Annotated in this window: 47 protein-coding genes and 1 riboswitch (1 of these 48 running past the window's edge); of the genes, 24 read left to right on the top strand and 23 right to left on the bottom strand. The window is 65.2% G+C overall.

What is annotated here, in order from left to right:
• Positions 1-1065, bottom strand: partial view of a TonB-dependent vitamin B12 receptor gene (btuB, locus tag ACM0PK_RS07240; RefSeq protein WP_414606966.1) — the 5' portion only. It extends 786 nt beyond the left edge of the window; the window shows 1065 of its 1851 coding nt (coding positions 1-1065); the start codon lies at positions 1063-1065; its stop codon lies beyond the left edge, outside the window.
• A gap of 115 nt (positions 1066-1180) precedes the next feature.
• A riboswitch (cobalamin riboswitch) is annotated at positions 1181-1403 on the bottom strand.
• Positions 1404-1546: 143 nt separating this feature from the next.
• Here btuB and ACM0PK_RS07235 point away from each other — a divergent pair.
• Complete coding sequence (locus tag ACM0PK_RS07235) at positions 1547-2125, top strand: histidine phosphatase family protein (RefSeq protein WP_005415139.1); 579 nt, start codon at positions 1547-1549, stop codon at positions 2123-2125.
• A gap of 91 nt (positions 2126-2216) precedes the next feature.
• Here the strand turns inward: ACM0PK_RS07235 and ACM0PK_RS07230 are convergent, their stop codons facing one another.
• Both ACM0PK_RS07230 and msrC read right to left on the bottom strand, forming a co-directional pair.
• Positions 2217-2579: a TfoX/Sxy family protein gene (locus ACM0PK_RS07230; protein WP_005415140.1), complete on the bottom strand. Its 363-nt coding sequence runs from the start codon at positions 2577-2579 to the stop codon at positions 2217-2219.
• Positions 2576-3058 (bottom strand): free L-methionine (R)-S-oxide reductase MsrC, encoded by a 483-nt coding sequence (msrC, locus tag ACM0PK_RS07225; protein ID WP_004140850.1) that lies wholly within the window; start codon positions 3056-3058, stop codon positions 2576-2578. The genes ACM0PK_RS07230 and msrC overlap by 4 nt, the downstream gene beginning before the upstream one ends.
• Before the next feature lie 68 nt (positions 3059-3126).
• Between msrC and bioD the strand changes: the two genes are divergently transcribed.
• Positions 3127-3810 (top strand): dethiobiotin synthase, encoded by a 684-nt coding sequence (bioD, locus tag ACM0PK_RS07220; RefSeq protein WP_061478648.1) that lies wholly within the window; start codon positions 3127-3129, stop codon positions 3808-3810.
• Positions 3811-3889: 79 nt separating this feature from the next.
• Here the strand turns inward: bioD and ACM0PK_RS07215 are convergent, their stop codons facing one another.
• The 4 genes from ACM0PK_RS07215 to msrB form a co-directional block, all read right to left on the bottom strand.
• Complete coding sequence (locus ACM0PK_RS07215) at positions 3890-5341, bottom strand: aminotransferase-like domain-containing protein (RefSeq protein ID WP_180866778.1); 1452 nt, start codon at positions 5339-5341, stop codon at positions 3890-3892.
• Positions 5342-5513: 172 nt separating this feature from the next.
• Positions 5514-6251, bottom strand: a complete 738-nt coding sequence (gene msrA, locus ACM0PK_RS07210; protein WP_134972457.1) for a peptide-methionine (S)-S-oxide reductase MsrA — start codon at positions 6249-6251, stop codon at positions 5514-5516.
• Positions 6252-6265: 14 nt separating this feature from the next.
• Positions 6266-8035: a cytochrome c biogenesis protein DipZ gene (locus ACM0PK_RS07205; RefSeq protein WP_180885611.1), complete on the bottom strand. Its 1770-nt coding sequence runs from the start codon at positions 8033-8035 to the stop codon at positions 6266-6268.
• A gap of 2 nt (positions 8036-8037) precedes the next feature.
• The gene (gene msrB, locus ACM0PK_RS07200) at positions 8038-8610 is read right to left on the bottom strand and encodes a peptide-methionine (R)-S-oxide reductase MsrB (RefSeq protein ID WP_005415145.1); all 573 of its coding nucleotides are present in this window, start codon (positions 8608-8610) and stop codon (positions 8038-8040) included.
• 145 nt (positions 8611-8755) lie between these two features.
• Here msrB and ACM0PK_RS07195 point away from each other — a divergent pair, with 145 nt between their 5' ends.
• Complete coding sequence (locus ACM0PK_RS07195) at positions 8756-9475, top strand: response regulator transcription factor (protein ID WP_005415146.1); 720 nt, start codon at positions 8756-8758, stop codon at positions 9473-9475.
• A complete protein-coding gene (locus ACM0PK_RS07190; RefSeq protein WP_180885613.1) occupies positions 9472-10941 on the top strand; it encodes a sensor histidine kinase in 1470 nt (489 codons plus the stop codon). The genes ACM0PK_RS07195 and ACM0PK_RS07190 overlap by 4 nt, the downstream gene beginning before the upstream one ends.
• On the opposite strand, the gene ACM0PK_RS07185 is transcribed toward ACM0PK_RS07190, so the two are convergent.
• On the bottom strand, positions 10938-12284 hold the full coding sequence (locus ACM0PK_RS07185; protein WP_180866770.1) for an ATP-binding protein: 1347 nt from the start codon (positions 12282-12284) through the stop codon (positions 10938-10940). The two genes, ACM0PK_RS07190 and ACM0PK_RS07185, sit on opposite strands and share 4 nt — an antisense overlap.
• Positions 12281-12970: a winged helix-turn-helix domain-containing protein gene (locus tag ACM0PK_RS07180; RefSeq protein ID WP_004141029.1), complete on the bottom strand. Its 690-nt coding sequence runs from the start codon at positions 12968-12970 to the stop codon at positions 12281-12283. The genes ACM0PK_RS07185 and ACM0PK_RS07180 overlap by 4 nt, the downstream gene beginning before the upstream one ends.
• Positions 12971-13318: 348 nt before the next feature.
• Here ACM0PK_RS07180 and asnB point away from each other — a divergent pair, with 348 nt between their 5' ends.
• The gene (gene asnB, locus ACM0PK_RS07175; RefSeq protein WP_414606965.1) at positions 13319-15220 is read left to right on the top strand and encodes an asparagine synthase (glutamine-hydrolyzing); all 1902 of its coding nucleotides are present in this window, start codon (positions 13319-13321) and stop codon (positions 15218-15220) included.
• Positions 15221-15999: 779 nt separating this feature from the next.
• Here asnB and ACM0PK_RS07170 read toward each other — a convergent pair.
• Both ACM0PK_RS07170 and queD read right to left on the bottom strand, forming a co-directional pair.
• Complete coding sequence (locus tag ACM0PK_RS07170) at positions 16000-16347, bottom strand: phasin family protein (protein ID WP_134971482.1); 348 nt, start codon at positions 16345-16347, stop codon at positions 16000-16002.
• A 116-nt stretch (positions 16348-16463) separates the two neighbouring features.
• A complete protein-coding gene (queD, locus tag ACM0PK_RS07165; protein ID WP_005407953.1) occupies positions 16464-16826 on the bottom strand; it encodes a 6-carboxytetrahydropterin synthase QueD in 363 nt (120 codons plus the stop codon).
• Between the two features lie 191 nt (positions 16827-17017).
• On the opposite strand from queD, the gene ACM0PK_RS07160 reads away from it, so the two are divergent.
• Together ACM0PK_RS07160 and ACM0PK_RS07155 are read left to right on the top strand one after the other, a co-directional pair.
• Complete coding sequence (locus ACM0PK_RS07160) at positions 17018-19657, top strand: TonB-dependent receptor (RefSeq protein ID WP_231352519.1); 2640 nt, start codon at positions 17018-17020, stop codon at positions 19655-19657.
• Between the two features lie 74 nt (positions 19658-19731).
• Complete coding sequence (locus tag ACM0PK_RS07155; protein ID WP_231352520.1) at positions 19732-22326, top strand: M14 family zinc carboxypeptidase; 2595 nt, start codon at positions 19732-19734, stop codon at positions 22324-22326.
• Between the two features lie 536 nt (positions 22327-22862).
• Here the strand turns inward: ACM0PK_RS07155 and ACM0PK_RS07150 are convergent.
• Complete coding sequence (locus tag ACM0PK_RS07150) at positions 22863-24284, bottom strand: DEAD/DEAH box helicase (protein WP_180885621.1); 1422 nt, start codon at positions 24282-24284, stop codon at positions 22863-22865.
• A gap of 844 nt (positions 24285-25128) precedes the next feature.
• On the opposite strand from ACM0PK_RS07150, the gene ACM0PK_RS07145 reads away from it, so the two are divergent.
• Together ACM0PK_RS07145 and maiA are read left to right on the top strand one after the other, a co-directional pair.
• Positions 25129-26118, top strand: coding sequence for a fumarylacetoacetate hydrolase family protein (locus tag ACM0PK_RS07145; RefSeq protein WP_065179110.1), 990 nt, complete (start codon positions 25129-25131; stop codon positions 26116-26118).
• A 14-nt stretch (positions 26119-26132) separates the two neighbouring features.
• Positions 26133-26801 (top strand): maleylacetoacetate isomerase, encoded by a 669-nt coding sequence (gene maiA, locus ACM0PK_RS07140; protein ID WP_111200780.1) that lies wholly within the window; start codon positions 26133-26135, stop codon positions 26799-26801.
• A gap of 21 nt (positions 26802-26822) precedes the next feature.
• Here the strand turns inward: maiA and ACM0PK_RS07135 are convergent, their stop codons facing one another.
• The 3 genes from ACM0PK_RS07135 to ACM0PK_RS07125 form a co-directional block, all read right to left on the bottom strand.
• Entirely contained in the window at positions 26823-28307 is a 1485-nt protein-coding gene (locus tag ACM0PK_RS07135; protein ID WP_414606964.1) for a UdgX family uracil-DNA binding protein, read from the bottom strand.
• Positions 28288-29571, bottom strand: a complete 1284-nt coding sequence (locus ACM0PK_RS07130; protein ID WP_414606963.1) for a putative DNA modification/repair radical SAM protein — start codon at positions 29569-29571, stop codon at positions 28288-28290. The genes ACM0PK_RS07135 and ACM0PK_RS07130 overlap by 20 nt, the downstream gene beginning before the upstream one ends.
• Before the next feature lie 130 nt (positions 29572-29701).
• Positions 29702-30829 carry a PilT/PilU family type 4a pilus ATPase gene (locus ACM0PK_RS07125; protein ID WP_049416904.1) on the bottom strand — a complete coding sequence of 376 codons (1128 nt, stop codon included), beginning with the start codon at positions 30827-30829 and terminating at the stop codon, positions 29702-29704.
• A 121-nt stretch (positions 30830-30950) separates the two neighbouring features.
• On the opposite strand from ACM0PK_RS07125, the gene ACM0PK_RS07120 reads away from it, so the two are divergent.
• From ACM0PK_RS07120 to ACM0PK_RS07070, 11 genes are all read left to right on the top strand, one after another.
• Positions 30951-31316, top strand: coding sequence for a DUF4398 domain-containing protein (locus ACM0PK_RS07120; protein WP_005415160.1), 366 nt, complete (start codon positions 30951-30953; stop codon positions 31314-31316).
• Positions 31313-32197 (top strand): OmpA family protein, encoded by an 885-nt coding sequence (locus ACM0PK_RS07115; protein ID WP_080375071.1) that lies wholly within the window; start codon positions 31313-31315, stop codon positions 32195-32197. The genes ACM0PK_RS07120 and ACM0PK_RS07115 overlap by 4 nt, the downstream gene beginning before the upstream one ends.
• Positions 32198-32521: 324 nt before the next feature.
• Entirely contained in the window at positions 32522-32758 is a 237-nt protein-coding gene (locus ACM0PK_RS07110; protein ID WP_005407964.1) for an HP1242/YdcH family protein, read from the top strand.
• A 301-nt stretch (positions 32759-33059) separates the two neighbouring features.
• Complete coding sequence (locus tag ACM0PK_RS07105; RefSeq protein ID WP_049416902.1) at positions 33060-34430, top strand: pyridoxal-phosphate dependent enzyme; 1371 nt, start codon at positions 33060-33062, stop codon at positions 34428-34430.
• Positions 34431-34553: 123 nt separating this feature from the next.
• A complete protein-coding gene (locus ACM0PK_RS07100; protein ID WP_414606962.1) occupies positions 34554-35726 on the top strand; it encodes a cystathionine gamma-synthase in 1173 nt (390 codons plus the stop codon).
• A complete protein-coding gene (locus ACM0PK_RS07095; protein WP_143592520.1) occupies positions 35723-36583 on the top strand; it encodes an ABC transporter permease in 861 nt (286 codons plus the stop codon). The genes ACM0PK_RS07100 and ACM0PK_RS07095 overlap by 4 nt, the downstream gene beginning before the upstream one ends.
• Positions 36584-36587: 4 nt before the next feature.
• On the top strand, positions 36588-37313 hold the full coding sequence (locus ACM0PK_RS07090; protein ID WP_012509968.1) for an ABC transporter ATP-binding protein: 726 nt from the start codon (positions 36588-36590) through the stop codon (positions 37311-37313).
• Positions 37313-39553 (top strand): methyltransferase, encoded by a 2241-nt coding sequence (locus ACM0PK_RS07085; RefSeq protein WP_414606961.1) that lies wholly within the window; start codon positions 37313-37315, stop codon positions 39551-39553. Before ACM0PK_RS07090 ends, ACM0PK_RS07085 begins: the two co-directional genes overlap by 1 nt.
• 2 nt (positions 39554-39555) lie before the next feature.
• Positions 39556-41727, top strand: coding sequence for a glycosyltransferase (locus tag ACM0PK_RS07080; protein WP_414606960.1), 2172 nt, complete (start codon positions 39556-39558; stop codon positions 41725-41727).
• Between the two features lie 19 nt (positions 41728-41746).
• Positions 41747-43771 carry a glycosyltransferase family 2 protein gene (locus ACM0PK_RS07075; protein WP_180885630.1) on the top strand — a complete coding sequence of 675 codons (2025 nt, stop codon included), beginning with the start codon at positions 41747-41749 and terminating at the stop codon, positions 43769-43771.
• A 36-nt stretch (positions 43772-43807) separates the two neighbouring features.
• Positions 43808-44833 carry a glycosyltransferase gene (locus tag ACM0PK_RS07070; RefSeq protein ID WP_321573376.1) on the top strand — a complete coding sequence of 342 codons (1026 nt, stop codon included), beginning with the start codon at positions 43808-43810 and terminating at the stop codon, positions 44831-44833.
• Here the strand turns inward: ACM0PK_RS07070 and ACM0PK_RS07065 are convergent.
• The 8 genes from ACM0PK_RS07065 to ACM0PK_RS07030 all read right to left on the bottom strand — a co-directional run bounded on the left by ACM0PK_RS07065 (position 44797) and on the right by ACM0PK_RS07030 (position 53516).
• The gene (locus tag ACM0PK_RS07065; RefSeq protein WP_414606959.1) at positions 44797-46962 is read right to left on the bottom strand and encodes a hypothetical protein; all 2166 of its coding nucleotides are present in this window, start codon (positions 46960-46962) and stop codon (positions 44797-44799) included. The two genes, ACM0PK_RS07070 and ACM0PK_RS07065, sit on opposite strands and share 37 nt — an antisense overlap.
• Positions 46959-49160, bottom strand: coding sequence for a hypothetical protein (locus ACM0PK_RS07060; protein ID WP_414606958.1), 2202 nt, complete (start codon positions 49158-49160; stop codon positions 46959-46961). The genes ACM0PK_RS07065 and ACM0PK_RS07060 overlap by 4 nt, the downstream gene beginning before the upstream one ends.
• Before the next feature lie 35 nt (positions 49161-49195).
• Complete coding sequence (galE, locus tag ACM0PK_RS07055) at positions 49196-50191, bottom strand: UDP-glucose 4-epimerase GalE (protein WP_231352741.1); 996 nt, start codon at positions 50189-50191, stop codon at positions 49196-49198.
• A 75-nt stretch (positions 50192-50266) separates the two neighbouring features.
• Positions 50267-50653, bottom strand: a complete 387-nt coding sequence (locus ACM0PK_RS07050) for a DUF2304 domain-containing protein (RefSeq protein ID WP_088496877.1) — start codon at positions 50651-50653, stop codon at positions 50267-50269.
• A gap of 2 nt (positions 50654-50655) precedes the next feature.
• Complete coding sequence (locus tag ACM0PK_RS07045) at positions 50656-51345, bottom strand: glycosyltransferase family 2 protein (protein ID WP_088496878.1); 690 nt, start codon at positions 51343-51345, stop codon at positions 50656-50658.
• A gap of 4 nt (positions 51346-51349) precedes the next feature.
• Positions 51350-51739: a GtrA family protein gene (locus ACM0PK_RS07040; RefSeq protein WP_088496879.1), complete on the bottom strand. Its 390-nt coding sequence runs from the start codon at positions 51737-51739 to the stop codon at positions 51350-51352.
• Positions 51740-51831: 92 nt separating this feature from the next.
• Positions 51832-52770 carry an electron transfer flavoprotein subunit alpha/FixB family protein gene (locus tag ACM0PK_RS07035; protein ID WP_180885636.1) on the bottom strand — a complete coding sequence of 313 codons (939 nt, stop codon included), beginning with the start codon at positions 52768-52770 and terminating at the stop codon, positions 51832-51834.
• Positions 52770-53516, bottom strand: a complete 747-nt coding sequence (locus ACM0PK_RS07030; protein WP_069139440.1) for an electron transfer flavoprotein subunit beta/FixA family protein — start codon at positions 53514-53516, stop codon at positions 52770-52772. The genes ACM0PK_RS07035 and ACM0PK_RS07030 overlap by 1 nt, the downstream gene beginning before the upstream one ends.
• Before the next feature lie 259 nt (positions 53517-53775).
• Here ACM0PK_RS07030 and rfbB point away from each other — a divergent pair, with 259 nt between their 5' ends.
• The 4 genes from rfbB to rfbD are packed head-to-tail and all read left to right on the top strand — an operon-like array spanning position 53776 to position 57222.
• Positions 53776-54831 (top strand): dTDP-glucose 4,6-dehydratase, encoded by a 1056-nt coding sequence (gene rfbB, locus ACM0PK_RS07025; RefSeq protein ID WP_180885638.1) that lies wholly within the window; start codon positions 53776-53778, stop codon positions 54829-54831.
• 14 nt (positions 54832-54845) lie between these two features.
• Positions 54846-55733 carry a glucose-1-phosphate thymidylyltransferase RfbA gene (gene rfbA, locus ACM0PK_RS07020; protein ID WP_180885640.1) on the top strand — a complete coding sequence of 296 codons (888 nt, stop codon included), beginning with the start codon at positions 54846-54848 and terminating at the stop codon, positions 55731-55733.
• Positions 55730-56287, top strand: a complete 558-nt coding sequence (rfbC, locus tag ACM0PK_RS07015; RefSeq protein WP_414606957.1) for a dTDP-4-dehydrorhamnose 3,5-epimerase — start codon at positions 55730-55732, stop codon at positions 56285-56287. The genes rfbA and rfbC overlap by 4 nt, the downstream gene beginning before the upstream one ends.
• A complete protein-coding gene (rfbD, locus tag ACM0PK_RS07010; RefSeq protein WP_180885642.1) occupies positions 56284-57222 on the top strand; it encodes a dTDP-4-dehydrorhamnose reductase in 939 nt (312 codons plus the stop codon). Before rfbC ends, rfbD begins: the two co-directional genes overlap by 4 nt.
• Positions 57223-57401: the final 179 nt, after the last annotated feature.

The following is a 57401-nucleotide window of genomic DNA, read 5'->3' as shown; positions in this document are numbered from 1 at the left end:
GCGGCTGTCGACCCGATATCCGGCACTGCTGCCATCGAGGTTGTCTTCGCTCCAGTCCACGCCGGTGCTCAGCAGCTGGCCTTCGGCCAAGGCGAAGTCACCCTGCAGCGAGGCGCTGTCGCGGTGGGTCTGAGCGCTGCCACGGGCACCGAAGTCACCAAAGTTGTCCGACTCGTTGTCACTGCGCCCGACATTGGCGGTGAACGCCAGGCGTTCGGACGGGGTGTAGCGCACCTTGCCGGCCAGCACCTGCTGGCGGGTTTCCGAATAGTTGTAGTAGCCGTCGTAATGGTTCTTTCCGTCGGCACGCAATGCACTGCCTTCCACGTTCCATTGGTCGTTGAAGGTGTAGCCACCGCGCAGGCTCTTGGACAGGTTGCGGTAGCCATCGCGGTCATGTTCGTCGGCAAAGCAGCCGGTGAACAGCGTTGCCGAGCCGCGGCAGGCATCGATGCCATCGGAATGCTGGTAGGCGATGTCGGCGCCGAACCAGCCGCGTTCGGTCCCGCCGCCGATCCCGCCGCTGACTTCGCGCAGGCCGTTGCTGCCGCCACCGAGCTGGAAGTGCGGGGCGAAATCACTCTGGTTGCGGCGGGTGAAGATCTGGATCACGCCGCCAATGGCATCGGCGCCGTACAGGCTCGACTGCGGGCCACGCACGATTTCCACGCGCTCGATCTGCGCCAGCGGCAGGTCCTGGTACATCGCCAGGCCGAGGTCGGCACTGTTGATGCGCACGCCGTCGACCAGCACCACGGTGTGGCCCGAGTTGGTGCCGCGCAGGAACAGCGAGCTCTGCTTGCCGAGCCCACCGGCATTGGTCAGGTTGATGCCGGCGCGGCCGCGCAGCAGTTCCTGCAGCGAGGTGGCCTGGCTGGATTCGATCTGCGCGCGGTCGATCACCTGGGCCGGCGCGATGCTGTCCTGCAGGGCGATCGGGGTGCGCGTGGCGGTGACCAGGATCTGGTCGAGCGCGGTGGTGTCATCGGCGGCCTGTGCCAGCGCGGGCAGGGCGGCCAGTACGGCCAGTACGGCCAGGGACAGCATTCGGGACTGCAGCTTCATGGGGGACTCCAGGTGCCACGCACGCCCGCGTGGCGAAGGGGAGGAGCCGCGAAGGCAGGCACGCGCCGATGCCGCAGCGCACGCCACGGTCATCCAGCGCCATGCCCACCGCATCGCGACCTGAGGCTTCCGGGCCGGTCTCCGGGCTTGCCGCCGGGTGGCGCGAGGCCACCGTCCAGGCGCCTTCCCATGCCTGCGGCACAGTGGCGGTGTTGCCTGGAACTGACGTGCTTACCGTTGCGGGGGCAGCGCCGGCCTGGCGTGGAATCACGCGTCACCGGCTTCCCGTTTCAACCTGCCGGCCACGGCCGCAGGTCACCTGGAAGTGCGCGCAGTCTACGGCATCGCAGGCCGTCCCGTTGCGTCGCGCCTGCGCGGCTGCCTTTGCTGTGCCTTTAGAATGGTTGCTCGATCCCGTGGTGCCGTTACCGATGTCTGCCCGTTCTCCGTTGTACCTGCGCCGCCCGTCCGGGACGCACGCATGATCCTCGACCTGGTCCGCCACGCCGGCAACGGTCGCGATGAGTTCCTTGATGGCCGCAGCGATCCACCGCAGCTGGCCGGCCTGCCGCAGGAGCTGGTCGAGGCCTATGCCGAGCAACGCTGGGAGCGGGTGATCAGTTCACCGCGGTTGCGCGCGCTGCACACGGCGATGGCGCTGGCCACCCCACGCGGGCTGGACGTCGAAGCGGACGAGGAATGGGAAGAGCTGGATTTCGGCGATTGGGACGGGCAGTCGCTGTTCGACCTGCCGGAAGATGCGCTGGCCGCCTTCCACGCCGATCCGCATGCGTTCCCGCCGCCGAACGGCGAGAGCTGGGGGCATTTCGAGCGGCGTATCGCGCGCGCGCTGGATCGCCTGCTCGATGATGATGATCCGGTGCCGACGCTGGTGGTCAGCCATGGTGGCCCGCTGCGCATGGTGTTGTCGCAGGTCTGCGGCCTGCCGATGTCGCTGTGCTGGGCCCTGCGCATCGACCACGGCACGCGCCTGCGGGTGTGGCTGGAGCGGGGCGAGGTCGGGCTGGTGGGCGAGCTGCTGGAACTGCAGCAGCCGTAGTCCATCGGTAGTGCCGGCCGCTGGCCGGCAGCCTCAGGAACGTTGCAAGGATCACGCAGTTGCCGGCCAGCGGCCGGCACTACCGGTGCAGTCAATCCTCGTCCGCGCGCTCGGCCACGTTGTCCTCGGCCTCATCGTCGGCATCGAAGCGCTGCTCATGCACCGGGCCCGACGCCGGGCCGGCCGCCTTCAGCGGATGCGCGGCGATGCGCGCCTCATAGTCCTGCACCAGCGCTTCACGCTGCGGCTCGCTCAGCTCCTGCCAGTGGCAGTCCAGCAATGCGCCTTCCAGCGAGTACAGCAGGTTCAGGCTGGGCTTGAAGCCGGCCCGCTTGACCTTGACGAAGGCGCCGACTGCGCCGATCGCCACCAGGTCCTCGCGGCTGCGCAGCCCGACCTGGCGCAGCCACGCTGCACTTTTCGGGCCGATGTTGCGCAGCTTCGGTGCGCTCATCCCAGTGCCTCGACGAACACGCGGGCGATGGCTTCCAGGCCGGCCTGATCGTCGGCGTCGAAGCGGCCGACCTTCGGGCTGTCGATATCGAATACGCCGATCAGTTCATCGCCGCGCAGCAGCGGCACCACCAGCTCCGAACGCGAGGCCGAATCGCAGGCGATGTGGCCGGGGAAGGCATCGACGTCGTCCACGCGCTGGGTTACGCGCTGGCTGGCGGCGGCACCGCACACACCCTTGTCCAGCGGGATGCGCACGCAGGCCGGCAGGCCCTGGAACGGGCCGACCACCAGTTCCTTGCCGTCATACAGGTAGAAGCCCACCCAGTTCAGGTCGGGCAGGGCGTGATAGACCAGTGCGGAGAGGTTGGCCGCGTTGGCGATGCGGTCGGACTCGGCGTAGACCAGGCCACGGGCCTGTTCCAGCAGCTGGGCGTATTGTTCCGGCTTGCTGCCGGTGAGCGAGGCATTGGCGAACATGCCCGCAGTCTAGCAAGTGCACCGGGCCGGCGATAATGCACACACTGTTGCCCTGTTGGAGCCCATCGATGCCGTTGCCCGCTACGCTGCCGCCCGCCCTGTTCGTTACCGGCACCGATACCGAAATCGGCAAGACCGCGGCCAGCACCGCGCTGCTGCATGCACTGCGCCAGCGTGGCCTGCGTGCAGTGGGCATGAAGCCGGTGGCCAGCGGCAGCGAGGATCTGGGGCAGGGCCTGCGCAACGAGGACGCGCTGGCGCTGCAGGCGGCCAGCTGGCCGGTGCCGGACTATGCCGATCTGAATCCCTATGCGCTGCGGCAGCCACTGGCACCGGAGCTGGCCGCTGCCGAGGACGGCGTGCAGGTGGAGCTGGCGCCGATCGTGGCCGCGTTCGAACGCCTGCGCGCGAAGGCCGATATCGTCGTGGTGGAGGGCGTGGGCGGTTGGCTGGCGCCGGTCTCGGCCACGCTGGACCAGCTCGACCTGGTGCGTGCGCTGCAGCTGCCGGTGCTGCTGGTGGTGGGCATGCGGCTGGGCTGCGTCAACCACGCGCGGTTGACCGCGCAATCGCTGCAGGCCAGCGGCGTGGACTGCCTGGGCTGGATCGGCAACCACATCGACCCGGCAATGCAGCGCCAGGACGAGAACATCGCCACGCTGCAGCAGCGCCTGCCGATGCCGTGCTGGGGACGGCTGCCGCATCTGCCGGGGGCGGATGGTCAGATCCTGAGTACGCACCTGCTCGACTGACCTGCTTCCTGTAGAGCCGAGCCCATGCTCGGCTCAGCGGGGGACCGTCAGCGAAGGGCAGCCGAGCGTGGGCTCGGCTCTACAGGAGCTGGCGCACTGCCAGCTCCCGCGCGATCGCACCCAGCCGTTCCACCGCACCGATGAAGCGTGCATCCAGGCTCTGGCAGCACGACAGCCGCAGGCAGTGGCGATAGCGCGCGCCACGCGAATAGACCTGGCCGGGCATGAACACGATGTCCTCCTGCAACGCTCGCTCGAACAGCTCGCGCGTGTCCACGCCCGGCAGTTCCAGCCACAGCAGGAATCCGCCCTGTGGTTCGGTGGCGCGGGTGCCTGCCGGGAAATGCTCGGCTACCAGCTGGCGCAGCCGTCCCACCTGTTCGCGGTACAGGCGGCGCATGCGATGCAGATGGTGCTCGTAGCTGCCTGCTTCCAGATAAGCGGCCACCGCATCGCCGAGCAGCTGCGGCTCACCGCCGGTGGACTGGAACTTCAGCAGCGCGATGCGCTCTGCGAAGCGGCCGCCATCCAGCCAGCCGATGCGGTAATCCGGCGCCAGTGTCTTTGAGAAGCCACCGACCACCATCACCCAGCCATCGCGATCGAAGGCTTTCAGCAAGGGTGCCGGCGGCTCGCAGAACTGCAGCTCGGCGTACACCGCATCCTCGATCAGGGGCAGCTGCCGTGCGTTGACCAGCTCGGCCAAGCGTTGTTTGGCGGCGGTCGGCATGGTGCAGCCGAGCGGGTTGTGCACGGTCGGCATCACCACCAGTGCGGCCAGCGGCGTGTGCTCCAGCAGCGCATCCAGTGCATCCACATCCAGCCCGTGCTGCGGGTGGGTGGGCAACTCGATGGCCTGCAGGCCGAGGTTGGCCAGCAACGGATACAGGTTGAAGTAGGACGGCGCCTCGATGCCCACTGCGTCACCGGGCTGGGTGACCGCGCGCAACGCCAGCTGCAGGGCCTCCATCGCACCATGGGTCAGCAGGAGTCGCTCGGCGTGGGTGTGCAGACCCATGCGCGGACTGCGGCGCACGATCTGCGCCAGCAGCCGGGGGGAGCCGTTGGGTCTCGCATAGGTCTCCACCGTCTGCTGGCCGTGGCGCAGCACCTGCGCGGTATGCCGGGCCAGCTGCGCGCCGGGATAGAACTGGCGACCACGTGGGCCGGCGAAGGCCAGGTCGACCACACCCGGGCGGCGCTGTGCTTCCAGTACCCGGGCCATCAGCACCTGCTGCAGCGGCGCGGTGGGCGCGGACGGGGTGTCGCGCAGCGAACGCTCCGGCACCGACAGCCGCGGCGCGACTTCGAAGCCCGCCTTCGGCCGCGGAATCACCAGCCCGGCATCTTCCAGCTGGCGATATGCCGCGATCACCGTGTTGAGGCTGAGCCTGCGCTGCGACGCCATCTGCCGCAGCGAAGGCAGGCGACTGCCGACCGGAAGGCGACCGCCGTGGATGGCCTCGGCCAGTTCGTCGGAGAGCCGCTGGTAGCGTGGAGGGATCATCGTGACCTGGTCATCTGTATCCATCGAACATCCCACCATCTGGTGCTGTACCCATGATGATGGCGAGCCTAGCATGTCGTCGTCGGCCGGGCCTGATCGGGGCGTGGCCGGCGCATTCCAAGCGCACGGCGGGATCGCCGTGCGTCTTTTTGGGGTGTGTAGAGCCGAGCACCGATCAGCCCCAGGGGAAATGCCGTCAGCGCATCGGCACCAGCACCGCCTCGCGCCGGTACAGCGCCGGGAACTGCCTGGCCAGGGCCACCAGCTTCGGTGCGTCGTAGTAGCGGATGTAGGCGGCCTGCGGGTAGTTGGTCATGTAGTTCTGGTGGTAGCTCTCGGCCGGGTAGAAGCGCTGGCCGCTGACCAGCTGGGTTACGATCGGTGCGCGGTAGCTGCCGGCCTGGCCGAGCTGGGCGATGTAGGCGCGGCTGGCCGCCTGCTGGCGGGCGTCGTCACTGAAGATCGCCGAGCGATACTGGCTGCCGTGGTCCGGACCCTGGCGGTTGAGCTGGGTCGGGTCGTGCGCGACCGAGAAGAACACCTGCATCAGCTGTCCATAGCTGACCTGGCGCGGGTCGTAGTCAATCTTTACGGCTTCGGCATGGCCGGTCTGGCCACCGCTGACGCGCTCATAGCGCGCATTGGCTGCACTGCCACCGATATAGCCGGATACCGCATTGCTCACGCCCTTGACGTGCTGGAACACGCCCTGCACGCCCCAGAAGCAACCGCCGGCAAACACCACGCTGGCGTGGGTGGCGTCATCGCGGAACGCCGCATCGCCGGTGGGGGCCGGCAGTGCCTGGATCTGCGCGCTGGCTTCGACCGGCGCCGCAGCCGCGCCGTGATCGACCAGCAGCACCCCGGCAATCAATGCCATGGCCACCAGGCCGGCAACACCGGCGGCGATGCCCTGTTCAAAGGAGAGTTTCATCATCTGCTCCCGGTTCAACCGAAGGTGAAGGCATAGGCCTGCACGCCCGCATCGAGGAATTCGATCTCGAAGCGATGCGGGCCGACTGTGCCGCGCTGGCGTACCAGCTGGTACAGGCGATGCTCGTCGACCACGCCACTGCCATCGGCGCCGACATCACTACCGGCATCGGCAGCGGGCAGCGCCTTGCCATCCAGCCAGACGCGGAAGCGCACCGGCGTGCCGTCGCGGCTGGGCGCCAGCACCAGGTGCAGGTCACGCGCATGGAACTGGAAGGCAATGCGGCCACCGGCCTGCTGCAGCTGTGCGGCTTCATCGGTGACGGTCCAGCGCCCCGACAGTCCCCACTGGTTCAACGCCAGGGTGGTCGGCAGCGTGTAGTCGAACGCGCTGTTGCTGCGCTGTCCGCCGGGCGAGGCGAACTGCTCGGCGCGGGCGTGGCCCAGATAGGTTTCCGGCGAGCGCAGGTTGCCCATGTCGGCCTGCACGGCCACGCCTTTCAGGTCGGCGGCAGCAGGATCGGCAGGCGGCGGCAGGTTGGCCTGCCCGGCTTCGGTCAGCAGGCGACGGATCATCTGTTCCGAACGCGCGTAGTTGCCTTCGCCGAACTGGTGGCCGCGGATGTTGCCCTGCGCATCAACGAAGTACTGCGCCGGCCAGTAGCGGTTGTTGAATGCGCGCCAGATCGTGTACTGGTTGTCGAGCGCCACCGGGTACTCGACCTTCAGCTGCTGCACCGCCTTCATGACGTTGCGCGGGTCACGCTCGAAGGCGAACTCCGGCGTGTGCACGCCGATCACCACCAGGCCGTGGTCGCGGTAGCGGCGCTCCCATTCGTGCACGAACGGCATCGCACGCAGGCAGTTGATGCAGGAGTAGGTCCAGAAGTCGACCAGTACCACCTTGCCGCGCAGCTGCTGGGCCGTCAGCGGTGGGCTGTTGAGCCAGCCGGTGGCCCCGTCCAGCGCGGGCAGGGTGCCCTCGACCGGCAGCGGTGCATCGCCAGCGGCGTTGGCACCGGCCATCATCATCATCGGTGGTGCCGCCGGCTGCGCGCCGGGTACCGCGTCCAGCAGGCCCTGCTCGATACGCGCGGTGCTGACCGTGGATAGACGGGTCAGCAGGCCGGTATCCCAGCCCAGGCCGATTGCCACCACCGCCAGCAAGGCGGCCACGCCCAGCACCTTGCGCAGCACATCGCCGAGGCCAAGCCGCGCCTGCAGCGCACGGAACACGCGGCCACCCACCCATACCGCCAGCGCCAGCGCAGTGATCGCGCCCAGCGCATACGCCAGCAGCAGCCCACTGGTGCCAGCGCTGGCACCATGCAGGGCGGCACCGGTCAGCACCAGGCCGAGGATCGGACCTGCACACGGTGCCCACAGCAGGCCGGTGGCGATGCCGATCAGCAGCGAGGTCCACGCGCCGCCGCGCCCAGCGGCATCCGCGGCATCGGCGCGCGCGCTCAGACGGGCACCCACGCGCTGGAACGGCGCCAGCAGATGGTCGGCCAGTCGTGGCCACAGCAGGGCGACCGCGAACAGCGCCATCAGCAGCAGGGCGATCCAGCGCCCGACCTGGTTGGCCTGTGCCACCCATTGGCTGCCCACCGCGGCCAGGCTGGCGACCACGGTGAAGGTGAGCGCCATGCCCAGCAGCAATGGCAGCGTGCTGCGCAGGAACGGACGGTCGGCACGCGCGAACACGAACGGCAGCACCGGCAGGATGCAGGGGCTGAGCAGGGTCAGCGCGCCCCCCAGGTAGGCAAGCAGCAACAGCAGCATCGTCAGGCTCCGGAAACAGGGGAAGAACCGACCGGCACCCGCCAGCCGTCGGCAGTGCCATCCGTGGCGCCGGGAACGAACACCATCGCCGCACCGTTCATGCAGTAGCGCAGCCCGGTCGGGCGTGGGCCATCGTTGAACACATGGCCGAGGTGGCCGCCACAGCGACGGCAGTGCACCTCCACCCGCAGCATCCCGAAGGTGACGTCGCGGTCTTCGCCGATGGCGTTGTGCAGCGGCGCCCAGAAGCTGGGCCAGCCGGTGCCGCTCTCGAACTTGGTGGACGAGGAAAACAGCGGCAGCGCACAGCCGGCACACGCGAAGGTGCCCTGGCGGTGTTCCTTGTTGAGCGGGCTGCTCCACGGCCGTTCGGTGGCCTGCTGGCGCAGCACCGCGTACTGCGCCGGGGTCAGGCGCTGGCGCCAGTCGGCATCGCTGTGCATGACCTCGAACTGTCGCGACGGGCGCGCTTCGGCGGCGGCGGGGGCGGCGCGGCTGCAGGCCCCCAGGCCGAGCAGGCCGGCGGCGGTGGCAACACCGCCCAGGCCCAGCAGATGGCGGCGGGACAAGGACATGGCGGACTCCGGGAAGGGGGTGACGGGGCCATGCTGCGCCCGCCCGGATCAACGAATCCTCACGCAGGATTCAATTTTTCGTGAGGTATCGGCGGCCGTCCCGCGCCACAATGCAACCCGCCTCCCCACTGGCCTTGAGCTGACGATGTCGACCAAACGCGTGCTGATTGTTGAAGACGATGCCCACATCGCCGACCTGCTGCGCATGCACCTGGGCGATGAGGGCTACGACGTCGCCCATGCTGCCAGCGGCGATGCCGGCCTGCGCCTGCTCGAGCAGGAAGGTCCCTGGGACGCGCTGGTGCTGGACGTGATGCTGCCCGGCGTGGACGGGCTGCAGGTGTGCCAGCGCGCACGCGCGATGGCGCGGTATGTGCCGATCATCATCATCAGTGCGCGCGGCAGCGAAACCCAGCGCATCGTCGGCCTGGAACTGGGCGCGGACGATTACCTGGCAAAACCCTTCTCGATGCCGGAACTGGTGGCACGCGTGCGCGCGCTGCTGCGCCGCGCCGAGGCGATGGCGCAGAGCGCACGCATCGATGCCGGCGCGATCGAGCTGGGGGGACTGCAGCTGGACCCGGTCGCGCGCACCGCCTCGGTGGATGGCAATCCATTGGAGCTGACCCCGCGCGAGTTCGACCTGCTGTTGTTCTTTGCCCGTCACCCGGACCAGGTGTTCGCGCGCATGGAACTGCTCAACCAGGTCTGGGGCTACCAGCACGACGGCTACGAGCATACGGTCAACACCCATATCAACCGCCTGCGCAGCAAGATCGAGCCCGATCCGGCCAATCCGCGGCGGCTGCTGACGGTATGGGGCCGTGGCTACAAGCTGGTCGACCCGGCCGGAGCGGCGGCATGATCAAGCCGAACCTGTGGCAGAAGCTGGCAGTGGTGACCGCTGCGCTGATGCTGACGTGCTGCATGGCGCTGCTTGCACTGCAGATGCGTGCCAATACCCGCCACGAGCAGGAGGTGGTACAGCGGTTGTCGTTGGGCCTGGCCGAGCACATCGCCCAGCGCAGCGAGCTGATGGATACCAGCGGCATGCGTGATGCGGCGGTGCGGGCGCTGTTCGGCCAGCTGATGGCGGTCAACCCCAGCGTCGAGGTCTACCTGCTGGATGACCAGGGCCGCATCCTCGGCCACGATGCACCCAGTGGGCACCTGGTGCGAAACCGGGTGGACGTGGCGCCGCTGCGCCGCCTGCTGGCCGGTGCGCCGTTGCCGATCCTCGGCGATGACCCGCGCAGCGCGAATGGCCGCAAGGTGTTCAGCGCGGCACCTCTGATCGTGCAGGGCCGGCCGGCGGGCTACGTGTACGTGGTGCTGGTCGGCGAGCACCGGCAGATGCTGGCCGACGATCTTGCCGCCGGCAGCCAGTGGAACACCACGCTGTGGTCGGTGGTGCTGGTCGGTGGCCTCGGCCTGCTGGCCGGGCTGGTGGCGTTCTACTGGGTGACCCGTCCGCTGCGGCGGCTGACCCGGCGCATCCAGGCCTTCGACATCGACGCACCCACGCCGTTGCCACCGCCGGAGCCGCTGCGCCCCGGTGAGCGCGACGAGCTGGTGATCCTCGAACACGCGCACGCGCAGATGGCGCAGCGGCTGGGCGAGCAGTGGCAGCAGCTGCGCCAGCAGGACCTGCAGCGCCGCGAACTGGTCGCCAACATCTCGCACGACCTGCGCACGCCGCTGTCGTCGCTGCATGGCTACCTGGAAACGCTGGCGTTGAAGGACGCCACGCTGTCGCCGGATGAGCGCCGCCGCTATCTCGGCATCGCGCTGGCACAGAGCGCCAAGGTCGGCCGGCTGGCGCGCGCGCTGTTCGAGCTGGCGCGGCTGGAACATGGCGAAGTGCGGTTGGAGTGGGAGGTGTTCGCACTACCGGAGCTGCTGCAGGACGTGCTGCAGAAGTTCGAACTGGCGGCACAGGCGCGCGGCCAGCAGCTGCACGCGGCGTTCCCCCCCGGCCTGCCGCTGGTGCGCGCCGACCTGGGCCTGGTCGAACGGGTGTTGACCAACCTGCTCGACAACGCGCTGCGCCATGCACCTGACGGTGGACAGATCGAAGTGCGCCTGCGTGCGACTCCCGACAGCGTGGAGGTCAGCGTGGCCGATGACGGCCCAGGGGTCGCGCCGGCGTTGCGCACCCAGCTGTTCCAGGCACCGGCCGCGCTGGGCGCGCGGCGCGGCGAGAACGGCGGATTGGGGCTGTTGATCGTGCAGCGCATCGTGCAGCTGCACGGCCGCCGCATCGAACTGCGCGACAGCGAGCGTGGCGCGCTGTTCGTGTTCGCCTTGCCGCGTGCGGAACCGGCGGCCTAGCAGGCCGCTTCGCATTCGACGATGCCGCCGTTTTCCAGCGGCAGGCGCAGGCGGATGCAGGCACCGCCCAGCGCCGAATCGGTCACTTCGACGTGGCCGCCATGCTTGTCGGCCACCACCTGCACCAGCGCCAGGCCGAGGCCGAAGCCGGGACTGCCCGGGTCCAGCCGGACATAGGGCTGCAGCACCTGGCCGCGTAGTTCGGGTGCGATGCCGGGGCCGTCGTCCTCCACCTGCAGGCATAGCCAGCCGTCATTGACGGTGCTGGCAATACGGATCTGCCGGCGCGCGTAACGCAGTGCATTGCCGAGCAGGTTGCGCAGTGCCAGCTCCAGCATGTGCCGGTTGACGTTGACCAGGCCCACCGGCGACAGCGCCTGCTGCACCGGCATCGGCAGCGGCGCGAACTGAGCGACCACGCCACGCACCAGCGCCGCTAGCTGCAGGCGCTGGCGGGTCGGCTGATGGCAGCGGCCCAGTGCGGCGTACTCGACGCCGGCATCGGTCAGGTGCTGCAGCCGATCCACATCGGTGCGCAATCCGCCCAGTGCATCGCGCTGCCCATCATCCAGCGCGGTGTCCTCCAGGTCGGCCAGGCCGAAACGCATCCGCGCCAACGGCGTGCGCACTTCGTGCGCCACCGCCTGCGCCAGCACACGCTGGCTTTCCAGCAGCTGCTGCAGCTGCTCGGCCATGTGGTTGAAGGCATTGGCCAGTGGCCGCACCAGCGCGGTGCCCGCACGCGGCGCTCGCGTGTCCAACTGGCCATCGCGCATCTGCCTGGCCGCCTGTGCCAGCTGCGAGACGTCGCGCCACAACCGATAGACCATCACGTACATCGGAAGTGCCACCGCCACCATCAGGATCAGCAGCAGGATCGCCACGCCGGACACTTCGCTGTCCTGCCAGCCCTCGTCCGGCAGCGCTTCGTCCAGCGGCCCCAGCATCACCGCGTAGTCGCTGTCACCAATGCGCTGCAGGCTGCGCATGTGCTCCAGGTCGATCTGCACGCGGCCGTTGTTGAACGGCGGACGTTGGCTGGCCGGCAACGCCCTCACTGCCTCAGCCAGCGGCACCATGCGCAGCGCGTAGGCGAAATCGGCGTCGAGTTCGCGTGCCAGCACCGGCCACTGGTCGCGCGGGGTTTCGGCGAAACGGTGCTGCAGCAGCGCATGGGTGCCACGCATCTCGGCCTGCAGACCAGCTTCCGTGCGGTCTTCCAGCAGGGCATCCCAGGCCCACAGGCCCAGCACGATCAACAACAGGTGGGCGACCAGGAAGCCGACGCCGTAGCGCAGGAAGTGGAAGGCGTGGCCGCGCATCGCCGAGGGCGTGCGCTTCATCCCCATGCCGAGCGGCTGAACAGGTAGCCGCGGCCACGGACGGTCTTGATCCGTTCCGGCTGCTCGGGGTTGTCGCCCAGTTTGCGGCGCAGGCGCGAGATGCGGGCATCGATCGAACGGTCCAGGCCGTCGAAGGCGATGCCACGCAGGCCGCGCAGCAGCGCGTCGCGGTCCAGGATCTGGCCGGCGTTGCTGGCCAGCAGGAACAGCAGGTCGAACTCGGCCGTGGTCAGCTCCAGCAGGCTGCCCTGCAGGTGCACGTTGCGTGTGGACGGGTCGATGTTCAGCTCGCCGAAGCGCAGGCTGCCGTCACGCGGTTCGACCCGGCGGTGGCGGCGCAGGTGGGCGCGCAGCCGCGCCAGCAGCACCCGCGGTTCGATCGGTTTGCCGATGTAGTCGTCGGCCCCCAGCTCCAGTCCCAGCACCTGGTCAATGTTGTCAGTGCGGGCGGTCAGCACGCAGATGATGCCGTCATAGTGAGGGCGGATCTGCCGACACACTTCGAAACCATCCTGGTCGGGCAGGCCGACATCGAGCAGCACCAGCGCCGGCTTTTCGGCCAGGATCCGGGCCACTGCCCGCTCGCCGCTGCGTTCATGGGCGACCTGGTAGCCATGCCGCTGCAGGTAGTCACTGACCATCGTTCCCAGGCGGGCATCGTCTTCGACCAGTACGATATCCAGCATTTCCAAGGCCTCCGTAGGCGCAGACGTACCGCCACGGCACGAGCGCGGCGATGCTATCCCAGCCATCGGGCCGCCCGGGTGCCGGGGCGGGCGCCATTCAGCCGGGGTTGCTGGCGCACGGGCCGGGTCTCAGTCCCGGCAACGACTTGCCGCCCAGCATAGCCTGCCGCTGTTACAAAACGTTACCTTCGTGATACGGCGGGTGACGATCGCTGACAGCAAAGCGACTGACGCGACGGGGCCTGCGGCCGAGCATGGAGTCTTCTCCGCTCCGCGTGCCGTCCCCATGTCGCCCGCCGCCCCCTGCCTGCTGAACCCGTCCCGCCGCCGCCAGTGCGGAGGCTCCCGATGAGCGGCGTGGTCGGGGCCTGGCTGCCGCCCGCCGAGGACGAGCAGCTGCTGCAGCAGCTGGCGCCAATGCTGCGGGCGCTGCAGCAGCGTGGGCGTGGCCGCATCGGTTACTGGACCGACGCCGAGGCCGGCCTCGCGCTGGGCCACTGCCGGGCGCCGGCCGACACGCCGTTGCAGCCGCTGAGCTCGGACTGCGGTCGCTACGTGCTGTGCCTGGACGGCCGCCTGTACAACCGCGCTGACCTGCAGGCGCAGTTGCGCGATCTGCCACGCAGCTGCAGCGATGCACGGCTGCTGCTGCAGGCGATCGTCGAATGGGGCGTGCAGCGGGCGCTGGCGCGTATCGAGGGCGCCTTCGGTTTCAGTGTCTGGGACCGCGAGTCGCGCGTGCTGTGGCTGGCCCGTGATCCGGTGGGCGAGCGGCCGCTGTATTACGGCTGGTGCCAGGGCCGGTTCCTGTTCGCCTCGGAGTTGAAGGCGCTGCAGGCTTTCGCCGGGTTCGCCCCGAGTATCGACCAGGATGCGCTGAGCCTGCTGCTGCGCCACGACTATGTGCCGGCGCCGCACACCATCTACCGCGGCATCCACAAGCTGGTGGCGGGCGCGATGCTGCGCATCGATCTCAGCGACCATGCCGCGGGTTGCTCCAGCCAGGCCGCGCAGGGGGGCGCGCGTTACTGGTGCGCACGCGAAGCAATGCAGCGTGCACTGCAGGAGCCGGTGCAACCGGCGCCGAGCCTGGAACAGGCCACCGATCAGCTTGAGGTGGTACTTCAGAAAGCCATCGCTTCACGCATGCACTCGCCGCTGGCCTGTGGCGCGTTCCTGTCCGGTGGCACCGACTCCTCGCTGGTGACGGCGATGATGCAGGCCCAATCCAACCTGCCGATCGAAGCATGGACGGTCGGCTTCGACGATCCGGGACATGACGAGAGCGACTGGGCGTCGCAGGTCGCGCGCCATCTGGGTGTGCAGCATCACCTGCACCGCATGGACGCGCGCCAGGGCCTGGATCTGCTGCAGCGCCTGCCGCAGGTCTGGTGCGAACCGTTCGCCGACGCGTCGCAGCTGCCGACGCTGCTGGCCAGTGAACTGCTGGGGGCACGCAAGCCGGTGGCGCTGACCGGTGACGGTGGCGATGAACTGTTCTTCGGCCACCCCAGCTATGGCCGCGCGCTGCGCAATGCGCGCCTGTGCGGTGGCTTGCCGGACTGGGTACGCGACCTGGCGCGGCGCAGCGGCAACCGCATGAACGCCGAGCGTGGTCGCTTGGGTGGCTGGCGTGCATTGGTGGCCGAGGTTGCTGCCAACGATGTGGAAGGCCACTACCTGCAGCGGGTGACCCGCTGGCGGCAGCCGGCGCAGGTGGTGCTGGGCGCGCGTGAACCGGTGACGATCTTCCAGCAGCAGGACACGGCGCTGCCGGCCGAAGCGCGCATCCAGCTGCTGGATTTCCGCATGGACCTGGCCGAGGGCATTCTCGCCAAGGTTGACCGCGCGGGCATGGCGGCGGGCGTTGAAACCCGTGCGCCGCTGCTGGACATGGAGGTGGTGCGACTGGCCTGGCGCCTGCCGCAGCACCTGAAGTACCACGATGGCGAACACAAACTGATTCTGAAGCACCTGTTGGCACGCTACCTGCCCGAGCCGCTGGTGTACCGTCCCAAGCGCGGCTTTGGCCCGCCGATGGCGCGCTGGCTGGCCGGTCCATTGCGCGATTGGGCGGAGGCGCTGCTGGACCCGCAGCTGCTGCGCAACCAGGGCTGTTTCGATGCGGCGCGCGTGCGCGGCATCTGGGAAGCGTTCCTGCGCGGCGAGCGCAAGTGGCACACGCACCTGTGGAACGTGCTGATGTTCCAGGCGTGGCACCAGCACTGGCACGGTGGTCGCGGGCGCTGAGGTTCCTTTGCGGTGTGTTCTGCGTGGCGTGTGGCGGATTCGTTCTGCGTGGCGCAGGGCGGAGGCCTTTGCGTACGAATGTCCTCCGGCGCCGGCCGTTGGCCGTCACCTCCCCCTTTACTTCGTACGCAAGGGCCTCCGCCCTGCGTTCGAAATCTATCGGCGCTTTGTTGAAGGCAGCCTGCTCGGTGCCTTGGCCGCCGCAAGCCGAACCTCGTCGGGACGGGCAGGGCCTGGGCAAAGTAAAGGAGGAGGTGACGGCCAACGGCCGGCGCCGGGGGACATTTGCCCAGGCCCCTGCCCGCCCCGGCGGGGCCGTTCAATTCGCGGCGAATCGAAACGAAGGCACGCGTGTGGTGGGTTCATTCTGCGTGGCGCAGGGCGGAGACCCTTGCGTACGAATGTCCTCCGGCGCCGGCCGTTTGCCGTCACCTCCCCCTTTACTTCGTACGCAAGGGTCTCCGCCCTGCGTTCGAAATCTATCGGCGCTTTATTGAAGGCGGACTGATCGCCGCCTTGCCCACCGTAAGCCGAACCTCGTCGGGGCGGGCAGGGGTCTGTGCAAAGTAAAGGAGGAGGTGACGGCCAACGGCCGGCGCCGGGGGACATTTGCCCAGACCCCTGCCTGCCCCGGCGGGGCCCATCAGCTCGCAGGAAATCCAGACGAGGAAGCGCTATTCAATCCAGACAACGGGCAAAAAAAGACCCGGCAGAGGGAGGGATCTGCCGGGTCCGGATTGCATGGGGGGAGGGACCCATGCAATGAGCGTTGCGTCGCGTCAGTGACTGTTCGCGTCCGCCGTTGATTCGTTGTAACCCTGCACCAGTTCGGACCAGGCCTTGCTGGCCTGCAGGCCGAGACCAACCACATCCTGCTGGGCCTGACCCAGCCGCTGCAGGTTGTCCTGCCACAGCTGTGCGCCCCTGTTGAGCATCCCGGCCGTGTCGTCGCTGCGGGCCAGTTCACCCAGCCAGCCACCGGTCGCGGTCAGGTTGCGCTCCATCGCCTTCAGCTGCACGCCAAACATGCTTTCCGCGTTCTCCAACGCCAACCGGTTCGCGCGGGTTGCCGCGGCGGCGAGCTGGCGGGTGGCATCACTGAAGCGATCGCTGAAGGCGGCGGCCATGGGGCATCAGGGAGTGACTTGATGCATTGCAGCATACGCCCTTGATGCGGCAATGCAACAAAAATAACAAAGGCGCTCAGGGCGCCTTTGAAAAACCTTTCAGATCAATGAGTTGATCAGGCCGTCGGACCGCGGTAGCGGCAGCCGGAGGTGCAGGTTTCGTGTACGGTGATCTCGCTCAGCGCCGGCAGGCTGGGCTTGAGTTCGTTCCAGATCCACACCGCCAGGTTCTCGCTGGTCGGGTTCTCCAGGCCGGGGATGTCGTTGAGGTAGTGATGGTCCAGGCGGTCATAGATGGGCTGGAAGGCCGCCTTGACGTCGCCGAAGTCCATGATCCAGCCGGTCTGCGCGCCGGGCTCGCCCTCGACCTTCAGTTCCACCCGGAACGAGTGGCCGTGCAGGCGCGCGCACTTGTGCCCCGGCGGCACGTTGGGAAGGCGGTGCGCCGCCTCGAGCATGAAGACTTTGAAGATTTCCATGGCGCAATTGTACGCCGCAGGTGGCCGGCCATCCTGAGTGGATGTCGGGCTTTCGTGAAGTAACTCTTTCCATCCGGATGAAGAGATGATAGTTTCTCTTATATCCGTATGAAGAGATGTTATTGGCCGGACCCGGGCCAGGCATGGACTACTGCGGAACTTCGTCGTCCTTACCACCTCCCCACATCGTCATGCCCAAGCACACCCTGCTCGTGGCGGCCCTGGCCGTCGCTCTGGCCGCGCCTTTGTCCGCCGCCGCCGAAAACTCCGCCGACGCCGTTGGCGACGCCAATACCCTGGCCGCCGTGCGTGTCACCGGTTCCAATATCAAGCGTACCGATACCGAGGCCTCCAACCCGGTGCAGGTGATCGGTCGCCAGCAGCTGGAACAGACCGGCAAGGCCACCGTGGCCGACGTGCTGCGTTCGATCTCGGCCAACACCGGCAACGCCGCCAACGAAACCACCAACAACGGCTGGGCGTCCGGCTCGGCCGGCATCGGCCTGCGTGGCCTGTCGCAGAAGAACACGCTGGTGCTGCTCAACGGCCGCCGCCTGGCCAACTACGGTTTCCCGGCCGGTGGCCTGTCCGACACCTTCGTCGATCTCAATGCGCTGCCGCTGGTCGCGGTCGAGCGCATTGAAGTGCTCAAGGACGGCGCCTCGGCGGTATACGGTTCCGACGCCGTGGCCGGCGTGGTCAACATCATCACCCGGCAGAACTTCGAAGGCGCCGAGATCGGCGGCAGCTTCGGCGGTGCCGACCAGGGCGGCCTGCACGAGCAGAACCTGAAGTTCGTCGGCGGCCTCGGTGATCTCGACACCGACGGCTACAACATCCTCTTCAGCCTGCAGGGTTACAACCGCGAGCGCCTGGACCAGGACGAGCGCAACCTGACCCGCAGTGGCATCTACACCGACAAGCCCGGTGGCCGCTGGAACGGCTGGTCGGCCAAGGGCGCACGCTACCTGGTCAACGGCGTGTCGGTGCCGATGCTCGATGCCAACGGCAACTGCCCGGCCGGCACCACCCGCGTTGCCAGCGCGCCGATCGATGGCCTGTCCGGTGATACCTGCGGCTTCAACCAGGCACCGTTCACCACGCTGATCCCCTCTACCAAGCGCTATCAGGCCTACGCCAACGGCACCTTCCGCCTGAACGACAACGTCGAAGCCTTCGGCGAAGTGCTGTACAGCCAGATCAAGAGCGCCGCGTGGTTCGGCAGCAGCCCGTTCTTCACCCTGGAAAGCGGCCGCTTCGCACTGAACGCGAACAGCGGCCTGGCCGAGCCGGTGTCGTCGCTGCTGCCGGCCAGCAATCCGTACAACCCGTACGGCCGTGCGATCCCGATCGAGTACACCTTCTTCGACCTCGGCGGCACGATCAAGACCAACCGCTCCACCGCCTATCGCGGTGTGTTCGGCCTGCGTGGCACCACCGCCAACTGGGACTGGGAAGTGGCTGCATTCGGTGCGCGCAGCAGTGAGCGGGAGACTGTGTCCGGTGGTTTCGCCAACCGCTGGGCGCTGGCCAACGCACTGTCCACGGGCAGCTACAACCTGCTTGACCCGGCAGCCACGCCGCAGTCGGTGCGTGATTCGATCAACATCGCCACGCTGCGTCCGGCCGAGTCCAAGCTGCAGGGCATCGATGCGAAGATTTCCGGCAGCCTGGGCCGCACCTGGGCCGGCGAGATCGGCTTCGCCGCGGGTGCCGAGTGGCGCCGCGAGAAGCTCGATTCCAACAACCCGTGGCAGATCGATGCCGGCCTGCAGGTGCGCCCGGCCATTGCCGAAGTGCATGGCCAGCGCGAGGTCAGTGCCGCCTACGCCGAAGTGAACGTACCGCTGGCATCGACGCTGGAGCTGTCCGCCGCTGCACGCGCCGATCACTATGATGATTTCGGCGATGCGTTCTCGCCGAAGATCGGCCTGCGCTGGCAGCCGCTGGACTTCCTGCTGGTACGTGCATCGGCCTCGAAGGGCTTCCGTGCGCCGTCGCTGTCGGAAAACTCCAACAGCACCAGCATCGCCTACGGCAGCGTGGTCGATCCGCGTGATCCTGACGTGCCGGGCTCGCGGCAGAACCCTACCTTTTTCACCGTTGGCAACAACGCGCTGAAGCCCGAGCGCACCAGGAGCGTGAACTTCGGCGTGGTGCTGTCGCCGTGGGCCAACACCAACCTGAGCGTGGACTACTACCGCATCCAGCTGGACAACCTGGTCGGCACCAACAACACCCAGACCCTGGTCAACGACAACGTGGCCGGCGCGGTGCAGCGCGATGAACGCGGCAAGCTGCAGGCGGTCTACAACCGCTACCAGAACCTGAGCGAGCTGAAGACCTCGGGCATCGACGTCGAACTGCGCCAGCGCATCCCGACCGCGGCGCTGGGTGACTTCACCGTGTCCTCGGCCTACACCCACGTGCGCGACTACCGTCGCCCGACCGTGGTCGGTGGCCCGCTGGTCGACTACGCCGGCAGCAACCTGGGCGCGACCCTGCCCAAGGACAAGGCCACCACCACGCTGGATTGGAAGTACGGTGATTTCAACGCAGCCGTGACCTGGTACTACACCAGCAGCTACCGCCAGGAAGCCAGCACCGCAGCCAAGGCCGTGCAGCAGCGCGTCGGCAGCTACAGCCAGTACGACCTGTACCTGGCCTACACCGGCATCGACAAGCTGACGCTGTATGCCAAGGTGCAGAACCTGGCCGACAAGACGCCGCCGTACGACGCCTCGTTCCCGGGCATCCGCGCGCCGTACGACTTCAGCCAGTACGACCTGCGCGGCCGCTACTTCACGCTGGGCTTCGATTACCGCTTCTGATCCACCCGCCGCGGCCGGCCACCTGAAGGGACCGGCCGCGCAACTGTCTGCCGTTGTGTTCCAGGGGAGTCACCGTGTCCTTGCATCGCCGTGCCGTTCTTCCGTTGCTGCTTGCCGCCGCCACTGTACTGTCCTGCCCGCAGCCGGCGCAGGCACAGAGTGCCTATTTCTTCCCGCAGGCCACGGATGCGGCAGCCTTCGATGCAGCGGTGCCGACGCCGGAGCAGTTCCTCGGCTACCCGATCGGTAGCCGCTACACCCGGCACGACCAACTGGTGGCGTACTTCCAGGAGCTGGCCAGACGCTCGGACAAGATCAGCGTGCGCGAGATCGGCCGCAGCTACGAGGGCCGCCCGCTGTTGATCGCCACCGTCACCGCTGCAGGCAATCATGCGCGGCTGGAACAGATCCGCCAACAGCACGCGACCCTGGTCGATCCGGCGCAACCACGCAGCGCGGCCGGTGGCAGCCCGGTGGTGGTGTGGCTGGGCTACAGCGTGCATGGCAACGAGACCTCCAGTGCCGAGGCGGCGATGCTGACGGCGTACTACCTGGTGGCCAACCGCAGTGCCGAAACCCAGCAGTGGCTGCAGCACGCGGTGGTGCTGTTCGATCCGGCACAGAATCCGGACGGCCGCGACCGTGCCGCCAACTGGCACAATGCCTGGGCCTCCGATCCGGCGTCGGCCGACCCCGCCGACAAGGAACATGTCGAGCCGTTCCCGCAGGGTCGCACCAACCACTATTTCACCGATCTCAACCGCGACTGGCTTGCCCTGACCCAGCAGGACTCACGGCCGAAGGTAGAGGTGTTCCACCAGTGGTACCCGAACGTGCAGATCGATTTCCACGAAATGGGCAAGGACAGCACGTACTACTTCGAGCCTTCGCCGAAGAGCATGCACAGCCCGTTGATTCCGGCGCCGTCGTACGAGTTCAACAAGACCCTGGCCAGGTACCACGCGCAGGCGCTGGATGCCTTGGGTTCGCTGTACTACACCGGCGAGAATTTCGACAACTTCTCGCCGGTGTATGGCTCGACCTATCCGGACTTCCACGGCGCGGTCGGCGTCACCGTCGAGCAGGCCAGTTCGCGTGGCCGCGTGCAGGAATCGGTGAACGGCCTGCTGACCTTCCCGTTCACCATCCGCAACCAGGTCGCCACCGGGCTGGGCACGGTGCGTGGTGCGGTAGCTGAGCGCAGCGGCCTGTTCGACCTGCAGAAGCAGTTCTTCCAGAGCGCGCTGAAGCAGGCCGCACAGCAGCCGGTGAAGAGCTTCGTGTTCGGTGATGCGCATGATCCGGCACTGACCCGCCGCCTGCTGGAACTGTTGCTGCTGCATCGCATCGAGGTACGCGCGCTGGAGCGTGCAGTCACCGTCGATGGGCAGCGCTTCGATGCCGGCAGCGCCTACGTGGTGCCGGTGCAGCAGGCGCAGTTCCGCCTGGTGCATTCGATCTTTGCCGAGACGCCGCCAATCAAGGGGGATGTGTTCTACGGCAGCACCAGCTATGCGATCGCACCGGCCTACGGCGTGGCGTTCGCCGGCAGCCGCAGCCGCGTCGACGGTGGCGCACGCGTGACCGCGCTGCCGGCGGAGCAGGGTGCGGTGCTGGGTGGCCAGGCCGGATTCGCGTACGCGATCGACTGGCGCGACTACAACGCCGGGCGCGCGCTGGCCGCGCTGCAGGGCAAAGGCGTGAGCGCACGTGCGGCATTCCAGCCGTTCACCACGGCGACCGCGCAGGGCGACGTCAGCTTCGCCGCCGGCAGCCTGGTGATTCCAGTTGCCGGGCAAACGCTGCAGGGCGCGGCGCTGCTTGAGGCAGTGACATCGGCCGCGCGCGAGGCAGGTGTGCAGGTGCACGCGCTGTCCAGTGGCCGCAGCCGCGAAGGCATCGATCTGGGCAGTGACGGCGTCAAGGCGCTGCGCAAACCCGCGGTTGCGCTGGTGATGGGGGAGGGCGTGGCCGCCACCGAGATCGGCTCGGCCTGGTTCCTGCTCGACCAGCAACTGCACCTTCCGGCCAGCAAGCTGGACCCACAGCAGCTGGGCAAAGTGTCCCTGGACCGCTACACCACGATCGTGCTGTCCGGGGGGACCTACACCGGCGTCGATACCACGGCGGTGGCTGCACTGAAGCGCTGGGTGCAGGCCGGTGGTTCACTGGTGACCTACGGCAGTGCTTCGAAGTGGGCGATCGAACAGAAGCTTGCCGACGGCGAGAAGCTCGGCAAGGAAGAAGAGACTGCCGACGAGAGCCGCCGTGCGTTCGGCGACCAGCGCGACATCGCCGCGATCGAGCGGGTCAGCGGCAACATCCTCAGCGCCGATGTGGACACCAGTCATCCGCTGGCGTTCGGCGTGCCGCGCCGGCAACTGGCGATCAACAAGGAGAACACAGTGACGCTGCAGCCGAGTGCGAACTCATTCTCCACGGTGGTACGCATCGACACGCCGCCGCGGGTGAATGGCTATCTTTCCGAGCGCAACCGTGCGCGGGTGGCCGGCAGCGCGTGGCTGCTGGTGTCGGCGCAGGGGCAGGGCAACGTCGTGCTGTTTGCCGATGATCCGGCGCACCGGAAGCACTGGCACGGGACGGACCGGTTGCTGATCAACGCGATCTTCTTCGGGAATCTGGTGAATCCGAGTAAGGCGCGGGGTTGAGGTGTTTGGCGCCTTGACTGATGCGTGTGGGGGCGCCGGGCGGGCTGCGCAGTACACGCCGTAAACCCGTCCTTGGGGGCTCGATGGCGCCATCCATGGCGCCAACGGTCCTGCGCAGCCCGCCCGGCCGCCCCTCGACGGTTTCCTGCGGGCGCGGACGCATCAGACCCCAAGACGGGAGCAAGGGCAAAAGCAAAAGCACAGCCAGGAATTGCGACTTCGGCTTTTGCCTTTGAACTTGAATTTGAATTTGATCTTTCTTCTCCCGGCTACCCTGCGGGAGAAGAAGGCGCAGGCAATGCTTGAAGCGGATGGGCATGGGGGCAGCGCAGAACCGTTGGCGCCATGGATGGCGCCATCGAGCTTACATGGACGTATTTACAGCGTGTTCTGCGCTGCCCCCATGCCCATCCGCCCTCGGTGCCGCCACCGCGTGCTTCATCACCCGGTAGCCAGCAACAAAAAAGGACGGCGCGTCAGCGCCGTCCCTCGATAGCCTCCCGCGCAACGGGAAGCACAACAGCTGTCAGCTGTGATCAGCCGGCGCGACCGCCGCCATTGCCTCCCTGGCCGCGGCCACGGCCGCCACCATTACCGCCACCGCCACGACGCTGGCCCTGACCGGCGCCTGCACCCGCACGCTGCTGGCCGTTGCCACCGCCCTCGCGACGGCCACCGCCGGCCTTCTTCGGGCCGGCATGCGCATGGCGCGGCGCATCACCGTGCGGACGGCGTGCGTGGCTCTTGCGCGGTGCGCGCTCGCCGGTATCGTGCTCGGCCTTGCCCGGCGCACTGTTGCCCCAGCGGATCGGCGTCTGCAGCTCGAAGCCCGGCACATCGCGGATGTCCATGTCGCGGCCCAGCAGGCGCACGATCGCGCGCAGCAGCTTCACTTCATCCTGCGCCACCAGGGAGATCGCCTGGCCGGTGGCGCCGTTGCGGCCGGTCCGGCCGATGCGGTGCACGTAGTCCTCGGCCACCATCGGCAGGTCGAAGTTGATCACCTTCGGCAGCTCGTTGATGTCGATGCCGCGCGCAGCGATGTCGGTGGCCACCAGCACGGTCACGCGGCCGGCCTTGAAGTCGCCCAGCGCACGCAGGCGCTGGCCCTGGCTCTTGTTGCCATGGATCGCCGCGGTCTTGATGCCCGACTTTTCCAGGAACGTGGCCAGCTTGTCGCTGCCGTGCTTGGTACGGGCGAACACCAGGGTCTGCTCGCGGCTGTCCTGCGCCAGCAGGTGCAGCAGCAGGTCGCGCTTGCGGCCGGCATCGACCGGGTGCACGCGGTGGGTGATGGTTTCGGCCACGGTGTTCTTCGGCGTCACCTGGATCTGTTCCGGGTTGCGCATGAACTCCAGCGCCAGCTGGCGGATGTTGTCCTCGAAGGTGGCCGAGAACAGCAGGGTCTGGCGGTTCTGCTTCGGCAGCTTGGCCAGGATGCGCTTGATCGACGGCAGGAAGCCCATGTCGAGCATGCGGTCGGCTTCATCCAGCACCAGCAGTTCAATGCCGGACAGGTCGACACTGCGACGCTCCAGGTGGTCGATCAGGCGGCCCGGGCAGGCCACCAGCAGGTCCACGCCACGGCGCAGGATGTCCAGCTGGTTGCCCATGCCGACGCCGCCGTAGATGCAGGCGCTGGGAATGCGCAGGTACTTGCTGTAGCCGCGCAGGCTGTCATGCACCTGGGTGGCCAGTTCGCGGGTCGGGGCCAGGATCAGCGCACGCGGCTTGCGCGGGCCGGCACGCACTTCCTGCGAGGCGGTGCCCAGGTGCTGCAGCAGCGGCAGGCCGAACGCGGCGGTCTTGCCGGTACCGGTCTGTGCGCCGGCCAGCAGGTCGCGACCGGCCAGCGCCAGCGGGATCGCCTGCTGCTGGATCGGGGTCGGGGTTTCGTAGCCCTGCTCGGCAAGCGCACGCAGCAGGAAGGGCGCCAGGCCCAGCGATTCAAAAGACATTGAGATTGCTCCAGGTACAAGAAACGCCTGTCCGAGCGGACAGACGGGGGCAGATCAAAGTGATCGGCTGACTCGGAGCGTTCCCGTGAACCGCGCTGCGAGAATTGGGTGCAGCCGGCACGAAGCGCAGGCTGGAATGCGTGACGAACGGCGTCGGAGTGGGGGCGGGCGAAGAGGGCGGACCCTGGTCGCCGGCGATCCCGAAGGGAAACGGACGGCCGCTGCAGACCACGCAAGTCTAACCGATGTTTGAGACTTCACGCAAAAAGGCCGGTTCAGGTAGGGGTTCTCTGCAGGGCTGCGCCCTGCACCCGCAGAGGCTGAAGCAACGTCAAAGGCCGGGTTCCTGTGGGTAGGCGGGGTGGGTCCGGTGGCAGGGGACGCTGCAAGTACGTCCATGTAAGCTCGGTCGCCGCATCCATGCAGCTCACGCCCCTGTCACCGGACCCACCCCGCCTTCGACAGTTTTCCGCGATCTGTCGAATCTCATTCGATCAATTTCGGTGTCTGACGGATCTCGACGATGAATGATGTGGATGTTCGATCAGTCATTGGGAACCTGTCGGGGGTGGGGCGGTGTGGGCGGGCAGGACCGTTGGCGCCATGGATGGCGCCATCGAGCCCCCAGGGATGGGTTTACGGCGTGTCCTGCCCACCCACACCGCCCCGCCATCCCACGGAATGCAGGCTTTTGACGTTGCCGTTGCTTCTGCAGGTGCAGGGCTGCAAGCCCTGCCGAACCCCCTCCTGCGGTAGGGTGGGCCGATGCCGCGCTGCAGCTTGGCGTCGCCGCAGATTTGATTACACTTGAAACTTGTTTGCCCACGACTCCGGACACCCACCCATGAAGCTTGGTTCTTTGAAGGAAGGCGGCCGCGACGGCACCCTGATCGTCGTCTCGCGTGACCTGCGCCACGGCGTGCGCGCCACCGGCATTGCCGCCACCCTGCAGCAGGCCCTGGAGGACTGGAGCCACATCGCACCGCGCCTGAACGCCCTGTACGAATCACTCAACGCTGGCGACGCCGATGGCGTATTCGACCTCGATCCGCAGGCGCTGGCCGCACCGATGCCGCGTGCCTATGAATTCGTCGACGGCAGCGCCTACCTGCCGCACGTCGAGCGCGTGCGCCGCGCCCGTGGCGCCGAGGTGCCGGAGAGCTTCTACACCGACCCGCTGATGTACCAGGCCACCAGTGCGGGGTTCTACGGCCCGCGCGATGCGGTCAAGGTGGTCAGCGAGGACTACGGCATCGACCTGGAAGCGGAGATCGTGGTGATCACCGACGACGTGCCGATGGCGGCCACCCCCGAACAGGCCGCCGGCCACATCCAGCTGGTCGGCCTGGTCAACGATGTCTCGCTGCGCAACCTGATCCCGGGCGAGCTGGCCAAGGGCTTCGGCTTCCTGCAGTCCAAGCCGCGTTCGGCGCTGTCGCCGGTGTTCGTCACCCCCGATGAGCTGGGTGCTGCGTGGCAGGACAGCAAGGTGCACCTGCCGCTGCTGACCCACATCAACGGCCAGTGGTTCGGTGCGCCGGAGGCGGGCGTGGACATGCAGTTCAACTTCGCCCAGCTGGTCGCGCATGCGGCCAAGACCCGCCCGCTGGGTGCCGGCACCATCGTCGGCTCGGGCACCATCGCCAATGAAGACACCAGCAAGGGTGCCTCGTGCTTCGCCGAGCAGCGCGTGGTCGAGACCCTGCGTGACGGCAAGCCGAGCACGCCGTTCATGTCCTTCGGCGACGTGGTCCGCATCGAGATGCTCGACGCTGCCGGCAACAGCATCTTCGGTGCGATCGAGCAGCGCATCGAACAGGCGGCCAAGCCCTGAGCATGGAGGCGGCGATGGAGATTCCGGTCGACGACGGCATCGTGCTGTACACCTACTGGCGATCCAGCGCCGCCTACCGCGTGCGCATCGGCCTGGAGCTGAAGGGCCTGGCCTGGGAGGCGCGGCCGGTGCATCTGGTGCGCGACGGTGGCGAGCAGCACCATGAGGCTTATCGCGCGCTCAATCCGCAGCAGCTGGTGCCGACCCTGCTGCATGATGGGCATACGCTGACCCAGTCACTGGCGATCATCGAGTACCTGGAAGAGCGCTTCCCACAGGTGCCGCTGCTGCCGGCCGATGCTGCGGGCCGCGCACGGGTGCGGGCGCTGGCGCAGCTTGTGGCCTGCGATATCCATCCGATCAACAACCTGCGGGTGATGCAGTACCTGGAACGCGACCTGCAGCTGCCTGCCGACGCCCGCACGCAGTGGACCCTGCACTGGATCGCCGAAGGCTTTGACGCGATGGAAGCGATGCTGGCCAACAGCCGCGACACCGGCACCTTCTGCCACGGCGACCGTCCTGGCCTGGCCGACATCTGCCTGCTGCCGCAGCTGTACAACGCACACCGCTTCGGCCTGGACCTGACGCCGTACCCGACCCTGCGCCGCATCGAAGCGGCGTGCCAGGCAGTGGACGCCTTCGACCGCGCGCGCCCGGAAAACCAGCCCGACGCCGCCTGAAAGCAGAGGGGACGGAGCGGATCACGTCGTAGGTGCATTTACGACTTGATCCCCTCCGTCCCCTTTCTGTTGCAATCGGGCCAGGTCATCGCGGAACAACCGGTAGGCCTCCTCGCGGCGGGCATCGCCGGCCTGTCGCAGCACCCACGCCGGGTGCACCGTGGCGTAGCCGCGGGTGCCGTCCTCGAGGGTGTGCCAGCGCCCGCGGTCACGCGAGAGGTCGAAGTCACGACCGAATACCGAGGCTGCCGCTGTCGCGCCCAGGCACACGATCACCTGGGGCCGCACGCGCGCGATCTCACCCATCAGCCAGGGCCGGCAGGCCTGGATGTGACGGCTCTCCGGCCGCTTGTGCAGCCGCACCTTGCCGCGCCGCTCATGGTGGAAGTGCTTCACCGCGTTGGTGAGGTACAGCTGGGCGCGATCGATTCCCAGCTCCGCCAGTGCGCGGTCCAGCACCTGGCCGGCGGGTCCCGCGAACGGCTGCCCGCGCAGATCCTCGGTGTCGCCGGGTTGTTCTCCGACCAGCATCACCCCGGCCCCTGCCGGCCCCTGTCCGAACACGGTCTGCGTGGCCTGCTCCCACAACGGGCACTGGCGGCAGGCGCTGGCCTGTCCGCGCAGATTGTCCAGGCTGCTGGCTTCGGCTGCCGATGCCGGAGGGTTCGCTCGCAGCGGAATCCTGCGTTGCGGTGCCTGCGCGGGACGGTCATGCATTTCCTGCACGCGGTCGGCCGCATCGCGCACCAGGCGTGGCAGCAACTGCGCTTCAGGCAGATGGCGCCAGTACTTGGCCGGCATCTCCTGCGTCATCATCCGCGTGTTGAGCCGGGCCGGATTGAAAATGCTGGCGTAGTAGGTCTGCCACAGCGACTCGCGTGCATCCTCGGCCGGGGCATCCTCGCGCCGTGCACCGGGGCCGAAGGCAAGCGCCTGCCCATCCCAGGCGACGCTGCGCGAAGGCGTGAGGATGGCCCAGCGCATGCCGGTGAAGCGGCGCGCGAAGAACGGCGCGACCCGGTCGACGATGTGGTGCTGTGGCTCGAACCAGGCGATGAATGCATCAGGCTGGCCAGGCACTTCGCGGAAGCGCACGAATGCCTTCATCTTGTGCGTGTCGCGGCGGACCGCCTGTGCCATGGCCATCGCCCGCAGTACGTCGGCATCGGCGGGGTTTGACAGCACCGAGCGTTCGCCATGGGCGATGCGCCACAGCAACCGGTACAGGAGGGCCATGCGTTGTCCGTCGCGATGGCACAGGCAGGTGGCCGCCAGCTCCAGGAAGTCGCGCGGTACCGTCGGTGCGCCAGCATCGGCCTGTGCGGGTGCCGAGGTGACCGCTGGCGCGTCCAGCAGTGATGCGTCGCTGCCCTCGAGCCAGTCCAGCTGCTCCGGCGTGACGCCACGCAGCAGGGCTTCGCGCGCACCGCTGCGCCAGGCCTCCAGCGACCATGGCGGATCCACCCGCAGCGACCAGCGCTGCGCGTCAGGCCGCGGACGGGGCATCGAACAGCGACCCCTGTCGCGGCGGCGGGGCCAGCTGCGCGCGCAGCGCCGCCGGGTCGTCCAGTGCTTTGCGCGGGTGATGGTCGGCCAGCAGCACGAACGGCAGCAGCTTGCTCATCGGTGCCTTCAGGCGTGCGAGGTCGGCCACGCGCAGCCGCCCGTGACGGCGCGCCATCAGCACGCGCTTGACGTTGCGCACGCCAAGGCCGGGCACGCGCAGCAGCATCTCCTTCGGTGCCCGGTTCAGATCGACCGGAAAGCGCTCGGGGTGGCGGATCGCCCAGGCCATCTTCGGGTCGATATCCAGGTCGAGCATGCCGTCCTGGGTGGTATCGGTAATCTCATCCACGCCGTACCCGTAGAAGCGCAGCAGCCAGTCAGCCTGGTAAAGGCGATGTTCGCGCTGCAGCGGTGGCGGCTGCAGTGGCAACTGCCGGCTGGCGTCCGGAATCGGGCTGAACGCGGAGTAGTAGACCCGGCGCATGCGGTAGTTGCCGTACAGGCTGTCGGCGCTGGCCAGGATCTGCCGGTCGTTTGCCCCGTCCGCGCCGACGATCATCTGGGTGCTCTGCCCGGCCGGTGCGAAACGGGGAGGGCGCGGGCGAGTGCTGCGGCTGGCCGTCGGTGCCACCGCTGCGGGGGCCTTGCGAGCTTCCTTGGCTTCCTCGATGCGCCAGCGCAGTTCGCCCATCGCGCCACGGATGGAATGAACCGTCTTCTCCGGCGCCAAGGCGCTCAGGCCGGCTTCGGTCGGCAGTTCCACGTTGATGGACAGGCGGTCGGCATAGCGCCCGGCACTGGCCAGCAGTTCCGGCGAGGCCTCGGGAATGGTCTTGAGGTGGATGTAGCCGGCGTAGCGGTGTTCTTCGCGCAGCTGCCGGGCCACTTCCACCATCTGTTCCATGGTGTAGTCCGCATTGCGGATGATGCCGCTGGACAGGAACAGGCCCTCGATGTAGTTGCGCTTGTAGAAGTCCAGGGTGAGCGTGACCACCTCATCCACGCTGAAACGTGCACGGGGCACGCTGCTGGAAACCCGGTTCACGCAATAGGCGCAGTCGTAGACGCAGAAGTTGGTCAGCAGGATCTTCAGCAACGAAACACAGCGGCCATCGGGCGTGTAGCTGTGGCAGATGCCCATGCCCTCGGTGCTGCCGATACCGCCGCTGGCGCGCGAATCGCGCTTGCCCGAGCCGCTGGAGGCGCAGGAGGCATCGTACTTGGCGGCATCAGCCAGAATGGCCAGCTTGCGGATGGTTTCCATTGAGGAAACCTACGAATGAGGGGTCTCATTGGATGAGACCGCCCCTGAACTCTTCAGAAAAAGGGGATCGAGGGGATCAAGTCGCCAGTGCATAAACGACTTGATCCCCTCCGTCCCCTTTTTCGTGGGATCAGAAGCCGTGGGTGATGCTGGGTGCGCCCGCCGAGAAATCCGCGTACGGGTCGTGCTCGCCGCTGCTGCCTTCGGACAGGCGGAACTTCAGGGCCAGGCCATCGCGCGAGTCGGCCGCGCGCAGCGCTTCCTCCTGCTCGATGGTGCCGGCCTTGGCCAGCCGGAACAGGCACTGGTCGAAGCTCTCCATGCCTTCTTCCAGCGAGGCTTCCATCGCCGCCTTGATCTCGTGCACCTGGCCGCGGCGCAGCAGGTCGCGGATCATCGGCGTGTTGATCAGCACCTCGGTGGCCGGCAGGCGACGGCCCTCCTTGTTCTTCACCAGGCGCTGGCTGATCACCGCACGCAGGTTCAGTGCCAGGTTCATCAGCACGTTCTTGTGCGCGCTTTCCGGGAAGAAGTTGAGGATGCGCTCGATGGTCTGGTCGGCATTGTTGGAGTGCAGGGTCGCCAGGCACAGGTGGCCGGTCTCGGCGAAGGCGATTGCCGCCTCCATCGTTTCCGCATCCAGGATCTCGCCGATCAGGATCACGTCCGGCGCTTCACGCATCGCGTTCTTCAGCGCGTTGTGGAAGGCATGGGTGTCCAGGCCGACCTCGCGCTGGTTGACGATCGACATCTTGTGCTTGTGCAGGTACTCGATCGGATCCTCGATGGTGAGGATGTGACCGGTGGTGGTGCTGTTGCGGTGGTCGATCATCGACGCCAGCGAGGTGGACTTGCCGGAGCCGGTGGACCCCACCACCAGCACCAGCCCGCGCGGGGTCATGATGACGTCCTTCAGCACCTGCGGCAGGTTCAGCTCCTCGATGCTCGGAATCCGGCTGCGGATGGCGCGGATGACCATGCCGACCTCGCCCCGCTGCTTGAACACGTTGACGCGGAAGCGCCCGGCATCGGGCAGCGCGATGGCCATGTTGAGCTCCAGCTCGCGCTCGAACTGCGGCACCTGGCCCTCGTCCATCAGCGAGTAGGCGATCTTCTTGACCATGCCCGGCGGCAGGCCGGTGTTGCCCAGCGGATAGAGCTTCCCTTCGATCTTGATGTAGACCGGTGCCCCGGTGGTCAGAAACATGTCCGAAGCGTTCTTTTCGGTCATCAGCTTCAGGAAGTAGCCGATATCCATTGCGAATTTTCCCCAACGAAACGGCCGACGCCCGTTGCCAGCACGGTGTCGGCTTGACGACAATGGCCGTGAACCGACAACCGGTACGGCCTCCCCAATGAAACGACTTAGCTTCGCACGAATGCGCCATGGCCTGTATGTGATGGCGTTTGCATTCGCACTGTCTGCCCCCGCCTGGGCGCAGGACGCTGCCCTGGAACTGGCGCAGGCCCGGCAGGCGGTCGACAAGGCCACCCAGGCCGATGCCGACCAGTACGCCCCGGACCTGATCGGGCTGGCCCGGCAGGGGCTGGAGCAGGCCCAGCGCGCCGCCGGCGACCGCCGCGAGCGCAAGAACGCCCCGGCGATGGCCCTGCGCGCTGCAGCCGATGCCGATCTGGCCCGCGTCCGTAGTGAGGAAGCCACCGTCACCGCGCAGCTGCAGCTGCGTCGCAACGAGGTCAACCAGCTGCAACGCCAGCTGTCGACCGGGGAGGACCGCCGGTGAAGCCGATGACCGCCGCAACCCTGGCCGCGCTGCTGGCGCTGCCGACCCTGGCCACGGCCGCCGACAACCCGATGGTGGCGCAGCTGAGCCAGCGCCTGATGGCCATCCAGGCCAACCCCGATACCGCTGAGCTGGGCGCCTTCGAGCGCATGCAGGCGCAGCAGGCGATCGCCACCCTGGACAAGGCCAAGCGCCGCGACCAGGAGCTGGCCACGTACCTGGCCGAGCGCCGGGTGGAGATTGCCGAGACCGCCGTGCGCACCGCGCTGGCCGCGCGCGAGGTCGACCGCCTGGAGCGTACCCGCAGCGACCTGCTGATCGAGGCCAGCCGCCGCGATGCCGCCCGTGCCCGCCAGGAAGCCGAGCAGCTGCGCATGCAGGCGCAGATGCAGGCCGAGGAGGCCGAACGCCTGCGCCAGGCGGCCGAGGCCGAGACCCTGGCCCGCCAGGACGCCGAGAATGCCCTGACCAGCGTGGCCGGCAAGCAGCAGCAGCGTCTGAGCGCTGCCCAGCAGAACGCTGCCAGGCTGGCCCGGGAGGAAGCCGAGCTGGTGTCCGGGCAGAAGCTGCCCGGTTCGAAGTTCGACGCTCGCGGTGAGGTCTTCACCTTCGGTGGTGACGCGTTCGCCGCAGGCGCCTCCAGCCTGTCGGGTGGCGCCCGCAACCAGGCCAAGGCCCTGGCCGAGTACCTGAACATCGGCAAGAAGGGGCGCCTGCGCATCGAGGCCTACGACAGCGCCAACGGCGTGGGCCAGAAGCGTGCCGAAGCGCTGCGCGACGCCCTGGTCGCGGGTGGTGTCGCCAGCAACCGGATCCAGGTCAGCGGCAAGAAGGCTGCGTCCACCCGGGCGCGCTCGGCCGAGGTCATCATCGCGCCGTAATGCATTGATATTGTTTGTTTTTCGTTGCGATGAGCATTCAGCCTGAACCCCGCCCCGGCGGGGTTCGGTCTTTTTGACGCAGGGGTCTTGTACCCCGCCTTGAGCAGGCGTAGGGTCAATCGTCCGGGACGCAATGCCGCGGACCGGACGATGGGAGGGCCGGGCCGATGCAAGCAGGGCGCGAACCGCAGCAGATCGACGTGCGCAGGCCAGTGCCGCAGGTCGTTGCAGGCGTCCAGGTGGTCATCGACCGGCACTCCTCCATGAACAACGCCCCGTGCCTTGCGGCCGGGGCGTTCGTGTATCTGTCGAAGGAGGTCCATCATGTTTGAAGATCAGCCCCAGAGCGAGATCGACGCCCGTCGCGCGCGTGATCCGGAGTTCAGGGCACTCCATGACCAGCACCGCAAGTTGAACAAGAAGTGCATGGACGCGGAGTTGGGTGTACTCCCGATCGATGATGTCACCCTGGGTCGCATGAAGCGTGAGAAGCTGCTGGCCAAGCAACGTCTTCTGCGAATGTACGAAACACCGCTCCCAACGACGTCCCCCACGCTTTGACGCACTCCGTCGCGCCCGGAACGGCGTGACCCGGCCATCGATGGCCCCGCCGGGCGCTTCTGCCCCGGCATCGCGGCACCGCCGATGAGGCGACCGCGCCAAGGCACCACAGGCGGTGGTGCCTTGGCCTGCAGGCACCACTCACCGATGCGAGCGGTACCGGTCTCCTCGTCGATCCGGGGCCGCCCGCATCCCTTTACAGGGCCGGCGGGCGGCATCTCCGCGCCGACCTGACATTCAGCGCCATCCGTCGGATAATCATCGGTCCGGCCCTGCGTGGCGCGAATCGAAAGTCCTCCGAATGCCCATCCATTCTTCCGTCCTCGAACTCATCGGCCAGACCCCGATCGTCAAGGCCCAGCGCCTGGACACCGGCGTTTGCGAGCTTTACCTGAAGCTCGAGAGCGCCAACCCGGGCGGTTCGATCAAGGATCGCATCGGCCTGTCGATGATCGAGGCGGCGGAGCAGCGGGGTGACCTGAAGCCGGGCGCAACCCTGGTCGAAGGTACCGCCGGCAACACCGGCCTGGGCCTGGCACTGGTGGCCCAGCAGAAGGGCTACAAGCTGATCCTCGTCGTTCCCGACAAGATGAGCCGCGAAAAGATCTTCAACCTGAAGGCGATGGGCGCCGAAGTGCGCCTGACCCGTTCGGACGTCGCCAAGGGCCATCCCGAGTACTATCAGGACCTGGCCAAGACCATCGCCGAGCAGACCCCGGGCGCCTATTTCATCAACCAGTTCGGCAACCCGGACAACCCGGCCGCGCATGAGTTCGGCACCGGCCCGGAGATCCTCGAGCAGATGGGCGGTGACCTCGACGCCATCGTGTTCGGCTGCGGCAGCTCCGGCACCATGACCGGCCTGTCGCGTGCGTTCGCCAGGCTTTCGCCGAAGACCGAGCTGGTGCTGGCCGATCCGGTCGGCTCGATCCTGGCCGAGTACATCAACGACGGCGTGCTCAACGACAAGTCGGGCAGCTGGCTGGTGGAAGGCATCGGCGAGGACTTCCTGCCCTCGATCTCCGACTTCAGCCGTGTCAAGAAGGCTTATGCCATCAGCGATGCCGAGAGTTTCCACACCGCGCGCGAGCTGCTGGGCAAGGAAGGCATCCTCGGCGGTTCGTCCACCGGCACCCTGCTGGCCGCGGCGCTGAAGTACTGCAAGGAGCAGACCACGCCGAAGAAGGTGCTGGTGCTGGTCTGCGACACCGGCAACAAGTACCTGTCGAAGATGTACAACGACTACTGGATGCTGGACAACGGCTTCCTGCAGCGCCCGCAGCACGGCGACCTGCGCGACCTGATCCTGCGCCCGTACGGCCAGCGCGACACGGTGGTGATCGGCCCGAACGACCTGTTGACCACCGCCTACCAGCGCATGAAGCTGTATGACGTGTCGCAGCTGCCGGTGATGGACGGTGACCAGCTGGTCGGCATCGTCGATGAAAGCGACGTGCTGCTGCATGTCTACGGCGACGAAGCGCGCTTCCGCGACACCGTGGCCACCGCGATGGTCAGCAAGCTGGACCGGCTGGACGTGAAGTCGCCGATCGAGGCCCTGCTGCCGGTGTTCGACCGCGGGCAGGTGGCGATCGTGATGGACGGTGACGCCTTCCTCGGCCTGATCACCCGCATCGACCTGCTGAACTATCTGCGCCGTCGCGTGCAGTAAGCCGCTGATCGCTGCCGTTCACCGCTGAATTCCGGTTTATTCGCGTCAAAGCTCGTTAAGGCTGCGCTGATAGACTCCCGATCCTTTGACGGCGCCGCACGTCGGCGCCATTCAGGAAACGATATGTCCAACTCCTCTTCGCCCGACCGCGCGCTGGCCCTGGCCACGCTGGCCATCCACGGCGGCCAGTCACCCGATCCCAGCACCGGCGCGGTGATGCCGCCGATCTACGCCACCTCGACCTATGCGCAGTCCAGCCCGGGCGAGCATCAGGGCTTCGAGTACTCGCGTACCCACAACCCGACGCGCTTTGCCTATGAGCGCTGCGTGGCCTCGCTGGAAGGCGGTACCCGCGGCTTTGCCTTTGCTTCGGGCATGGCGGCCAGCTCGACCGTGATCGAGCTGCTGGACGCCGGCAGCCACGTGGTGGCGATGGACGATATCTACGGCGGTAGCTTCCGCCTGTTCGAGCGCGTGCGCCGCCGCACCGCCGGGCTGGATTTCAGCTTCGTCGACCTGACCGATCTGGCGGCATTCGAAGCCGCCATCACGCCGAAGACCAAGATGGTGTGGATCGAGACCCCGACCAACCCGATGCTGAAGATCGTGGACATCGCCGCGGTCGCTGCCATCGCCAAGCGCCATGGCCTGATCGTGGTGGTCGACAACACCTTCGCCTCGCCGATGCTGCAGCGTCCGCTGGAGCTGGGCGCGGACCTGGTCCTGCATTCGGCCACCAAGTACCTCAACGGTCACTCGGACATGGTAGGTGGCATGGTCGTGGTCGGCGACAACGCGCCGCTGGCCGAGCAGATGGCGTTCCTGCAGAACTCGGTGGGTGGCGTGCAGGGCCCGTTCGACAGCTTCCTGGCCCTGCGCGGCCTGAAGACATTGCCGCTGCGCATGAAGGCGCATTGTGCCAATGCGGTGGCGCTGGCGCAGTGGCTGGAAAAGCACCCGGCGGTGGAAAAGGTGATCTACCCGGGCCTGCCGTCGCACCCGCAGCATGAGCTGGCCAGCAAGCAGATGGCCGGCTACGGCGGCATCGTCTCGATCGTGCTCAAGGGCGGTTTCGAGGCGGCCAAGCGTTTCTGCGAGAAGACCGAACTGTTCACCCTGGCCGAGTCGCTGGGCGGCGTGGAGAGCCTGGTGAACCATCCGGCGGTGATGACGCATGCCTCGATCCCGGTGGCGCGCCGGGAGCAGCTGGGGATCAGTGATGCACTGGTGCGGCTGAGCGTGGGTGTGGAAGAGTTGGGGGATCTGCAGGTGGATCTGGAAGGAGCATTGGCTTGAACACCGAAACTATTTTGAAGGCGGAAGCTGATCGGCGTCCGGTCCGAATCAGCAGCCACGATACTCAGATGAAGGCTCTCCCGGCGTTCATTCGTGACATTGCCGAAGGCATGGGAGCCTGGCGTGCTTGGACGGCGTTGGCACTACTTGACATCAAGCACAAGTATCGCCGATCAGTCTTGGGTCCCTTCTGGATTACCATCAGCATGTTTGTGCTGATCCTCGGTATTGGCCTGCTCTACAGCCAGTTGTTCCGGATGAACCTTCGGGACTATCTGCCCTACATCGCTCTTGGCGATATTGTGTGGATCTACATCTCGACCACAGTGCAGGAGGGATGTACCACGTTCACTGCTTCGGAGAATCTGATCCGTTCGATGCGGCTGCCAATGACGCTTCATGTGATGCGGTTGGTGACACGAACCTTCATCGTGTTCCTGCATGGGGCAGTCGCCTATCTGCCGTTTGTTGTATTTCTCAAGATCGAGCCGGAGCTGGTTTGGTTGCTCGCTTTGCCGGGCGTTGCCCTGATTGTGCTGGCGACCATTCCCATTACGGCGATATTCGGCATGCTGTCTGCTCGCTTCCGCGACCTGCAACCCGCGATCGCAAACTTCATGCAGCTCGGCTTCTTCATGACGCCGATCATCTGGAAGGCGGACATGCTGGGCCCGCATCGTTGGGTTGCCGATATCAATCCAATCTACCACTTCATCCAGATCGTGCGCATGCCGCTGATGGGACAGGTTCCAGAAGCGCACTCGTACTACTTCGTACTCGCCTTCATCGCCGCGGCGTTTGTGATCGCGCTTCCCTTCCTGGCGGCAAATCGCCACAAGATCTCGCTGTGGGTGTAACACCATGACCTTCATTGAAGTGGTCGACTGCAGCGTCCAGCTGCCGATCTATGGCACCAACAACCGCTCCATGAAGGGAGCCATCATGTCCGCCGTTACCGGCGGGCGCGTGGCTCCCACCAGCCGCAACGTGACCGTAGTGGATTCTCTCCAGAACGTCACCTTCAACCTGCGTGAGGGTGACAAGCTGGGTCTCGTCGGCCATAACGGAGCAGGCAAGACCACGTTGCTGAAAACACTTGCGGGCGTTTATGAGCCAACTTCTGGCTACATCCGCAGCCAGGGGCGCGTTGCCAATCTGCTGGACGTGACGATGGGCATGGATTTCGAAGCAACCGGTGTCGAGAACATCCGGTTGAAGGGGCTGCTGCATGGGCTTTCCCGTGCTGAGATCCAAAGCAAGATCCCGCAGATCTGCGAGTTCTCGGGCCTTGGCCCGTATGTGAACATGCCGGTGCGCGTGTACTCCAGTGGCATGATGGTGCGTCTGGCGTTCTCGATTGCCACCAGTTTCGATGCCGAGATTCTGCTGATGGACGAATGGTTGGGTGTCGGCGATGCGGACTTCAACGCCCGCGCTCAGCAACGCCTCGCCGAAATCGTACAGAAGGCCAGCATTCTGGTCCTGGCCAGCCACAATCAGGACATCATCGCCGCTAACTGCAATCGCATCATGCATCTTGAGCATGGGCGCATCACCAGCGATCAGCCGATAGAGGCCCGTGCCTGATGAATACTCGTAACCGGGACTACTGGATCAACAGGAGCGGTGATCTCTATGCCGACCAGCAGAAGATCCGGCGTGAGGCGGGCAACAGCAATTACGCCCGGCAGGAAGCGTGGCTGGTGGGATTCCTCGCCGAGCGTTCCGAACAACTGGGGCGGCCGGTTCGGGTTCTGGACTTCGGGGTGGGCTTCGGACGTCTTGCGCGGTTGCCGCCGCAGCATGCCTTCGTGGACTACTTCGGTTTCGATATCTCCCCTGCTATGGTGGAGCCACTGCTGCGTGAACCGCCTATTGAACTGGCCGCAGACATCGGGCATCGCATCCGCGTCGGATCTTCGTTGGCCGACGCCATGCAGGGCGAGCAGTTTGATGTGATCTTCACCGTCTCGGTGTTGATCCACAACGACCGCGAACAGGCGGCAGACGTACTTGCACAGATGCGTGCGTTGCTGGCGCCCGAAGGACGGCTGTGCTTCATCGAGAACCGACCGGTGTCGATCAGCCTGCTGGCCAACCTGTGGCACGCAGGTTGCTGGAGTCATGATGTTGCCGGCACGTTGGCGCCGGACATGAATGTGGACGTCGAAGACGGAATCCTTTCGGACCATGCCATCTACATTCTGCACGAATCCGCCGCCGGGATCCCACGCCAGCTTCGTGTGCCGGGCGCCCGCGGGTTTGAACCGATCACCGCTGGTGACTACCTGTTGCGGACGCTGGAAGCTACCACGGCTGTTGCGCGTGGCATGGAAGTGGAAAGTGCCACGCTTGGCGGCGACATCGCGCAGATGCGTGATGCGGTGGAGCTCTATCGTCAGGCCGAAGAACGCGCGCGAACGAATCTGGACATCGCGCGACAGCATCTAGGCGATGACGTGGGCCTGCTGGATGGTATAGGCCATCTTACCGCAGCCATTGATGCGCTTCCGGCATTGGCGATGCGTATCGGCGTGCTGGCTGGCGAGACCTCCGTGCAGCAGGTCCAGTCCTTGGAGCGGATTGAAGCGCTGCATGCGCGTGAAGCGACGCTTGTCGAATCGCTGGCGCAGCAGGAGCGAGAGCTTGAGCAGGTGCAGGCCCGGTTGGAAGCTGCCCAAAGCGCCAACCAGCACCTGCAATGGCAACAGGGCCTCCGTGAGCAGGTCCGCCAGGTCCTGAGCAGCCGAACGGAAGAGCGCGCCATGCCATACCTCGAAGCGCCGGTGGGTGGCAGTGCCTCGGTCGGTCAGCCGGCACCTCCGGTGTACGAATTCAACGCCCGCCGTGACATGCGATTCGCACAGGCTGTGGTTGGGCATGAGCGGGTCTGCCACATCATGCATCAGGAGTGGTTCGGTATCCGTGCGGCCTGCGGCTCGCTCCCGGGACACAAGCTTGCGGTGACCAGTACCTCAGCGCCCGGCGCCGGCGATGTTGAGGAGGTGGCCCGTCTGCTTGCCGCCAACAAGGTGAATCGGCTGGTTATTCATGGATTCTCCGATGGCATGTTGCAGTGGGTGAAAGGCCTCGCTGCAGCCGGATTCGACCGGATCTACATGGTCTGGCATGGCGCGCCCTCGATGTGGATCCATGTTGAAGAACGGCGCCTGTTCGCGTTGGCCTACAAGGCGGTCCGCACTGGTCTGATCCGCAGGGTCAGTGTCATGCGCGCAGGTTCCCATGCGGCGCTTGCAGATGTAGCGGGCTGGCAGAGGCAGGTCTATAACATGCCGCCAGCCTATACCGGCAAGCGCATTCCACGGCGGGCGACCGGAGCCACCGTATTCATTCCGTCCTGGAACCTGATTCACAAGAACATCTTCACGAATGCCGCAGCCGCGGCTGCGACCGCGGAAGTGGCAAACATTTGGCTGATGGCGGATGATTTCGCGTTACCGTACCGGGTGGACAAGAATGTTAAGCGTCTTCCAAAACTCAGCCAGTTGCAGATGATGGAGGCGATGTCGCAAGCCGATGCAGTGATGAATGCCTCCATCGTCGACTGCCATCCGATGGTGGAGTTGGAGGCACTTGCTGCCGGTACTCCCGCGCTGCGGGGACGTCTGGGGATGGATGCGCTGGAAGACCATCCCTATGTCGAGATTACCCAGGTGGCCGATCCACTCAGCGTTGCCGATGTGCGCCAGACGCTGCGCCGGATATTGGCGGCTCCCGCAGTGGAGATGGATGACATGATGTCGTCCTACTCGCGCCAGATGGTGGCGTTGTCCTTCGAGCGATATTCAGAATTTATGGAAATCTAAAAATGGGCTTGAGGGTTTTCGTTACCCGCGAACTTTTCCCCTTTACCGCCGGTGGCATTGGACGCGTGATCGCGAACATGCTGATGACCGCGCCGGAAGAAGATCGCGCGGAGATGGCAGTACTTTACGTCGGCGACAACGTCGAGGCGGACGCGTTCGCGGTCGCCCACCCGGGCGTGACCTTCCTCGCGTGGCCGCATTCGCGCTTTCAACAAGTAGACGAGCGTGGGGAGATTTTCCCGCCAATGTCGGCGTTCACCCACAGCATGCTGCATTGGGAATCGGTGCATGTGCTGCAGGGGCTGCTCGAGCTGGAACGCCTGAAAGGCCCGCTTGAGTATGTCGAGTTCGTGGACTGGGGGGCACCTGCGTTCGCCGCAACCCAGGAAAAGCTGCTTGGCAGCGCATTGACGACGGCCACGCTGGCCGTGCGCCTGCACACTACAGACAGCATCCTGGCCGATTTTGAGCCGCGCGTGCAGAGTGTGCACGGGTTGAATCTCTTTGACCTAGAGCGAAAGGCACTGGCCGATTGCGACATTATCGTCGGTCAGATCGCGCCGGTTGCCGAGGCGTTCCGCGTGTTCTACGGCTTCAGCGAGGAGGAGTGGACTCCACGCCTGCGCCTGCATGCTCCGCCGGTGTTGCTGGATACGATGCAGCCGGTCACACAGACCACCGTGATCAATGATTCAACGCCGCTGTTGTTCACTTCGAAACTGCAGGATATCAAGCGCCCGGATACTTTCATCCGTGGCTGCATCCAGTTCCTGCGGGACAGGCCGCGTTATCAGGGCAACATTGTTTTCCTGGCGCATTCTTTTGATGTGAGCTATCAGGAGTATGTCATCTCGCTGGTGCCGGAGGAACTGCGCAGCCGGGTGGTGTTTGCCCGTGGCGTAACCGGTGCGGCGCGCGAGAAGAGCATTTCTGGCGCGGTATGCGTATTCCCATCGCCATGGGAGTCTTTCTGCCTTGCTGCGTACGAGGCATCGCTGTCAGGCGCAGCTTGCGTGCTCAACGCGCAGAATCCGGCTTTCGGGCCGGGCAGTCCGTGGCGGGATGGATACAACTGCAGCACGTTTGATGGGAGCGCCGAAGATCTGGCACGCGCGCTTTGCGGCCTGTTTGAAAGCACCCCCGGCCGACTGTCGCCGGTCGAGGTGCCGAAGGACCCGCTTCCCTGGAAGGGGCTTGATCCGGTGGCAATACCTGCTGCGGTTCCCCTGGACAGGCAATTGACCGTAGTCGTCGTCAACCGCGATAGTGCGGGGCGCGTATTGAATACGCTGGATAGCATCCTCGCGTCCAATCTGACGCTTGACAAGCTGATCGTGATTGACGATGCCTCGCGGGACCCACGCGATATCGCTGCGCTGGACCAGCTGGGTAGCAATGATCCGCGTTTGTCCGTGCATCGGCTTGCGGTGCCCGTTGGTGACGCTGTAGCGCGCAACATGGGCCTTGCGCTGGTTGAGACGCCGTTTGCTGGATTCGTGCGTGGTGGTGACCAGTTGCTGCCGGGCTTCCTCAAGGTCGCGGTGAGCGCATTGGCGTCGCACCCGGATTTTGATGTGGTCGTGGGGCAGGTGGGCGTGACCGTGGATCCCGATGATGTAATCGCCGGCAATGTCGCCCCGGATGGATTCCGCATTTTCTATGGTGAAGGACGCCTCGCAGGACTCTACGAGAACTGCCTGGCGCCGGAAAGCTACGTGATCCGGACCGAGGTTGCCAGGCGCTTCGCATTCGATCCCGTCATCCCTGCACTTGAAGTATGGGAAATGATGCTGCGCGCCTGCCAGTCGGGTGCGCGCTTCATGGTGACTTCCGCCGTGAACGTGCTTGCACGGCATCAGGGGCAACCAGATGAACGGCACTTGGAGCAGATCCAGATCGCGATGCGCCGGCGCCTGCAGCGCAAGCGCGTGCGTGTCGGCTCACTGGAGGTGCCTGCGTACTTCATCTTTGGTGCGCATGTATCGCCGCGCGGGTTCATGGGGGATGCCTCCAACGCGGAAATGGCCTATCGGCTGCAGGCACTGATGGAAAGCGAGTCCGTGCGCTACACCCTGGCACTTGCCAGGCTTCTGCAGAAGCGGGCGCCATGGGTACTGCGCTTGGGTAAATGGTCGGTGCAGCGACTGGCGCCGATCTATCGCCGATTGCGGTGAGCGTTCCGGGGCAGCATCGATGCATGTGATCGTCATCCAGCTGGCGTGTTGGCGTGTTGGCGGAGAGCGGGCTGCATTGGCGCGTGCCCGCCTGCGCGCGATGCCCGCTGCTTCGGTGCTGATCGTTGGCGAGGGAGCGCCGCCCGCCGACCTGCTCGAGGAGTGTGCAGAGAGACGCACGCTGTGCGTGAATTCGCCTTTGCATGCGATGCAGGGCCGACGGTTGCCTGATGTCCGCCGCAGTGGTGACGCGGAGCAGCTCGGTTGGTCATTGGCGGTGATGGCGGCGCTTCGGGCGCTGCAGCAGGATGTGCACCTGGACTGTGTGGAGATTCCATCGTGTGGTGCGCTGGCCTATGCACTTCTCCAGGAGCGAGCTCTGTCAGAGGTGTTTGACACTACGCGCGTGATGTTGCGGTTTGACGGCATCCAGGCCATCGAAGTCCTGAGGCAGGGACGCAATGTCGAGATGGCTGCGCTGATGTTGATGGACATGGAGCGGATGTGCCTGGAGCAATGCGACCAGGTTCTGGTCGATAGTCAGGCGATCGCGGAATCCTTGCAGCGCTTCCTACCAGGCAGCCAGAGGCCGCTTCACCTGCAGGCGACGCTGCTGGAGTCAGCCGGGCTCGTGTCGGAGCACCATGCAGTGGGTTCAGCACTGGCTTGCGTCGCAACCGAAGCGCCTGCTCTCAGGCAGTGCCTGCGGGCGATTTCCGGTTACCTGCAGCAGAGCAATGATGGTCTGCTGCAGGTCTCGGTCGTTTGCCAGCCTGCGCTTCTATCCGAAGTGCTGCATGTGGTGCCTGCTGCCCTGCGCCATCGTTTCCAGGAAGCGCCTGCAGATTGCCTGCGCGCTTCGCCCATGCGTGTGGTCATGCCTGATCGCTGGTCTGCAGGCTCGGCTCTGGCGCGGGAGCTGCTTGCTCATGGCCATAGCCTGATTGTGGATGTCGCCAACCCGGCGCTGGCTGCCGCACAGGGGTGGGAACAGGGGCGGACCCATCTTGGCTACACGGATGCCCGTGGGCTGTTCGAAGCGCTGCGGGCTTCGCAGCAGTGGGTGCCCACTCGTCACCTGCGGATGGGGCCTTCCCCGCCGCTGCCCAAGCTTGACGTTGGTACGCCGGGCCCAGCCAAGGTCTCCGTGGTCGTGCCCTGCTACAACATGGGCCGTTGGCTGCCGCAGACCTTGTGCAACATACAGCAGTTTTCATGGAGCGATCTGGAGGTCATCGTTGTTGACGATGGATCGACGGATCCCGGCACCGTGCAGCTCATCGAAGAGCTGGAAGCAAGCCCCACCGCTGGCCTGCGCGTGGTCCGTCTTGAGTTCAACCAGGGGTTGTCTGCTGCCAGGAATGCCGGCGTTGCCGCAGCGCAGGGTGAGTTCACCCTGTGTCTGGACGCTGATGACCTGGTGTCGCCAGAGTTTGTTTCGATTGCTGTACGAGCACTGCAGCGACACCCTGCGCACGACTTCGTTGTTCCTCGCTGCGCCTACTTCTTCGGTGACGAATCTGCGCTTGATGTGAACGAGTTGCGGCTCGGTCAGGGCTTGCCGATGGTTGGTGCGGCATTTGATTCCGGTGCGCTGGGCAATCGCTTCTCAACGGCGACCAGCCTGGCGCGAACTTCGGTACTGCGTGCACTCGGTTATGACGAAAGCCTGCGTTCCTATGAAGACTGGCAGCTTTACCGTCGCGCGCTGCAACAAGGCAGTCGTTTCGTTGTGACCAATGACGTACATTTTTTCTACCGGCAGCGACCGGATTCAATGATCCACGATCCGGCCATGCGCGCTCGCCACAGCCTGCTTTATGCGGAGATGGTGGGCGGGGCGACGTTGATTGGGCAGGGGCCGGTGGTGTCGCCGAACCTGCTGGGGGCGCTGGCCGCTCCCCCACGGATCGACGGGAGCTCATCGGGGCTGTTGCTGGGTGGCGTTGTCGAAGCGCTCGACGAGATGCAGGCATTGCGCCGTAGTCGCATCGTCGGGCTGGGATACAGATTGTCGGCGCTGTTGCGGTGGCTGCGCCGCTGAGTTGTCTTTGAGATGCCCCGTCCGGGGCAGAAACACATGCATCATTGTTGCTGGAGAAAGGCGATGGAGTGGGATAGAGGCATAGCAGTGGTGATCCCATGCTACAAGGTGACCCGCCAGATCCTAGTGTTGCTGGCTGAAATCGGTCCCGAGGTCGATCGCATCTACTGTGTTGATGATGCCTGCCCTGATGGCAGTGGCGATCTGATCGAACGGAGCTGCAGCGATCCTCGTGTGGTCGTGCTGCGTAACCGCGTGAATACCGGAGTAGGCGGTGCCGTCATGCATGGCTACCGCCGCGCTGTGGCAGACGGCGCGACGGTCATCGTCAAGCTCGACGGCGATGGCCAGATGGACCCGGCATTGATCGAAGCATTTGTGTCGCCGATCCTCGGGGCTGATGCTGATTACACCAAGGGCAATCGGTTCTTCGATCTGCGCGAGATCAAGTCGATGCCCCTGCTGCGGCGGATTGGCAACCTTGGATTGTCGTTCATGGCAAAGGCATCGACCGGGTACTGGGACCTGTTCGATCCCACCAACGGCTATACCGCCATCCATGCTGAAGTTGCGCGTCGCTTGCCTTACGACTCGATCAGCTCGCGATACTTCTTCGAGAGCGACATCCTGTTCCGGCTCAATGTGATGAGGGCAAAGGTGCTCGACGTGCCGATGGACGCCCGCTACGGCGACGAAATAAGCGGCTTGAAGGTATCGAAGATCGTTGGCGAGTTCCTCGCCAAGCACGTACGCAATACCAGCAAGCGAATCATCTACGGCTACTTTCTGCGAGACATGAACATTGCCTCGTTCGAGCTTCTGGTTGCCGTGCCGATGATCGTTTTTGGCGTGGCGTTCGGCCTGTATCACTGGATCGGTTCAGTGGAAGGTGGCCTCATTACCCCGCTCGGCACCATCATGCTGGCAGCGTTGCCATTGGTTCTTGGGGTACAGCTGTTGCTGGCCTTCCTTTCGCATGATACGGCGGCGATGCCGCGTCATGCATTGCATCGCCTCCTGCTGCGCTATCCGGCGGCGCGCCCGGCGGCCAACGGAATGTGATGCGGTTGCCGCCGTGCCAGCGCGAGCGCTGGCGCGACGATCAGGCACACCATGTAGAGGGGAAGCTGATAGCGCGCGTCCTGGGCAATGATCGCCACCATCAGGATCGCGCTATGAACCAGCACCAGCATCGGCACAAGCAGTATGCGCCGATCACCGGTGCGCCTCCACGCAACTACGGTCAGCAGGCACAGCGCGATCAGGAAAGGAGCGGGGCGCCAAAGGCGTCCCAGCTGCGGCTTCAACAGGGTCTTGCCCATCCAGTTGGTCGCGTTCGGCAGCACGGATGCTTGCGGCGGTCCGCTCAGCCCCGGCTGCACCCATTGCAGATTCTGCTCTTCGCCGATCTCGAAGCCGAAGACATAGAGATACAGTGGCCCCGAGGTCCGGTAGCGCCAGACCATTCCGCTGGCACAAAGCACGTGGTCAAGTTCGATATCCGGCCGTTTCAGGGCCATGCCGAGCCAGATCCGGAACAGGTCATCCTGATGCTTCACGGCCGTCGGAATATCATAATGATCATTGAAGATGGTCGTATTCACCATCGAGCAGCGATATCGCCAGTCGCTGGCTCCGCTGTCGACGGCTTCAAGTATCGCGTTGTCCTCGGCAGACTCCGGATTCTGCCCTGCTGCCAGATGCGCGGACAGGTGGTGGGTGTATGCCATGTAAGCCGCACTGCTGCGATGCGTGCCCAGGCTGTCGGCCAACGGGCCCTTGATGCCCCACATGAGGCTGGCAGCCAGCAGCAAGCAGGCCAGCACACGCATGCGGGTACCGGGCCGCAGCAGGAGGATCAAGAAGGCCGCGACCGCTACGGGAGGCCCGTTGTGCCGCAGCGCCATGCAGCAGGCAGCGAGCAGCACCAACGCCAGGCAGTTGTACCACTTGCGCAGGCTTGGTCGGTCGAGGAAGGTATTGCCAATGACAAAGGCGGTCAGCGCGACCACGCTGGTTGCATACGGAACGTCTTTCCACAGTGTTATGGATGACAACGCCGTCACTGGATACGCAGCCAGCAGCAGGCCGCCGGCCGTCGATGTCCAGCGCGGCGCGTTGCAGGCGCGGCGGACAACAGTCGCCAACCATCCGGATGCCAGCGCCAGAACGGCCAGCTGCAGCCAGGCTGCAAGGGTGGGGCTGGGCAGGATCTGCTGGATGAACCATAGGTAGAACGCATACAGAACCGGATGGGCGTCATCGAAACTCCCGCTTGCCGCCTGCGCCCACTGGTTCAATGAGTCGGTGGTCAGGATGGCGGGGAGGAACAATACCAGCAGGATGCTGCCGACAAGCAGCAATGGCAGTGCTGCGATCAAGACTTCCCGGCCCAATGACGGTTGCGCTTCGTCGTTCCGTGCTGATTGCCAGGGCGATGGCCAACGCGATGCCAGCCCGAAGCCGGCCAACAGCAGCAGGCCGAGAGTCACGGACTGGCAGGCCTGCACCAGATACTGCAAGGGCGTCCGCGTGGGAAGCGTCAGGAAGTGTGGATTGGGGACAGCTCCGGCCAGGCGAACCCGGATTTCGCCACCAGTGGGGCTGTAGAGGTTGTAGTGCTGCTCTTTGCCGGCCCAGCGCAGGGTTGCCTGCCCAGACCAGGGGTGGGTGAAGAACTCCACGTAGACGTCGCTGGAATAATGGCCGTTCCAGTGGATCTTGTCCGGTGGGCTGTTGATCGGAGAGATAAGGTAGCCATTAGCCGCAGTCCAGCTTGGGCCCGCCTCGACGTCGCGCAGCCGGGCATCACGGCCATCAGCTACGAGGCGGACCCAGACTTCCGATCCCTTGGATTCGGGGGTGCCCTTACCGAGGGACTCGATCTCCACCTGCAGCGTTGTTGCTGGTGCCGGGTCGAATGGAATCATCCAGGTCAGCAGCCAGCCGGCAAAGATGCAGCTGGTGATCCAGCCTATCCGCGCGCCGATTCTTACACGGCTCCATATCGGGTGCGTACGCCGCAGGACGGCGGCCATCAACCAGCCAGACAGCACGCTGGCAAGTATGAACACCATCACTGCAGGCGCTGTAGCCAGGCTCAGGAAGCGCGCCGATGCCGGCAGCCACGCGGCCGACAGAACCACACCTGCTGCCAGACCGCTGGCATTGGCTGTCTTATACCAACTCATGCCGGGCGGGAACGCGGGTTTGCATCGGCGGGCTGCTGGGTAGTCGCCCTGCGGGCGAAAAGAAGTAACGGAACCGCAGCCAGGGTGATCGCGTACAAGGGCAGCTGGTACCGTGCATCCTGTGCCACGATCGAAATGGACAAGAAGGCGGTATGCACTGCGGGCAGGAACAACAACAGAGCCATCGATCGGTCATTGAGGCGGTACATCGCTACGCCACAGGCGAAGATGAGCGCATACATGAAGAGTGCCGGCCGAAACACAGCCTGCATGCCCGGCATCAACACCATCTGGCCTATGAACTCGGCCAGTTGTGGCGATTTGGATTCCGCTGAGGGGGCGCCTGCCTCGCCGGTAATCCACGTCACTTTACCGTGCGGTGCCCATAGCCCAAGGCTTGCAAGATACAGGGGGTCGATGTCCGAATCGATCACGCGCCAGATCAGTCCACTCGAGCATAGACCGTGGGCATACTCGATGTCGGGCCGTTTCGTCGCAAGCGCCAACCAGATCCGGAGCAGGTCATCATTGTGCTGCATGGCCTGATGTGCATCGAAATCCGGGTTGAAGATCACAGGATTGACCGTTGCGCAGTTGTACGCCCAGTCGGGCTGCTTGTGGTTGAGCTGTCGCAGCAGTGCTCTTTCCTGAGGATCTTCGGGCAGGTGATGGGCAGCCAGATGCGCAGCAATGTGGTGCGAATACAGAATGTAGCTCACCGGTTTGCGATCAATGCCGACTACGCTCGATACCGGTCCCTTCAGTAGAGCCATCAATACGATGGCGCCGACCAGTGCCAGCACCACGCGAAAGCGGGATTTCTTGGCGAGGAAGAACAGCGCCAGCGCGGCGGCGAAGGCAACCGGCGGGCCGTTGTGGCGTAGGGTCATCGCGCAGAACATGATCAGGCAGAGGCCAGCGGCACCGCCTGCGCTGATTCGCTGCGCATTACGGTGGGACAGCGAAGTCATGAGGAAGGCGGTCAGTGCAATCACAGCGGTGGCGTATGGCACATCCTTCCACAGCGTCACCGCAGTAATCGGCAGCAGTGGATACAGAGCAACAAGCCACGCCGATGCCCAGAAAACTCGGTTCGAGGTGCCTGTCAGGCGCTGCAGGCTGGCCAGTAACCAGCCGCAACTTGCGGAGAAGAGAAGCAGCTGCACAAGCGCTACAGAAGCGGGACTATCCCAGACGAAGCGCATGGCCACCATGAACAGGCCATACAGTAGCGGGTGGGCATCATTGAATGCGAAATGGCCTGCCTGGCGCCATTGATCCAGTGAGTCTGAGGTCATCAGACCCGGATAGAAGATGAAAAGCGCAAAGAGGCTCGTCAGCACTATGGGCATGGCAAGCATCATCGTCTGGCGTTGCAGGCTCGCCAGCGCGCCATGTGACGCAGCCTCGGCTTCCATGCAGTGTCGCATTGCAAGCCATCCAAAGACGAATAGGGTCAGCGCACCCAGTACAAGCGCATCGCACGCCGCAGTGAACCACTGGCGGCCATTGCGTTCAGGGAAGGCAAGATAGCCGTTGGTGGTGACCATGCCTGCCAGATCGACGGTGGCACTGCTGCCTTCCGCGCTATACAGGTCCAAGTCCTTGTGGTTGCCATTCCACGCAACTCGGGCACGCCCAGACCAGGCATGCGAAATGAACACCAGGCGAAGTCTGTTGGTATAGGATCCATGCCAGTGTACGGAGGCTTGGCCCGGTGGATTGGCGGCGACTAGGAACGGCGCCTTGTCGAGCCAGTCGCCGGTCTGCTTCAGATCCGCCGAAGGCACATCGACGCCATCGCGCTCTAGGCGCAGCCAGACTTCCCGGCCCTGTGCATGCTCATTGCTACCATCAAGCACACTCACCGTCACATCGGCCACGCCGGCAGGCGCCGGTCCGACTGGTAAGGCATACAGCCAGATCATTCCAGACAGAAGAGCCAGCACGATGGACAGCCAGCGCCCACGTCGCCCGAGGCTTGTCTGCCAGACAACCAGCCGGCGTGCCACAGGCACAAGAACGTACCAGAGACCCGCCGCGCAAAGGCCCGCCACACTCAACGTCTGCCAGAAGCCCAGAAGCTCGGACCCGGGCACGCGGGAGATGATGGATACTGCCGCGGCAGCGGCTAGTAGTCCTGCGACGACGGAAGCCTGCGGCAGCCCGATTACACGGGCAGGCATGGTGACATGCATATTGGAAGTCCGGATTAGGGGCGCTGCCGGAAGATTCAGTGTTGTTCGAGATGCTGCTGCCAGCGCCAGGTATCCACGCAGATCAGGTCAAGATCGCGAGAGGCATGCCAACCCAGCAATTCCGTAGCAAGGGATGGATCGGCATAGCATTCAGCGGCATCTCCGGGGCGTTGATCCACGATGTCGTACGGAATCGGCTTTCCGCTCGCGCGCGCGAATGCAGCGATGATCTCCAGTACCGAGTATCCGCGCCCGGTGCCCAGGTTCACTAGCAGATCCTGCTTGCGCTGCAAAAGGTAGGCCAGCGCGTGCACATGTGCGTCAGCCAGATCCATGACATGGATGTAGTCGCGTACTCCGGTTCCATCGACAGTGGGATAATTTCCACCGAACACCTGCACCCGTTCACGCAGCCCAGCAGCGACCTGAGCCACGAATGGAACCAGGTTGTTGGGTGTGCCCCGCGGCAACTCGCCGAGGAGACCACTGGGGTGCGCACCTGCCGGGTTGAAATAGCGGAGCAGGGCGGTATTGAATTCCGGATTCGCCGCGCTGATGTCCTGGATGGCCTGCTCCATCATCAGCTTGGTTCGCCCGTAGGGATTGATGGCAGAAAGTGGAGCATCTTCCCCGATCGGGCAATGCTCAGGATAGCCATAGACAGTAGCTGACGAGCTGAACACCAGGTTCTTGCAGCCCACCTGCAACATGGCATCCAGCAGATTCAGGGTGCCTGAGAGATTGTTCTGATAATAGTGGAGTGGCCGAATAAAACTCTCGCCAACGGATTTCAGCGCTGCGAAGTGAATGACGCCATCGGGCTTGATTCGCTGCAGGCACTCCAGCGTAGCGGCCTTGTCGCACAGGTCCAGCTCCACCGATTCAAAGCTGGAGCCGGACAGCTCTGCGATTCGTGTAGGTATCCAGCGCTCACTGTTGCTGAAGTTGTCGAGGATGACAACTTCGTAGCCTGCAGCCAGCAGCGCGATTGCCGTATGGGAGCCGATGTAGCCTGCCCCTCCGGTCACCAGAATCCTGCTTCTCAACGTTGTCCTCCAATTCCTTTCAGTGGATAAGGCCGCCGGATCGATCTGGCTGCAGCTCCGTCAGTGCTTCTGTTCGCCATCAGCCGGAGTGGCACCACCACTGATTGCCGCGGGCGCCGTCGCAGTCATGGATTCCAGAATTGCAATGCGGCGCGCCAGATGAACGATCTGTCGCTGGTTCTGCTTGTCTTTTGCGTAGGTATTGAACATCTGGAACGCGACGACCTGGACCAGTACATAGACCAGAAGATCGGTGCCGCGTCCGACACCCACAAAATTCGCCAGTTGCGTAAGCGCTTCAGGTATCAGAATGGCAACGATTGCCGCGGCGACAAAGCCCACCAACAGTACTTTCTTGAATGCGTTGGACCGGCTAGTGCCGCGCGAGGTAAGGAAATACCAGGCGATGGTCAGCGTTGAGGCGATCAGCAGAAATCGAATGAGCATGGTTACTTGATCACCTTTCTCAGGATTGCATCAAAGGCAATGTTGATTGCATTGATCATCGACTGGCCCTTGCTGCGGGAGTACTCGCTGTAGATGATCGTGACCGGCACTTCCGCATAGCTGAAGTGCTGTTGCCCAATCCGCTCGACGATCTCTGAAGCGTGCGAGAAGTCAGGAAGTTCCAGCTTTAGCCGTTCCGCCGCCGAGCGATGGATGACGCGGAGGCCATTGTGCGTATCGGTGAGGTGTACGCCTGACGTTACATTGGAAAACCAGACAGCGGCCTTCAGGATGACGCGCTTCATCCGCGGCATGTTGACGGCCTTGCCCAGGAAGCGGGAACCCATCACGATCTGCACCTTGTGCTGTGCCGCATAGGCCAGCATTCTTTCAACATCCTCGATCCGGTGCTGGCCATCGGCATCGAAAGTGACGATGTATTCGATCGCAGGATCCAGCAACGCCGCGTCGATGCCGGTCTGCAGACCAGCACCCTGCCCGAGGTTGATCGGGTGGCGGATCAGGGTCGCTCGGGTTTCGCGGACACGCTCATGCGTATCGTCCCGGCTCCCATCATCGATCACGATTATCTTGGGGAAGTTACCAGGAATCGCGTGAATGGTGTCCTTGATCGCGCTTCCTTCATTGTAGGCAGGGATCACTACAGCGACATTGGAATATTCGAGTGACATGTGATCACGCCTTGCCGGTCTGCTGCTTGAAAATCAGCTTCGAGAAAATCAGATAGTTCCAGCCGGCGATACACCCCATCACCAGCAACTTTGAGATGTACTGATCCAGATCGGCAGGGCCGGTCAGCAGCAGCATCGCCGCATTGCCCGCCACGAGGTTGAATGCGGCGATTGCGCCATACTTTAGCAGTTCTGCCTTCATTGCGCCGCTGCTGCGAAAGACCCAGCTGCGGTTGAGCAGGAAGCTTGCGACAAAGCCGCAGCCAAAGCTCAGGGTCTGGCTCAGGATGAGCCAACGCTCCCCCAGAGACAGTTGGATCAAAAGGAAGACGAGGTACTCCACGGCGGCCGCGGTGCCGCCGGAAATCAGGAATCTAAAGAAGCGTCCGCTCATTGGCGAGGGTCACCGGATCCAGAAATGAAGGGGGGGGCGTCTGTTTGGACGCCCCCTCGGGTAGATCTGGACCCGCTCCGGTCCAGAGCGCCTTACAACGCCTTTTCCAGCTCCGGCAGGATCGTAAACAGATCCCCCACCAGGCCGATATCGGCAATCTCGAAGATCGGCGCATCGCCGTCCTTGTTGATCGCCACGATCGTGCCGGCATCCTTGATGCCGGTCAGGTGCTGGATGGCACCACTGATGCCGACCGCCACGTACAGTTCCGGCGCGATGATCTTGCCGGTCTGGCCGACCTGCAGGTCGCTGGGGACGTAGCCGGCATCGACCGCGGCGCGCGAGGCACCGACGGCGGCACCGAGCTTGTCGGCCAGCTGGAAGATGACCTTGAAGTTCTCTTCCGAACCGACGCCGCGGCCACCGGAGACCACGCGCTTGGCGCTCTGCAGGTCCGGGCGGTCGCTGGCACCAGCGGCGAGGCCGACGAAGCGGGTGTGGGTCGGCAGGACAGCATCGACGCTGGCTGCTTCGATGGCGGCGCTGCCGCCCTGGGCCGCTTCCGGCCACGAGGCGGCACGCACGGTGGCGACCACGATCTGGTCGGCCGGGGCTTCCACGGTGATGATCGCGTTGCCGGCATAGATCGGGCGCTTGAAGGTGTGGCTGCCTTCGACGGTCATCAGGTCGGAGACCTGGTTGACGCCGAGCAGGGCGGCCACGCACGGCATCAGGTCCTTGCCGAAGGTGGTCGATGGGCCGAACACGTGGGTGTAGCCCTTGGCCAGCTGCGCGATCTGCGGCGCCAGCACCTGCGCGATGGGCTGCGCGTTGGCAGCGTTGGCCACGGTCAGGACCTTGGCGACGCCGGTGATCTTCGCGGCCTCGGCGGCGACGGCGGCCGGATCGGCGGCCAGCACCACGACATCGATGCTGGCACCGCTGATGGCGGCGGCGGCGCTGACAGTCTTGGCGGTGGCGGCGTTGAGCTTGCCGTCGTGGTGTTCGGCGATGACGAGAATCTTGCTCATTACAGCAGCCCCTTCTGCTTGAGTGCGGCCACCAGTTCGGCCGCGTCCTTGACCATCACACCCTTGCTGCGCTTGGACGGTGCGGCGTACTGGGTGGTCTTGAAGGTGTCGGCGGCTTCAACGCCGAGGTCGGCCAGCTGCAGGGTCTCCAGCGGCTTGGCCTTGGCCTTCATGATGTCCGGCAGCTTGATGAAGCGCGGCTCGTTCAGGCGCAGGTCGGTGGTGACCACCGCCGGCAGGTCCACTTCCAGGGTTTCCAGGCCGGCGTCGACTTCGCGGATCACGGTGGCCTTGCCGTCGGCAATGTCCAGCTTGCTGGCGAAGGTCGCCTGCGGACGGCCCCACAGCGTGGCCAGCATCTGGCCGGTCTGGTTGGCGTCGTCGTCGATGGCCTGCTTGCCCAGGATCACCAGGTCCGGCTGTTCCTTCTCGATCAGCTTGAGCAGGGTGCGGGCGGCGGTCAGCGGCTGGATGGCCTGGTCGGTGACCACATGGACCGCGCGGTTGGCGCCCATGGCCAGGCCATTGCGCAGATGCGCCTGGGCATCTGCCGGGGCGATGGTGGCGACCACCACTTCGCTGGCGATGCCCTTGTCGCGCAGGCGCAGGGCTTCTTCCAGAGCGATTTCGTCGAAGGGGTTGGGGGACAGCTTGACGCCGTCGGTGACCACGCCGGAACCGTCCGGCTTGACCTGAATGCGGACGTTGTAGTCCACCACGCGCTTGTACGCGACGAGGATTTTCATCTGGTACGGGGTCCTTCAATAACGGAGAGAACGTCCGGTCCTGCAACAGCAACCGGTTCGGGGGTGGGATCCTGATTCTAGCTGGCTTGAGGGGACCATGCGAATGCGTATGGTTGTGTTGCAGTGCCGCAAGAACTTTCGGAGTGCTGTGCTTCGTTCACAGTGTGAAGGCAGTCGTGAAAGTGGCCCCGATGTATCCTGTCGAGCTGAATCAGGTTGCTGCTGCGACCCACATGATTGATCAACAGGAGATCAGGTAGTGTCCACATGGCTTGTCACCGGCGGTGCCGGATTCATCGGCGGCAACTTCGTTCTCGAAGCGGTCGCCCGTGGCATCAAGGTCGTCAATCTCGATGCTCTGACCTATGCCGGCAACCTGAAGACCCTGTCCAGCTTGGACGGCAACCCGAACCACGTGTTCGTGCAGGGCGACATCGGCGACAGTGCCCTGGTGACCCGCCTGCTGGCCGAACACCAGCCGGACGCGGTGCTCAACTTCGCTGCTGAGAGCCACGTCGACCGTTCCATCGATGGCCCGGGGGCGTTCATCCAGACCAATGTGGTGGGCACCCTGGGCCTGCTGGAAGCCGTGCGTGATTACTGGAAGGCGCTGCCGGCCGAGCAGGGCGCGGCCTTCCGCTTCCTGCATGTGTCGACCGACGAGGTGTACGGCACCTTGGGCGAGACCGGCAAGTTCAGCGAAACCACGCCGTATGCCCCGAATTCCCCTTATTCGGCGTCGAAGGCCGCTTCGGACCATCTGGTCCGCGCCTTCCACCACACCTACGGGCTGCCGGTGCTGACCACCAACTGTTCCAACAACTACGGCCCGTATCACTTCCCGGAGAAGCTCATTCCGCTGGTGATCGCCAAGGCGCTGGCCGGCGAGCCGCTGCCGGTGTACGGCGATGGCAAGCAGGTGCGCGACTGGCTGTTCGTGTCCGACCACTGCGAAGCGATCCGCACAGTGCTGGCCAAGGGCCAGGTCGGCGAGACCTACAACGTCGGCGGCAATTCGGAAAAGCAGAACATCGAAGTGGTGCAGGCGATCTGCGCCCTGCTGGACCAGCGCCGCCCGCGTGCGGATGGCCAGCCGCGCAGCAGCCAGATCACCTATGTCACTGACCGCCCCGGCCATGACCGTCGCTATGCGATCGATGCGTCCAAGCTGAAGAACGATCTGGGCTGGGAACCGGCCTACACCTTCGAGCAGGGCATCGCCTTTACCGTCGACTGGTATCTGGACAACCAGGACTGGGTCAACGGCGTGCTGGACGGCAGCTACCGTCTGCAGCGCATCGGCACTGCGGCCTGAACCCTGGAGACGACATGACGCAGCGTAAAGGCATCATCCTCGCCGGTGGCTCCGGCACCCGGCTGTATCCGATCACCAAGGGCGTCAGCAAGCAGCTGCTGCCGGTGTACGACAAGCCGATGATCTACTACCCGCTCAGCGTGCTGATGCTGGCGGGCATCCGCGAGGTGCTGATCATCAACACCCCACACGAGCAGGCGCTGTTCCAACAGCTGCTGGGCGACGGCTCGCAGTGGGGCATGGACATCCAGTACGCGGTGCAGCCGAGTCCGGATGGCCTGGCCCAGGCCTACCTGATCGGCCGCGACTTCGTGGCCGGCAAGCCGAGCTGCCTGGTGCTGGGCGACAACATCTTCCACGGCCACGGCCTGCGCGACGTGCTCAAGCGCGCCGATGAGCGCGTGGAAGGCTCCACGGTGTTCGGTTACTGGGTCAATGACCCGGAGCGCTATGGCGTGGCCGAGTTCGACCAGAGCGGCAAGGTGATCGATCTGGTGGAGAAGCCGGAAAAGCCGCGCTCCAACTATGCGGTGACCGGCCTGTACTTCTATGACGGCAAGGCCTGCGATTACGCGGCCGAATTGAAGCCGTCACCGCGTGGCGAACTGGAGATCACCGATCTCAACAAGCGTTACCTGGCCGAAGGCGACCTGCACCTGGAGGCGCTCGGCCGTGGCTATGCGTGGCTGGATACCGGTACGCATCAGTCGCTGCTGGAAGCATCCAACTTCATCGAGACGATCCAGACCCGTCAGGGCCTGCAGGTCTGCTGCCCCGAGGAAATCGCGTTCGGCAAGGGTTGGATCAACGCTGGACAATTGGAAGCGCTGGCCGCGCCGTTGATCAAGAACAGCTACGGTGAATACCTGCATAAGCTCGCCGTGCGTGGAGTCGTTCCATGAAAGTGATTGAAACCCGGTTGCCCGGCTGCGTGGTGATCGAGCCGGCGGTGTTCGGCGATGCCCGCGGTTATTTCTTCGAAACCTGGAACGCCGAGCGCTTCGCCGCGCTGGGCCTGCCGGACCGTTTCGTGCAGAGCAACGTCTCCACCTCTGCGCAGGGCGTGCTGCGCGGCCTGCATTACCAGTGGCCGCGACCGCAGGGCAAGCTGGTCAGCGTGCTGGAAGGCGAGGTCTATGACGTGGCCGTGGACATCCGTCGCGGCTCGCCGACCTTCGGCCAGTGGGAAGCGGTGGTGCTGAGCGCGGAGAACAAGAAGCAGTTCTGGATTCCAGAGGGCTTCGCCCACGGTTTCGCCGTGCTGTCCGAGCGAGCGGTGTTCAGCTATCTGTGCACGGAGGTGTACCTCAAGGAATTCGATGCCGGCGTGCGCTGGAACGATGCGGACATCGCCGTGGACTGGCCGGTCAGTGTCCCGTCGTTGTCGGCCAAGGACGAGAACGCGCCGTTCCTGAAGGACATCGCTGAAGACCGCCTGCCGGTCTACGTGCCATGACCGTGCTGGTGTTTGGTGGCAACGGCCAGGTTGGCCAGGAGCTGCTGCGCGCGCTGGCACCGCTGGGCAAGGTGGTCGCGACCACCCGCAGCGGCAAGCTGCCGGACGGCAGTGCCTGTGAAACGGCCGATTTCGGCCAGCCCGACGGCCTGCCTGCATTGCTGGACCGCGTGCAGCCGTCGCTGGTGGTTAATGCGGCCGCTTACACCGCCGTTGACCGCGCAGAACAGGACGTTGATGCCGCCTTCGCCGCTAACGCGCAGGCGCCGGGCGTAATCGCGCGCTGGTGCGCGGCCCACGGCGTGCCGTTCGTACACTATTCGACCGACTACGTGTTCGATGGTCAGGGCAGTGCGCCCTACCGCGAGGACGAGCCGACCGCACCGCTGGGCGTGTATGGCACCAGCAAGCGCGATGGCGAGGACGCGGTGCGTGCGGCCGGTGGCCGCCATCTGATTTTCCGCACGGCGTGGGTGTATGCCTCGCACGGCGCGAACTTCCTGCGCACCATGCTGCGCGTGGGCGCCGAGCGCGATGCGTTGCGGGTGGTGGCCGACCAGGTCGGCACGCCGACGCCGGCCGCGCTGATCGCTGATGTCACCTTGCAGGCGCTGCAGCATCCGGGGCAGTTGTCGGGTACCTGGCACCTGACCGCCAGCGGCCAGACCAGCTGGCATGGGTTCGCCGAAGCGATCTTCGCCGAAGCGTTGGCCACCGGCGTGTTGGCCAAGGTGCCGACGGTCGAGGCGATTCCCAGCTCCGAGTATCCGACCCCGGCCAAGCGTCCGGCCTGGTCGGTACTTGACAATCGCAAGCTGCAGCAGGATTTGGGCATTCCTCTCCCGGATTGGCATGAGGGGCTGACCATTGTGATGAATGAGGTCAAACGCTTGGTGGATAGACCAGCTGGGGACAGGGCCTCCAGGACGAACTAGACTAGTTTCCCCCTGCAGACACCTTTCCGGACACTTTCATTAAGCGGACAGGAGGGGGAAGCCGGACACGCAGGCTAGAATGCAGCAATCGTCTTCAAGGAAACGCGTGACATGTGTGGAATCGTGGGTGCGATCGCCGATCGCGACGTAGTACCGGTACTGATCGAGGGTCTGAAGCG

The organism is Stenotrophomonas sp. FR010 (genome assembly GCF_047520755.2).
GTDB classification, from domain to species: Bacteria; Pseudomonadota; Gammaproteobacteria; order Xanthomonadales; family Xanthomonadaceae; genus Stenotrophomonas; species Stenotrophomonas sepilia.
The sequence above is the reverse complement of the archived record's forward strand: the minus strand, read 5'-3'. Positions and strand labels throughout refer to the sequence as shown.

Coding starts and splice junctions, on each gene's coding strand:
- ACM0PK_RS07235 (WP_005415139.1), top strand. CDS start 1,547: ATGATCCTCGACCTGGTCCGCCACGCCGGCAACGGTCGCGATGAGTTC.
- ACM0PK_RS07230 (WP_005415140.1), bottom strand. CDS start 2,579: ATGAGCGCACCGAAGCTGCGCAACATCGGCCCGAAAAGTGCAGCGTGG.
- msrC (WP_004140850.1), bottom strand. CDS start 3,058: ATGTTCGCCAATGCCTCGCTCACCGGCAGCAAGCCGGAACAATACGCC.
- bioD (WP_061478648.1), top strand. CDS start 3,127: ATGCCGTTGCCCGCTACGCTGCCGCCCGCCCTGTTCGTTACCGGCACC.
- ACM0PK_RS07215 (WP_180866778.1), bottom strand. CDS start 5,341: ATGGATACAGATGACCAGGTCACGATGATCCCTCCACGCTACCAGCGG.
- msrA (WP_134972457.1), bottom strand. CDS start 6,251: ATGAAACTCTCCTTTGAACAGGGCATCGCCGCCGGTGTTGCCGGCCTG.
- ACM0PK_RS07205 (WP_180885611.1), bottom strand. CDS start 8,035: ATGCTGCTGTTGCTGCTTGCCTACCTGGGGGGCGCGCTGACCCTGCTC.
- msrB (WP_005415145.1), bottom strand. CDS start 8,610: ATGTCCTTGTCCCGCCGCCATCTGCTGGGCCTGGGCGGTGTTGCCACC.
- ACM0PK_RS07195 (WP_005415146.1), top strand. CDS start 8,756: ATGTCGACCAAACGCGTGCTGATTGTTGAAGACGATGCCCACATCGCC.
- ACM0PK_RS07190 (WP_180885613.1), top strand. CDS start 9,472: ATGATCAAGCCGAACCTGTGGCAGAAGCTGGCAGTGGTGACCGCTGCG.
- ACM0PK_RS07185 (WP_180866770.1), bottom strand. CDS start 12,284: ATGAAGCGCACGCCCTCGGCGATGCGCGGCCACGCCTTCCACTTCCTG.
- ACM0PK_RS07180 (WP_004141029.1), bottom strand. CDS start 12,970: ATGCTGGATATCGTACTGGTCGAAGACGATGCCCGCCTGGGAACGATG.
- asnB (WP_414606965.1), top strand. CDS start 13,319: ATGAGCGGCGTGGTCGGGGCCTGGCTGCCGCCCGCCGAGGACGAGCAG.
- ACM0PK_RS07170 (WP_134971482.1), bottom strand. CDS start 16,347: ATGGCCGCCGCCTTCAGCGATCGCTTCAGTGATGCCACCCGCCAGCTC.
- queD (WP_005407953.1), bottom strand. CDS start 16,826: ATGGAAATCTTCAAAGTCTTCATGCTCGAGGCGGCGCACCGCCTTCCC.
- ACM0PK_RS07160 (WP_231352519.1), top strand. CDS start 17,018: ATGCCCAAGCACACCCTGCTCGTGGCGGCCCTGGCCGTCGCTCTGGCC.
- ACM0PK_RS07150 (WP_180885621.1), bottom strand. CDS start 24,284: ATGTCTTTTGAATCGCTGGGCCTGGCGCCCTTCCTGCTGCGTGCGCTT.
- ACM0PK_RS07145 (WP_065179110.1), top strand. CDS start 25,129: ATGAAGCTTGGTTCTTTGAAGGAAGGCGGCCGCGACGGCACCCTGATC.
- maiA (WP_111200780.1), top strand. CDS start 26,133: ATGGAGATTCCGGTCGACGACGGCATCGTGCTGTACACCTACTGGCGA.
- ACM0PK_RS07135 (WP_414606964.1), bottom strand. CDS start 28,307: ATGCCCCGTCCGCGGCCTGACGCGCAGCGCTGGTCGCTGCGGGTGGAT.
- ACM0PK_RS07130 (WP_414606963.1), bottom strand. CDS start 29,571: ATGGAAACCATCCGCAAGCTGGCCATTCTGGCTGATGCCGCCAAGTAC.
- ACM0PK_RS07125 (WP_049416904.1), bottom strand. CDS start 30,829: ATGGATATCGGCTACTTCCTGAAGCTGATGACCGAAAAGAACGCTTCG.
- ACM0PK_RS07120 (WP_005415160.1), top strand. CDS start 30,951: ATGCGCCATGGCCTGTATGTGATGGCGTTTGCATTCGCACTGTCTGCC.
- ACM0PK_RS07110 (WP_005407964.1), top strand. CDS start 32,522: ATGTTTGAAGATCAGCCCCAGAGCGAGATCGACGCCCGTCGCGCGCGT.
- ACM0PK_RS07105 (WP_049416902.1), top strand. CDS start 33,060: ATGCCCATCCATTCTTCCGTCCTCGAACTCATCGGCCAGACCCCGATC.
- ACM0PK_RS07100 (WP_414606962.1), top strand. CDS start 34,554: ATGTCCAACTCCTCTTCGCCCGACCGCGCGCTGGCCCTGGCCACGCTG.
- ACM0PK_RS07090 (WP_012509968.1), top strand. CDS start 36,588: ATGACCTTCATTGAAGTGGTCGACTGCAGCGTCCAGCTGCCGATCTAT.
- ACM0PK_RS07085 (WP_414606961.1), top strand. CDS start 37,313: ATGAATACTCGTAACCGGGACTACTGGATCAACAGGAGCGGTGATCTC.
- ACM0PK_RS07080 (WP_414606960.1), top strand. CDS start 39,556: ATGGGCTTGAGGGTTTTCGTTACCCGCGAACTTTTCCCCTTTACCGCC.
- ACM0PK_RS07075 (WP_180885630.1), top strand. CDS start 41,747: ATGCATGTGATCGTCATCCAGCTGGCGTGTTGGCGTGTTGGCGGAGAG.
- ACM0PK_RS07070 (WP_321573376.1), top strand. CDS start 43,808: ATGCATCATTGTTGCTGGAGAAAGGCGATGGAGTGGGATAGAGGCATA.
- ACM0PK_RS07065 (WP_414606959.1), bottom strand. CDS start 46,962: ATGAGTTGGTATAAGACAGCCAATGCCAGCGGTCTGGCAGCAGGTGTG.
- ACM0PK_RS07060 (WP_414606958.1), bottom strand. CDS start 49,160: ATGCATGTCACCATGCCTGCCCGTGTAATCGGGCTGCCGCAGGCTTCC.
- ACM0PK_RS07050 (WP_088496877.1), bottom strand. CDS start 50,653: ATGCTCATTCGATTTCTGCTGATCGCCTCAACGCTGACCATCGCCTGG.
- ACM0PK_RS07045 (WP_088496878.1), bottom strand. CDS start 51,345: ATGTCACTCGAATATTCCAATGTCGCTGTAGTGATCCCTGCCTACAAT.
- ACM0PK_RS07040 (WP_088496879.1), bottom strand. CDS start 51,739: ATGAGCGGACGCTTCTTTAGATTCCTGATTTCCGGCGGCACCGCGGCC.
- ACM0PK_RS07035 (WP_180885636.1), bottom strand. CDS start 52,770: ATGAGCAAGATTCTCGTCATCGCCGAACACCACGACGGCAAGCTCAAC.
- ACM0PK_RS07030 (WP_069139440.1), bottom strand. CDS start 53,516: ATGAAAATCCTCGTCGCGTACAAGCGCGTGGTGGACTACAACGTCCGC.
- rfbA (WP_180885640.1), top strand. CDS start 54,846: ATGACGCAGCGTAAAGGCATCATCCTCGCCGGTGGCTCCGGCACCCGG.
- rfbC (WP_414606957.1), top strand. CDS start 55,730: ATGAAAGTGATTGAAACCCGGTTGCCCGGCTGCGTGGTGATCGAGCCG.
- rfbD (WP_180885642.1), top strand. CDS start 56,284: ATGACCGTGCTGGTGTTTGGTGGCAACGGCCAGGTTGGCCAGGAGCTG.